Genomic DNA, 57,671 nt, shown 5'->3' with positions numbered 1-57,671 from the left:
AAGCTAATGCTATACGAGCTAATTCACCGCCAGAAGCCACTTTGTGTAGTGGTAATAATTGCTCACCTTTATTAGCTGAAAACAATAATTCGATAGATTTAGCGCCTAATGGTAAAAGGTCTTCGCTAGAATCAATATAGAAACGAATATCCCCTTTTTCCATGCCTAAATCTGCTAATTCAGTATGTAATTGTTTTGCAATTATAATGGCATTTTCTTGTCTAACAGTTGTAAGCTTAGTTAATGCTTTCTTAGCAATACTTTCTTTTTCCGCTAACAACTCCTCCAACTGACCTTGTTCACAAACTTCAGACTCTAGTTCCTCTAGGCGTTGTTGAGCTTTGTCTTCATAATTTAATATGTCCTGAACGGTATCACCATATTTCTTCTTTAAACCATAAATAGTAGAATCTCTATCTTGGCAATACGCATATCGTTCTTCATCATAGCTAATGGAATCTCTATATCGATCTAGTGATTGTGCAGCTTCCTCTAATTGAAAGTATGCAGAATTGACTAGTTCTGAAATCTCTTTAACCTCATCATCATATTTAACAAGATCATTTACTTCTACCTTTATAGCGTTCACCGTATCTAATAAAGGATGACGTCCACTGTAAAATGCATCATAACATGAGCCAAGTACCTTATCGATATGGTCAAAGCTATCTAGACGTTTTAATTCTTCAGCGATGGCTTCGTCTTCACCAGGTTGTAAACCCGCTTCTTCTATTTCATCTATCTGAAAGCGTAGCATATCAAGCTCACGAGCACGCTCCGCCATATGTTCAGATAAATTATCTAATGCTTGCTTCGCTGCTTTATATTCTTTATAGGCTTCCTTATATTCTTGATAAGCTTTTAGCCCAACTTCATTATAACTATCTAGATATTCATGATGCGAATCTGGATTCAATAATTTTTGATTGCTATATTGGCCATGTATATCTGCTAATAACTGACCAATTTCTTTAAGTGCTTTTAAAGGAATTGGTTGATCATTAGCCAATATCATCGATTTACCAGAAGTATTAAAGGATCGAGATAAAATAAGTTGATCATCTTCTACTATAATATTTTTTGATTCTAATACATCTAATAAACTTTGGTGATTAGCAATGTCGAATATGCCATCTATAACAAAACTATCTTTACCATGACGAATAAACTCGCTACTAGCGCGTTCTCCTAGTAAGATACTGAAAGCATCCATTAATATGGATTTACCTGCCCCAGTTTCGCCGGTAAAGATAGTTATGCCATCTTTAAATGAAATATTCATTTGCTCAATCAACGCAAAGTTGCGAATGCTCATTTGCGTTAACATATAATTAATCCTTCATTAAATCTTGAATTCTTGTGAGAATTGCAGGTACATCTTCTTCAGAGCGGGCAATAAGTAAAATTGTATCATCCCCTGCTAGTGTACCAATCAATTCAGACCATTTAGCATGGTCAATTGAAAATGCTACAGATTGTGCTGAGCCAGGAATCGTATGTAGCACGATTTGATTAAGACTGTGATCAACCTTGATTAATGAATCTTGGAATAGTCTATTTATACGACTGCGTGAAAGAACCACATTTTCTTCTGGAGACAATGCATACCGATAATGTCCATCGCCAGTAGGAATTTTAATTAACATTAACTCTTTAATGTCACGAGAGACGGTAGCCTGTGTTACTTCAATGCCTTCTTGTAATAAAGCTGCTGCTAACTCTTCTTGTGTTTCAATCGCCTTAGACTGGACAATTTCCTTAATTTTGTTGTAGCGATAGCGTTTCATTTTGATCTCCCTTTTTTAAAACCTTGCACATAAAAGAGAATAGTATCTTTTCTACATTATTATACCATATATTCAAAATTAATATATGGTATATACCGTATAGACCATACGTCTTATGCATATAATGAGACTGTTTTATATTTTTTAAAAAGAAAGCGAAAATACTACTTATAAATGCACATAATATATGGTTCATCTATTTATACAGAATTTATAATTTATACATTTTTCTGTGCTATAAATAAATAAAAGACCCAATTATGGGTCTTTTATAGGTCATTATGCATTTTAAGTATAGCAGAATTATAGGAATATTATAAAATTTCTATACTGTAAGGAGTATATGCTAACGTTTTTGTATAATAAATAATTCAGGTGGATTATTTACTTGATTTAAAGGATGCCAATGACATACATTGAACTTATTTTGCTCTAATTCTGATAAGAAGAACTGTAATTCTTCCCTCTCATTCATTCCTTCTGGCGTACCAGGATAAGCAACAATTGTTATGACCCCATCCTTGGCCAATTTAGGAAAGGCGTTTTTTAGTGCTTCTATGGTATGTTTTGGACGGGTTATGATTCGGTGATCCCCACCTGGCAAATACCCTAAATTAAAGATAATTAAATCTATGCAATTTTCTTTAATTGCTTCATGTAACGCAATATCATGAGAATTATGTAGGAATGTTATCGTCACATCAGATTGTAACGTCTTAGATGCTAATAATTGCCTACTAGCACCGATTGCTTGTTCTTGAATATCAATACCATAGAGATGACACTCTGCTTTAGCTCGTTGTGCTAAATATAGTAAATCGTGGCCATTGCCACATGTTGCATCCACTACAACAGAGGCGGATTTCATGATATGATCCCAAATGAGATGTTGAAATTGAACTGCATTGTTGATGTTAATCATATGCGTTCACACTCCTTATAATAACTCGTCCCTACGAGATGCCAATTTTTTAAATAATGTACCGAAGAAACATTGATCTTTGAAGCGAACAAATAAACAATATACAGGGTTAGATGAAATATGTAGAGTCTCTTTGTTTGTAAAAGAATAATCAAACGTTCCATCTATGCATATGTGCAATTTAGGTTCTCGTTCAGGCATAGTGACTTGAATCGTGTCATGCTCTTCTAACACCATCGAAATACCTTGAATTAAATGAGGCGCCACAGGTGTAATAATAATAGAACGATTATCAGGTTTCATAATGGGACCACCAGCAGATAAATTATATCCTGTTGAACCAGTAGCAGATGAAATGATAAGACCATCTGAAGGATACATTTGAGTATGTTGATTATTAACCGCTAAATTAATACGTGCCATTTTAGCAGGTTCTGCTCTTGTAATTACAACTTCATTGATAATTGGTACTAATTCTTCTTTAGAACCATCTTCTCTATCAATACAGGCATGTAAATGGCCTCTTTTTTCAATAGTATAATCACCTTGCGCAACGCGTTTAATGTGGCTTTGTAATTGATGTACTTCAATTTGATTTAAGAAGCCTAGCTCCCCTAAATTGATACCACATACAGGTATATTGTAAGAGAAGATTTGTCGTGCTAAATGAATGATGGTACCGTCACCACCAAAACTAAAAGCCACGTCAATATGTTTGAAAATTTCTGGTCTAGGAAGCACATGATCTTTAGGAATTTGTAACACTTTATAAGTATCAGGTCTTTCAAGATCATCTGGTAAATATACTTCTATTTGTTCTTCTCTACAGATGTGTGCAGCCATTTTTAAAACGGCCATTATTGTACTTTTGCCCATGTTAGGAAAAAAACCAATACGCATAAATCTATCTCCTATAACGCGTGAGCTTCATCGACAACTGCTGTAATTAATTCATCAGTTATTGATAATGCATCATCTTCAGATTTAGTAAAATAACCTAAAAATTCAATATTTCCCTCGGTTCCTTTGATTGGTGAGAATGTTAAACCATGTAAATAAAGTCGACAATCATAAGCAAATTGCAATATACGTTGCAGGACTTCTTCATGGACTAATCTATCACGAACAATACCACCTTTACCAACCTTTTCCTTTCCAGCTTCAAATTGTGGCTTTATGAGGGCTACAAGAGAACCTGTATCTTTTAATAAGGTTGTAGCAACAGGTAATACTTTATCAAGGGATATAAAGGCTACATCGATAGAGATAAAATCTACAAGTTCACCTAGTTGCTCAGGTGTAACAGTGCGTATATTTTGTTTTTCCATGTTGATAACTCGTTCATCTTGGCGTAATTTCCAAGCAAGTTGATTATATCCTACATCAATGGCAAACACTTTTGAAGCGCCGTTTTGCAAAGCGCAATCGGTAAAACCACCAGTACTAGCACCAATATCAACCATAACTGCATCAGTTAAATCTATAGGATATATTTGAATAGCTTTTTCTAATTTTAAGCCACCGCGACTTACATATGGTAAGGTATTCCCTTTTACTGTAAGATTGGCATCAACAGGAACCTTTGTACCCGCTTTATCAATTCTTGTGGTATCCATAAAAATTTGACCAGCCATAATAGCAGCTTTTGCCTTTTCTCGGCTTTCAAATAATCCTCGATTTACAAGAAGAATATCTAAACGTTCTTTATTACTCATATTACACCATTATATACATAGAAATATTGAATATACGCAACCAGTATGCCTAGTATTAAACCACCAAATACTTCGATTGGTGTATGACCTAATAATTCTTTCAAGGCGATTTCACGACCTTTTAAGATGACCGGAATATTACGTTTGCTAAAATACTCTACAATTTGGTTTAAAATTTGAGCTTGTCTACCGGCCTCCCTACGTACACCAGATGCGTCATACATAACAACGATGGAGAATACAAGGGCTACTACAAATAAATCTGTAATACCATTATTTTTAAAATATAATGCAGTTGTCGTTGAAATAACAAAGGATGTATGAGAACTAGGAAATCCACCAGATCCTACAAGTCGTTCCAACCGTAATGTACGATAGCGAATTAATTGCCACAAGAATTTAATGGCTTGCGCGGAAAACCAGCCCCAAAATGCGGCTTGCGCTATATAATTATGACAAATTTCTTCAAAAACATGGTACATCTGACTTCATCCTTTAGATATTAATGTGTACGTTCCATTAAATAATCGATAATAGCACTTAATATTTCTGTATTATCTGTTAACGTCGATAGTGCCGAATGAGCATTTTGGACGACCCTATGCGCTTCATTTTGAGCACCTTCTAGGCCTAATAAGGAAACATAAGTAGATTTGTCTTGACGCATATCACTACCAGGTGTTTTGCCCAGCTCCTCTATAGTTCCTGTTACATCGAGAATATCATCTGTAATCTGGAATAGCAATCCTAAACAATTGGCATAGGTCATATAGGCTGTATACTTTTCTTTCTCAGCGTTAGATAAGATAAGGCCTAACTCTATTGCCGCATTAAAGAGCGCTCCCGTTTTACCACCATGTAAGACTTTTAATTCCTCAAGCGGTATATGTTTTCCCTCAGAAAGTAAATCGAATGCTTGACCGCCCACCATTCCTTCAGGGCCAGCTGCAGTAGCTAAGCATTGAATCGCTTTGATTTTTTGATTTGCTGATGCGGTTTTATTTTCAGAACAAAGTTGGAATGCATAGGTCAATAAACCATCACCAGCAAGAATTGCTAAACCATCACCATATACTTTATGATTAGTTAAATTACCACGTCGATAATCATCATTATCCATAGCCGGTAGATCATCATGAACTAATGAATACGTATGAATGCACTCCAAAGCACAAAGGAATTCTTTATATAAGGAGGCATCCATATTCATAGATTCAAGTACAGCCTTTGTTAAAATGGGACGAATTCGTTTACCACCTTGTAATAAACTATAATTCATAGATTCATATAGGCGTTCGTATTCTGGTATAGGAGATTTTAATATGGTATTTAACCATTGTTCAATAGTTTGTTTGCTAGTCTCTAAATATGTTTTTAACATAGCTTTACTCTCCAATGCGTACTTCTTCAATAATCTGTTGAATTTCGCCTTCCACAGAATCGAGCATATCTGCACATTCCTTAACTAAGGTTAAGCCTTTTTTATATTGATTTAACAGCTCTGACATAGATAATTCACCATCGTCGAGTTGACGAACGATATCTTCAAGAGCTTTATATTTTTTTTCATAACTTTTCAGTGATGCTGCCATTAGGTAGTACCTCCTCTACAACTGCATGTATAGAGCCATCGCTCAATGAAATGCTAAATGAATCACCTTTTGCTAAATATTGCACTGATTTTACAACATTGCCCTCTTTTTCTATCTTGGAGTATCCTTTCACCATTAAATGAAGTGGGTTTTGTAAGGATAATTCCTGTGTGATTAATGAAAGTTTATATTTTTCCTGCTGTAGTCGCTGTGATGTAAGTGTTTGCATTTTTTCTTTATATGATTGCAATAAGGAGTTTTGCTTGTGAATCAATTGCAATGCAGGAAATCCAAGACGGCGATTAAAAATCGTACTTAATTCGATGCGTTTTTGTTGTAATGTTTGACTCATTACGTACTGAATATAATCAAATTTTTGTTGTAAATTCTGTTGCAATGTAGCTAATGGAAGTACAGCGATTTCCGCAGCATGACTCGGTGTAGCGCCACGTATATCAGCAGCATAATCTGCTAATGTATAATCGGTCTCATGCCCAACAGCAGATATAATTGGTGTTGATGAATTATATATAGCCTCAATTACTACTCTATCATTAAAGCACCATAAATCTTCCATTGATCCACCGCCACGACCAACGATAATTACGTCTACATCAGGGTCTTTATCAGCGGCCTCAATCCCTTTAGCTATAATGGGGCCAGCAGTTGAACCCTGTACAGGGACAGAAAATAATTTAAATTGCATAAGAGGATTTCTATGTTCACTAATATGTAAGATATCGTGTATAACAGCACCAGTTGGAGATGTAACAATACCGATACAACTAGATAAAACTGGTATAGGTTGCTTATGAGCATCATCAAAATAGCCTAACGCAGCCAACTCTCTTTGTAATGCATCAAATTCAAGCTGTAATGGGCTTTTAGAACCTACTTGCATATCCGTAGCGATAAGATTTAAACGTCCCATTTTATTGTAAAAATTAACAGATGCTTTGATAGTTACTAATAATCCATTTTGAAAAGAATTAGCCAGACCTTTGCTTTGCACCGTACTAGACCACATCGTCACATCAATAGATGATTCCTCATCTTTGAGTGTGAAGTATACATGCCCGCTACTATGACGTTTAGCATTGATAATAGTACCGCTAACATATACATTTTTAAGAAGATATTCTCTATCTATTGTTCGTTTTATTAAGTTATTTAATTGAGTAATACTTAATATATTCACGATATACCTACTCTTTTGATGCTAATAATGCTCCGTAGGCATTACCAGTAGCATTGTCGACAGAAAACTTAGGAGTTGCAAAGTAAACCTTTACATCATTTTTATTGCAGAAACCTTTAATACGATTTCGTAATATGGAATTACTCATAACACCACCTACTGCAACTAATGTTGATACTGGTGTATGTTCAAGATGATATGTCAATAATTTTTCTAAGGAGTTTCCTATACAACTAAAGAGTGCCTTACTTATAGATGCAGGAGCGACACCATTTCCTATATTGCGTAATGCCGCACTACAAGGACCAGCAAAGCTAATCCATCCCTCTTTAACTGATGAAGGTAATGGATCATATGTATCCGTTTGTAACGCAAGCCGTTCTAATTCCTTGCCACAAGGAAATTGTAAGCCCAACGCAACACCGACGCGATCAACAAATTGTCCACCTTGCAAATCGTTAGAGCCACCGATGATAGAACTTTCAAAAACACCTTTACCTTTATATTCTGTTAGCACAAGTTCTGTTGTACCACCGGAAAGATGCAAGGCATAGAATGGTTGATTTGGGATAGATCCTATGTCACGCAATGCTGCCAATATATGATTTTCTTGATGGGAAAACTCGTACATTGGTACTTTCATCATATGGCTTAGCGCACGACCAAAACTATGACCTACAAGAAAAGCTGGCATATAAGAATCATCAGCCCGTCTAGGAAAGGCACTGACACCAATTCCCGATAACGGAACTTGAACTAACTCTTCTATAAGACGAGGTAGTACCTTTGTATGTTGAAATACCATATTAGACTGTTGAAGGCCTTTCATACCAGACTTGACGTCCAAAATTTTACGAGCTTCCCCTACAATATTTAGTTCATCATCAATGATGGCACAGCTCGTCGTATAGCAGCTTGTGTCGATTCCTAGAAAGTATTGTTTCATTATTTACTCTTGTTATAAGCATCTAGAATAGCATTAATTAATTTGTAAGATGCATCAGAACCAAAAGATTTTGCTAATTGTACAGCTTCATTGATTACGATAGATGGAGATACATCTTCACTATTATAATTGAGCTCCCATATAGCAAGACGTAAAATAGCGCGGTCTACCTTATCCATAAGTTCTAATTTACGTTTTGTGCAAAATGGATTAAGTATTGTATCGATTTCTTCTGTATGGGCTAATACACCGTCAATCATTTGATTTGCATAAGCAATATCCATAGATAGAGTTACTTCGCCTTCAGGGAAGATTACATCATCGTTACAAGTGTGAAATTCATTAGCGTATAGCACTTGGAATGCATATTGACGTGCTTCACGTCGATTTCTCTTTTTAGACATGTTATTTCCTCTATTATTCTTTCACAATTCCTTCAATATGTACATCAACCTTTACATTATCAAGATCGAGCGTGTTCTTTAAGGTTTGTTTAATTTCAGATTGTAATTGTTTTGCTATATCTATTACATTGTAGCCATATAAAACACGGATATAAATATTGATTTCCAAAAATCCTTTTCTATGTTTTACATTGATACCAGGTAGATTTTTTTGACCAAATGCATTTGTAATACCATCTACAATCTCATCATATAAGCGAGGGCTTAAAGAATGAATACCAGGAATTGTGCTAAGTGGTTTGATAGCAACATCGATAATCACCGAATCAGCAATATCAACAGTTGCTGTATCTAAACCATAATTTAATTTATCGTCTTGGCTCATAGGTCCTCCTATTATTCTTCACCTTGAGATGTATCAGGTGTAAAATCATCAAAAATAATATCTTGGACTACGATATCAATAGTTTCAACATCTATTTCCGTATAATTAACGAGCGCCGTTTTAATTCGTTCTTGTAAACGAAGGGCAATATCTGGTATGCGATAGCCATAGGATATACTTACGTACAATGTTACGGAAAGAGCCCCTTCATCATTGAAGGAAATTTTTACACCTTCATGGGCGTTTTTACGTCCAAAAAATGTATTTACACCGTCATTAAAGGTAGAACTCATATGATGAATCCCTTTTGTATCCAATGCGGTCATACTAACAATAGTAGCGTATACATCGTCAGCAATTTTAATTTTACCCGTTTCTAACTCAGTTATTTTCTTAGTCATATAGGCCTCTTTCAAAAAGAGCACCTGTCCCTATATAATGACATAGACGACAAGTGCTCAGCTCAACAAAGATATATGGGGGACTATATTACATTTAAAAGATCTGGCCCACTATATCAATGAAATAGTTTTAGGCACGTTCGATGTATTGACCTGTACGTGTATCAATACGAAGTACATCGTCTACTTCAATGAAGAGAGGTACTTTTACAGTGTAGCCTGTTTCTAATACTGCTGGTTTGTTACCACCAGTAGCAGTATCACCACGGATACCAGGATCTGTTTCAACAACGCGAAGTTCTACAGCTACAGGTAAGTCAAGACCGATAACGATACCTTGGAAGAACATGATGGATACTTCCATATTTTCAAGAAGGAAGTTTTTAGCTTCCCCTAATTGTTCAAGGGTAAGTTCAACTTGGTCATAAGTTTCGTTATCCATGAATGTATAAGCACCATCAGACTCGTATAAGTATTGCATACGACGACGATCAACGTGTGCTTTTGGCACTTTTTCACCGGCATTAAATGTACGTTCTACTACAGAACCTGTTTGCAAGTTTTTCATTTTAGTACGTACGAATGCAGCACCTTTGCCTGGTTTAACGTGTTGGAAATCAACTACTTGCCATACATTACCGTCGATTTCAACGGTTACACCTGGGCGGAAATCATTACTGGAAATCATCTAACTCTTCTCCTTCTAAATACCTATTTCAATTAACTCTTTTGGACTATGTGTTAATACTTCACAGCCATTAGCCTTAACAATAACACTATCCTCTATTCTCAATCCGATTTCACCAGAAAGATATATGCCTGGTTCTACCGTAATGATCATATTTTCGGAAAATACCGTGTTGGATTTCGGGTTGGCCACAGGTTCCTCATGAATTTCTAATCCTACACCATGCCCTGTACCGTGATTAAATTCCTTGGTATATCCATTATCTCGTATATAGTTACGACATACTGCATCAAGCTCTTTGCCTGTAATTCCAGCACGAACAGCTGCAACACCTCGTTTTTGTGCTTCTAAAACAATAGTATACAGTTTTTTCTGTAATTCTGATGCGGGCCCCATAACGATTGTTCTCGTCATATCTGAATGAAAGCCTTTATAAACAGCACCAAAGTCAAAGGTAACAAAATCACCGGCTTCAATAACCTTATCACTAGCCACACCATGTGGCATGCTAGACCGATTGCCAGATGCAACAATAGTAGCAAATGATGGTTCCTCAGAACCACATTTTAACATTTCTGTTTCTAAGATGATACGTGCTTCGTTTTCGGTCATCCCCACCTTTAATTGTGGTAAAAGTGCAGCAAAAGCTTCATCACCAATCTTAGCTGCTTTACGCATCAATTCTAATTCGTCTTCACGTTTCACCGCGCGTAGTGTTGCAAAGTTAAGAGACGTGAAATTAAAGCGTTCATCTAACGTATCACATAAAGATTCATAGGTATCTACAGGCATATATTTTCCTTCTATACCAAAGAGGCCTTCATGGATGTGATTGTCATTAAAAATATCTACAAGAGTATCCATAACAGTTGTTTCGTATTGAATAACCGTATATCCTTCACATTGCTTTGTTGCTTGCTCTGTATATCTAAAATCGGTAATCATAAAGGCCTGATCTTGTGTGACAATAGCAAAACCTGTAGTACCAGTAAAGCTAGCAAAATAATGTAAATTGGTTGGACTGATTAAAATAACACTTGTTAACTCTTGTTCTTTAATATACTGTTGTAGCTGATTTAAACCATTCATAATCATGCTCCTAGTCTATAAAGTACACTTTATAATACCATAAAATACCTATATTGGGTAGATTTTCATGCTATTTTTTAAAGTCTGCAATTTCTTGGTCACCAATTTCTAAGTATGTATTAGTTTCTTCAATTCCACTTAGTGTAATATGGCCTACTGACAATCTTTTTAAATACGTTACTTCACCACCTGCAGCCCCTATCATACGTTTTACTTGATGATATTTGCCTTCTTCAATGGTTATTTCTAGCGATTTATCTGATAGGATATTGATCGTAGCAGGTTTACATTGTATTCCATCGCCTAGAACTATACCGGCTGATATGCGTTCTAGGCCCTCTTTAGATAGTATTCCATGAAACTCAACATAATAAACCTTAGGTACATGTTTATGCCCATTGATAATCGAATGAGCCCATACTCCATCGTTAGTGAGCAATAATAGACCTTCTGTATCTTTATCTAGACGACCAACGGGAAATACGCCCATTTTTTTAAATTCAGGAGGTAATAAATCCATTACTACAGGATGTAACCTATCTTCTACTGCCGTTATATATCCAGCAGGCTTGTGAAACTTAATATAATATAGTTGTTTTGTAGATATTTGTGAGCCGTCAACCGCTATAGTATCGGTATCAATGTTTATAGGATGATCCTTTTTCACCACAATGATATCATTCACGGTAACACGTCTATCTTTGATGATTTGATGAACTTCTTTGCGACTACCAAAGGCCTTGTTGGCTAATAGTTTATCTAAACGCATTTAAGATTCCTTTCTTCTATTTGAAAGAAGCTATTATACATGTCCTCTTAAATTATCTACATGAGCTGTATCATTGAGCAAGTTTAAAATATTGTGATCTGATTCACCCATACCATTATAAAACACGCGATTAATGGCTGTATTTCCTTGGCTGAAATTCCAACAATGACTGATGGAGATATCGAGTAATTTACATAATATAGTACGTATTGTACCACCATGACAAGTAATTAAAATAGTTTCATCTTCATTATTTTCATTTAGAAAATCAGATACTGCACTCCAAGCACGATCTTGCACCTCTTGAAAGCTTTCACCATTAGGTACCTTTACAATATCAGGGCGACGATACATTTGATCAATAAGGCCAGGCCAACGTTCTTCTATTTCAGTAAAAAGAAGCTTTTCCCAATCGCCAAAATTAATTTCACGTAATCGTTCATCTGTTTTTATCTCTAGTTGTCGATTTCCACGTATCGTTTCAGCCGTTACAAGAGCTCTTGATAGATCACTAGAAAGAATGCGATCAAAATGAACATCCTTTAAGGCATTACCACAAGCTTTGGCCTGTGCAATACCGTTTTCATTAAGTGGCACATTTGTAATACCTTGGTATCGACCAATCTTATTCCACTCGGTTTCTCCATGTCTAACAATATATAATGTTTTCATTTTTAATCCTTATTTCTCAAAAATGGCAGATAGTAAACGAATAAGTTCTACGTTATGGTTGTGATCTTTTATGGCAATCCTCATCCATTGCGCACCTAAACCATTATAGTTGGCACAATTGCGTATCAACACATTATGTTTCTCTAGATTTCTTTGCACATTATCAACTGTTATAGTAGGATTTTGGACTTCAATCAATATATAATTAGCCGATGGCTTATATACAATGAAATCTTCTATAGCAGATAGCGATTTATACATAAACTCAGATTCGTTGGCCAATAGGTCTTTCGTATTCTTGATGTAGTTGGTATCATTCACGGCAGCTGTAATATAAGCCTGTGATAAGGTATTAACAGACCATGAAGGAATATAGGCACTTAATTTTTTGATAAGTGATGGATTAGCAAAGGCTGCACCTATGCGAAGCCCAGGAACAGCATAAAATTTAGTAAAAGAATGGATAATAATTACGTTGTCATGATGATAAATAAGACTTCGCATAGAATAACTATTATCACAAAGTGAATCATTTCCAATAAAATCGATAAAAGATTCGTCTATAACTAATAAACTGTTTGCATCATGCAACATGTTAGCAAGTTTATCAATATATTTTTTATCGAGTAATGTACCATCTGGATTATTCGGATTTCCTAAGAAAACAATGATACGCCCATCCTGCCCCTTTAATTTAGCAGCAAATGTTTGTAACGCCAAATAAGGTATTTCAAAATACGGGGTACCCTTTTCATCTTGTCGTTGGCGATAAAAAATATCTCGCACAGGAATATTGGCTGCATCCATAGAATTACGATATTCTGAAAATCCTGGTGCAGGTACAAAGGAGCCTGTAAATTCAGGTAATCGACCTATGGCATATAATAACTCCGCCGCACCATTACCGATGAGAATAGAATCCTTATTTACACCATATACGTCTGCTACTGCATTTAGTACATCATCATTAGTAGGGTCTGGATAATGTGAAATATAATCTAAGCGCTTATTAAGTGCTTCTAATCCCTTTTGACTAGGTCCTAATGGATTAATATTGGCACTAAAATCACATACATCCGATGGATTAATATGATGTTCGTGGGCAAATTTAAAGATATTACCGCCATGTGTATCTGGCATATAAGGATCCTCCTTTATCGTTTTATATATGTTAAACCTTCATTTGTAGTTTCCACAGTATCAATATATTGTAAAGTTGGTAATTTCTTTTCAATATAGCGTCTACAATCCTCTACTGCATTATGATCATTAGGAAATAACAAGCCCATTATCGTACCGCTATGGGCGATAATTGTGCCTACACTTTGGAATGCATTACCTATATCATGGAACTCATATAAATTAGGTTTATATAAAATTCTTTGATTAGCAAAAGCACTTAAAGTTGCGGCTTGGCCTATTAAAGTAATGTCATGTGATTCTAAACCCTTAGTAAAGAGTTCTAAAGCTTCCTTTATAATAGGTTCTTTTTCTTGAATTTTCTGAAATAAATCTCTTTGTTTATTAAATGATACGGTATCAACAATGCCACCTTCATCAAAAATAAGAATTTTCAAAGGTGGACACATACCCATGAAATTACAAATCGATCCATTTATATAGTCAAATTGGGTTATACCAGGATAAAAAGAAGCATCTGTAGGTTCTACGGATAAACAGATCATTTCTAATTCTTTAGGCGTTAAAGTTATATTTAGAGATAATGCAGTCGCCATAGCTGCTACAGCAATATCAGCTGAACTAGAGGCCATCCCCTTACCTTGTATAATATCAGAACGAACATAAATAGATGTACTATCCTGATTCGCTATCGACAAAGTGTCTTTTACCAGTCTACAAGCTTTACTTGCCTTCGGCTGTAAGGAGCAATAATAGTGTGGTAATGGATGTGTTACTTGACTAAGTGCATAGGAATATCGGTTAATTGGACAGGTCACGAGAAATGATTGTCCATCAATTGCGCCTTGAATAAATTCCCCACATGTGCCAGGTGCACGAACATAATAAGTCACTAATTCCTCCTTACAATTTAGAATCAATAATAATTACTTAATTATTCGCAGATATTAAAAAATAGGTCCTTTTAAAAAGGTTGATAAAAACGTCAAAGTGATAATATAGACTAAAATTAATAGAACCTCTGTTAGTTCTACGACAAAACCATATGTATCTCCTGTAGTACCACCTAATTGTTTAACAATATAATGGTTGAGAATACGATTAATAATATAGCTGATTATCATAGAAAATATATTGATTTCCATTAAACCAATGCAGGTGTATGCTAATCCGAACATAGCCATATTAAACGGTATGAATGGGATGGAAAAAATGCTTGTAACACCCAATGTTAGTGCATATAAGAATGCTAAAATTATACAAATAATTAGAGGCATACATAGTGTAGAAATTGTACTCCAAGTAATGACGTGTTTTGGTGCATACTCTGCAAAGGCTTGCCCCATTCCACTTTTACGTGCATATGGATAGGATCGAATGCTTAAGATTAATGTATAGCGACTCATTAGTGGCATCATAATAAGAATGATTGGAATAAATTCAGGCATAGGAATGGCTGTTAATAATTGCCATTTAAGGAGTGTAACAAAAACAAATGCTACTACACCAAAGGATCCTATACGACTATCCTTCATTATTTCTAATTTTTTCTCACGCTCACGGCCAGAAAATAGGCCATCACTGGTATCCATTAATCCATCAGCATGCAATCCACCAGTAAATAGAAATTCACTAATAACAATGAATAACATTAATGGTACAGGCGCTAAAAATTGGGAAAATATAAAGTAAATGATAGTTAAAAATATACCTATGATTAAACCTATATAAGGAAATGTAGCAACAGACTTCCCAAAATCCTCCATGGTCCATTCTGTTTGATTTACTATTTTAAGTCTAGTTAGAAATTGCAAAGCAATAAAGAAAGGTGTCATGTATTTACTACTCCATACATAAATAGGTTACAAAGGATGTAATCATAATCATGAGTATCGTTGAAAGATACATCATATATATACAACGTATTATATGTAAACGGTTCAAAGATTCTAAAGCATCCCCCATGTATTCACGGAATGTCATCTTTTTAAAATATTGATTGTATCCACCTAAACGAATATGTAAAGCGCCTGCTACAGGAGCCTCTGCATAGCCCCCATTAGGACTAGGATGTTTTTTGGCATCTCTTAGCCCTATATGAAAGGCGTTTTTAGCATCAAATCGCAAGATAAAGGCAGAAATAACAAATAATATAAAGGTTATACGTGCAGGTATCCAATTTAACATATCATCAAAACGAGCGGCTACACGTCCAAAAAACATATACTTTTGATTTTTATAACCTAACATAGAATCCATTGTATTGGCAGTGCGATATAAGATGGCCCCTATTGGCCCACCTAGAATAAAGAAGAACAATGGTGAAACAATACCATCAATTGTATTTTCTGCTATCGTTTCAACGGTTGCTCTAGTGATTTCTCCTTCATCTAGATAATCTGTATCACGACCAACAATCCATGAAACACGTTCTCTTGCCTCATTGATAAATCCTTGTTTTAATAATCTGTTAATTTCAAAACCTGCCGCACCTAATGAACGTGGAGAAATAGTTATATATACAATCAAAACTTGAATTACATACTCTACCCATTCATTGATAAGGCCACCTATCCAAAGAAGTAAAGAAGCGATGATATATACGGTTAACAGTATAAAACCAACCGTAATACCGCCATACCAAAGTTTTTTAGTATCATTATCTGTTTCTTTGTAAAATACAGCTTCATAAAATGTAATAATACGGCCAATTAATGCTACAGGATGAAATTTACTGTTAGGATCACCAATAATTGTATCGATAATAAACGCTAAAATTGGAATGCAAATATAGCTATATTGCTTAAACCAATCTAAGAGTATATGTAAATCCATTAAAATCACCCATTATCCTTTAATAATGACATGATATAATCCATGTCTAAATGTTCTTCTACAATGTCTGCCAAGCGATTATAGGCATTGTTTTTATGTTCAAAATAATGGAATACGACAGGCATTTCCTCTAATCCCTTGCGTAAACGTAATTGGTTGACTATAAAACGACGGAAATCATCATTATCAAAAACGCCGTGAATATAAGTGCCCATTACTTGATGTTGACCATCGATAAAGCCGTCTACCACCTCAATTGCACTTTCACTTCGTTTAGTAATTGTAAAACAACGTTTAACGGATTCATCATTTGGTGTTGTATCACCCATATGAATTTCATAGCCAACGAGCTCACTGCTAGAGAATTGGCCATCAAGGAATTGTAAATTATCTACATCAAATGTTACTTGATGAGTTGTTTTTTGATCCTTCATAGTAGTCGTAGAATTAACTAGACCTAAGCCTTCGCTTTCTTCGATATCTCCTTCCATATGATGAGGGTCATAGATTGCAGTGCCCAACATTTGATTTCCACCACATATACCAATTACGGGTGTTCCTTTTGCCGCTAAAGCCTTAATTTCATCAGCCAAACCAGAATTTTTTAAGTACGTTAAATCAGCTAGTGTATTTTTAGACCCTGGCAAGATAATTAAATCAGGTGTTCCTATTACATCACCATTGCCTACAAATCGCACTGATATATCAGGTTCATAATTTAGTGCATCAAAATCGGTGAAATTAGAAATCTTAGGTGTTTGAATAACAGCAATTTGAATTTCTTTAGAGCCTTTATTTCGTTTGTTTTCCAATGCTACAGAATCTTCCTCATCAATATCAAGATTTTCAATAGCTGGAATTACACCTACTACTTTTTTACCTGTTTTTTCTTCTATGAAAGTTAATGCTGGTTCTAAAAGTTTAATGTCTCCACGGAATTTATTGATTACAATTCCTTTTATTAAATCTCGTTCTTCTGGCTCTAATAGTTCTAACGTACCTACGATAGAAGCAATCGCACCGCCTCTATCAATATCAGCAATTAAAAATACAGGTGCTTGAGTCATCTTAGCAATGCGCATATTAACGATATCATTAGCCTTTAAGTTAACCTCTGCAGGACTACCAGCACCCTCAATAACTATCATTTCAAAGTTTTCATCTAAAAAGGCTAGCGATTCCTTAACTTTATCAAGTGCAGTTAGGGAGTATTGTGTGTGATACTCCTTCGCACTATATACACCAACGGGTTTTCCCATTAATACTACTTGGGATGATTGATTACCTGTTGGTTTTAGTAATACAGGATTCATCTGTACAATAGGATCTATACCAGCTGCTTCAGCCTGAGCAACTTGAGCACGACCAATTTCATCGCCCCATTTGGTTACATATGAATTTAAGGCCATATTTTGTGCTTTAAATGGTACTGTTTTATAGCCCATTCTGTAAAAAATACGGCATAATGCAGTACAGAGTATACTTTTACCTACATTAGAGCTTGTTCCTTGGAACATAATTTTCTTAGCCATTTATATGAACCTCCTGAGATTTTAATTCAATTGTTATACCACTAATAGTCAAATACATTTTATCAGCAGCAGTAGCAACTTCACGATTTACACGACCACTAATATCGCGGAAATATCTAGCTAGTTTATTTTCAGGCACTATACCTAAACCAATTTCATTAGTTACGAATATAACAGTTTTATTTTCGCTATTGTTGATATCTTGTAACAGTAAATGTATTTCATCTAAAATAATTGATTCTATTCGATTAGCATCTTCTTGATGATTCACTTCACCATATGCAAATAAATGATTTGATGTAAACATAGTAAGACAGTCAATTAATATGATATCACTTACAGCACTAATTTTTTTCCAATTTTCGTGTAAATGAAGGGGAATTTCAAAGTTATCCCATTCTGTTCCTCGACGCTCTTGATGTTTCTTGATTCGGTCTTTCATTTCCTCATCAAAAGCTTGTCCCGTAGCCACATATGTTTTACGACCTGTAAGGGATAATGCTAATTGTTCTGCAAATTCACTTTTTCCACTACGCGCCCCTCCGGAGCATAGAATAATTGTAGATTTCATAAAGCACCTATACAAGTATATATAATTTCTGTATCATAATTAGTATAACAAAGGAGATACACTATGGAAATTATGAATATGAAACTAAAAATGATGTCCACCCTCTGGGAAAATACATATCGTGTTGCCATTGAAGATGGACAAGGTGGATATATTGGAACATGTCGTGCAGTTGTAAATGTACCAATCGATCCTTCTGAATTGCCACCAAACGCACCAACTGTTGAACCACAGCTATTTGTATTAGTAGAGGATTTTTCTTTTGATGTTTCAAAAATAATTAATTTTGAAGCTACACTATCTGATTTATTACGTGAGAAATTTAGATATCAAATCCCTCATATTTTCTTTTTCTATCCGAGTCCTCATGATGTATTGAATCAAGAAATTACACAATCTTAATAAAGAAAAAAGCTATGTGAATGACATAGCTTTTTTTCGTTTATTCTTCTCCGATTTCTTCCTCTACACGGCTCAAGATAAAACATAAATCAGAAAGTCGATTTAGATAACGTAAATTAGACTCATGTACACTTTCACCTTCATCTAATACACGCCATAACTCGCGTTCTGCACGACGAGTAACAGTTCGAGCTACATGTAGATATGCAGAAGATTTATTCTCGCCAGGTAAAATAAATTCTGCTATTGGCTCTAATTTAGCATCAAAACGGTCGATAACCTTTTCCAAATGTTTTACTTGTTGATCTGTAATTTGTGGTGCTTGGTTTAAGCTTGCAATATCAGCCATCAAAGTCCATAAGGATCGTTCAATATCAAGCAACTCAGCTTGGACTCTTACATTCTTAGCATAAGCACGAGCTAATCCGAGGAAAGCTTGAAGTTCATCAATCGTACCATAGGCTTCAACGCGAAGAGAAGATTTTTTTACTCGTTCCCCGGTATATAGACCGGTTGTACCTTGATCACCTGTTTTTGTATAAACACTGCTACCCATAGTCGTACCTCCTATTATGAATTATTTATATTCTGGAAACCATAATTTCATTTCACGAGCTGCAGACTCAGCAGAGTCAGAGGCGTGTACAACATTAGAATCTAAAGTTAAGGCATAATCACCACGAATACTACCAGGGGTGGCATCTAATGGGTTAGTTGCACCATTGATAGCTCGAACAGAAGCAACGGCATTTTGGCCGCCTAGTATAAATGCTAATACGGGGCCAGAAGTAATGAAATCCACTAATTCTCCAAAGAATGGCTTATCTTTATGCTCTGCATAATGTTCTTCTGCTAATTCTTGCGGTGTTTGAAGTAGTTTCATAGCTTTAATTTCTAAGCCTTTGCGTTCATAACGACTAAGAATTTCACCACATAGTTGACGTTTTACGCCATCTGGTTTAATAAGAACTAATGTCTCTTCCATTTTCATACCTCCTATATTATTAAAATCTATAATGTGGATTTAAGGAAAGTTTCTTTAATCTAGCAATTCTATCTTGAGTACTTGGATGTGTACTAAACAGATTTGATAAGCTAGCACCGATACCCATCATCGGATTTATGATAAACATATGCGCTGTAGCATTATTAGCATTAGGCAAAGTACCATATTTTGAATATTCCTCAATTTTTGCCAATGCAGATGCTAATCCTAATGGATTTTTACTGAGCATTGCACCGCCCTCATCTGCTAAATACTCACGAGTACGAGAGATACTCATTTGAATTATGGCAGCAACCAATGGAGCTAAAATAACCATACCAATCAATAATAGTGGATTAGCATTATTATCTCGATCATCAGAACGGCCACCAAAGAACATACCGAATTGTGCAATAGTGGATATAGCACCGCCTATAATGGCGGCAATTGTACTAATTAAAGTATCGCGATTTTTGACATGTGTTAACTCATGCCCTAATACGCCGGCTAATTCATCATCGGTCAATAGACGTTGAATGCCAGCTGTTACGGCGACAGCTGCATGCTCAGGATTACGACCTGTTGCAAATGCATTCGGCACATCACTTGGAATAATATAAATCTTAGGCATAGGTAATTTGCCATTTTGCGCTAATTTTTCAACCATTCCATATAACTTAGGATTTGATTGAGCTGTAACCTCTTGGGCATTATATTGAGCTAATACAATCTTATCACTATACCAATATGATGCAAATGACATCCCCGTTGATAAGATGAACATAAACATCATACCGCGAGCACCGCCAAAAGCATTTCCTAATAATACTAGCATTGCAATCATACTTGCTAGTAACATTGTTGTTTTAAAATTATTCATAAAATCCTCCAACATAAGTTTTTGGAATATGCCTTAACTATTTTTTATTATATCACATTTTGAATAGTTGTGGCGCCTATCGTATCAGCCTCTAATATGTATATTTTGTTTTCAATACCGTGAAAATCAAAAATTTGTCCCATTGCCTCTGCTACAGTTTGTACATGTGCCTTATCTGTATAAGCGATTAATGTGGATCCGGATCCACTAATCGTTGCCCCATACGCACCAGCAGCTTTAGCTGCTGAAAACACTTTATCACAATGGGGAATTAGAGTTTTACGATAAGGAACATGCAAATTATCCTCTAAAGCTACCTCTAAGTTAGACAATTGATTTGTAATCAAACTAGTTACAAACAATGATGCATGGCTTACATTTTGAACAGCCTCTTTAAAAGGGACGTGATTTGGTAACACTGAACGCGCATATTCTGTAGAAACTAATACTTCTGGTACTACTACGGCAAACTGAAGTGACTCTGGCACTGGTATTACAGTATTTAACACTCTGTCTTTTAAACCTGTAGCGCAGCAAAGATTACCATAAATAGCGGGTGCCACATTATCAGGGTGACCTTCCATACGATTGGCAATAATTAATAAATCCTCTTTTGAAAGCGGTGTCTTTACAAGCTCATTAGCTAATAAAAGACCACCAACAATAGCAGTACTACTACTTCCGAGACCACGTGAAGGTGGAATTAATGTATCGGACTTGATATGTCCATATTGAATTGGTTCTTGCACCTTTGCAAATACTTGCTCCATCGCAATACCAATAAGATTTTTTTTAGGATCTTCCTTTTCCAAAATATCTGCACCATAACCTGTAAAGCTATAAGTAAAAGATGTAGCTTTACCATCAGGTGTAAATTCAAATACATTATATAAATTTAAAGCTAGTCCAAGGCAGTCAAAGCCGGGCCCGCAGTTAGCACTTGTAGCGGGCACTTGTACACGAATAGTAGTCATAAGGTTATGCTTCCATAATTCTGATTACACTGCTTACTTCTTTTACAGAGCGTAAGCTATTGAAAGAATCAATTAAATTTAAAATATAAGAGTGTGGGCATTTAGATGTAACAATAGCAAGCACTGCCGTTTCAGGATCTTTGTTACGTTGAACAATGGAAAGTACAGAAATCTTTTGTTCTGCTAATTTTGTGGCAATTTTTGCAAGAACACCTGTTTTATTATCAACAGCTAATCGAATATAGTAACTAGATTGAATTTTACCTGGAGAGTAAATATTTTTTTGATCAAAGTAGAATGGTTTAAATCTACCTGTAGATTCAAATGCAATATTTTTAGCAACTTCCATAATATCACTTACAACAGAACTACCTGTTGGCAAACTACCTGCACCACGACCATAGAACATGGCATCATCAATACCATTACCCTTGATATAAATGGCATTATACGAACCGCGTACAGAGGCTAATGGATGTGTTAATGGCACAAAAGCAGGGTACACATTGAGCGATAAACCTTTTGAAGTTTCTTTTGCAATGCCGATGAGTTTAATATTATAACCAAACTCCTTACCATAAGAAATATCTTCTGTATCTATTTTAGTAATGCCTTCTACAGTAACATCTTCGAAGAATATACGACGATTAAAACTAATAGATGCTAAGATTGCAAGCTTTCGTGCCGCATCTAACCCTTCTACATCGGCAGTAGGATCAGCTTCTGCGTAGCCTAAGTCTTGAGCTTCTTTTAAAACCGCTCCATAACTTAAGCCTTCTTCTGTCATTTTTGATAATATAAAGTTTGTTGTACCATTCATAATTCCTACGAGTTCAGTAATATGATTACCACCAAGGGATTCATATAAAGTTCTGATAATTGGAATACCGCCAAGTACAGATGCTTCAAAACGTAAATCAACCTTATTTTTATACGCTAAATCAAATAAGTAAGGTCCTGCTACAGCTAATAAATCTTTATTTGCTGTAACAACGCTTTTACCATGTTTTAAAGCTGATTCAACACAGTCTTTGGCAAATGTAGTACCACCCATTAATTCAACGACAATATCAATAGATTCATCATTAACAATATCGTCTATATTAGTTACATATTTAGCTGTACTAGGCAAGGTAATATGACTATATTTCTCTGGGTTACGTACAAAAATTTTAGAAATCTCAATAGTCACACCAGAACGATTTTCAATTAAATTAGCATTATCCTGTAATAAGTTGAATGTTCCTTGTGCAACGGTGCCAAATCCTAATAAGGCTATTTTTACAGTCTTCATAACAGTCCTACTCTCTTTTATTAATAGTCAATGCAAAGCAAATTATGCTTGGCCTAAAATTTCTACTTTAATGATTCCTTTCATATTGCGTATATCATGTAAAAGTTCTTCTAAAGAACCTTGTAGATTTTTTGTTTCGAAAGAAATACTACTATTAGCAATTCCTTGTAAAGGAATGTCTTGATTAATTGTCAAAATACTGCCATTTTTATCAGCAATAGCCTTTAATACACTTGATAACATACCAGATTCATTTGACATAGATACGGTAATACTTACAATTTTACCTTGGGCGATTTCAAAAAATGGAAATACATAATCTTTATATTTATAATAGGCTGAACGACTTAAATCCATCTTTTCAACAGCTTCATTAATCGTTTTAACCTCACCAAGCTTTAGAATTTCTTTTACTTTAATAGTTTTTTTTATTGCTTCTGGTAAAATATCTTCTTGAACTAAATAGAATTTGTCCTTTTTTGGCTTTGACATACTAATTCTCCTTATTTTAATTTGATGTTTCCTGAGCGACAAATTGACGTCCATATAAAGTTAATACAGCATACATACCGATAAAAAATGGAATATACTCTGCCATTACACGCCACGCAACAGCTATAATACCAACGGTACCACTTGGTACATATGGTGCAAAAAGTAAAATAAATAATCCTTCTGCAATACCTGTTCCCCCTGGTGTGGGTGCAAAGTAAAGTATTAAATTTAATAATATCATTCGATCTAATATCGTAATGATTGGTACATTTGTAGTAAAAGCGAACATTAAGGCCGGTGCTATACAGTATAAGAATATTAGACTTAATCCTGATTCTATAAATACAATAAAGGATTGAACAGGCTTTTTATATAATAATGAAAGACCTTGATTTAAAGTTTCAAGTTTAGCTAACCAGTCTTTGGTTTTATTAGCCTTATAGCGTTGTGCTAAGTTGTAAACAAATTGCCTCATATATACGGTTTGGAGAATATATGTACCAATTAATGTAGCGATAACAGCTAAAAAAGAGAATACCAATAACATATCTCGTGAAATATATGGGATTTCTATAGCATCATATAGAAATACAAAAGGCAACATAATCACTAAAAACATAATAGAAAAAACCGTTCGTATTAATACGATTGGAGTTCCTTTACTTATAGGCACATTATAACTTTTTAATACTAGAACTTGAGCAACAGCACCACCGCTGGCACCTGGTGTTAACATAGCCATAAAGTAGTTACTAAAAATAACACGAAGAACTGCTTTTATCGATAGTTGATAACCACCTATTCGCACGAGTCGCTGTAATCTTAATCCATCAAAATACATCCCCAACGCAAGGGCCAATATAGCTAAGAATAATGATTCATGATTAAACGTTGTAATTGTCTTAAGAGCTTCTAAATCTATAGTGTAATAAATAATTCCTAGAGATACGGCCAATAATAAAAAAAACATCAATATACCGCGTCTCATCATCTTACTCATAATAGATCCCCATAATTTATAAGTTCGATATTATGTTGATTGATATATCTACGTACATGATCAGACATCATTCCTGATAGTTCTTCTTCCCAATGGTAATCCCAATTGAAATGTTGATTTAGCACTAAGTTATTATTACCTGGGTGAGTCATTATTTCGTGAGTTCCGGATAAGGATTGAACTTCTTTTAAAATGGATAGCAGAACACGCTCATCCAATTGTCCACCATTAATCATGCCCCAAAAATATTGGGTACTATGAATTCCCATACTACGAATAATGGGTAACGCTCGTGCAGCTACTGTACTCAAACCACATTTTCCAGCAATACGAACAGGATTGTATATGCCATTTAAGAAAAACATTTTTTCATTAGGTATACGAATCGCTTTAATATTATGCTGTAAAGCTTGTTGTAAGATGATAGGTATGATACTGGGTAATACATGCATATGTTGATGTCCATCAATATGAGTTACATTAATACCAGTATCTATAATTTTAGAGACTTGACTACGGATTTCTTTTCTTACCTCATCGTAATTTATGGAGCCACTATAAATACGCTTCATAAATTCTACATAGGAATCAACAAATACACCTTCTTTAGTTACCAAAGTAGGGATTTCACTGGGATCACTGACAGGGTTTAGCCCGCCTACTAATGCTATATGAATACCAATACCCAACTTAGGATATTTTTTTGCCATTTCTACTGCTTCATTAAAAGCAGCACCACTTGCCAATAAGGACGTGCTAGTAATAACACCTTTTGTATGCCCAGAGATAATGCCTTCGTTAACCGCTGTGTGAAGGCCAAAATCATCGGCATTTATGATTAATTTTGACATATGAGTGCCTCTTTTTTCGTAAAAAAATGGGAGAACGATGTTCACCCACAAAGGATATATGTTATTTTAACAAATACAGGAGTTAAAAATCAATACAAATTAGTGATGCTTGTGTACTGACAACGGACTTTTTATATCATTTTCACATAACTTACATACCCTGTCATCATAGATAATCGATGACAGGGTATGTAACATGATATATTAAATTTGTTCTCTTACTTTGTACATACATAGTGCGGCTGCAATAGAAACATTTAAAGATTCTATATCTCCATACATAGGAATAGTTATAGCCTGATCACACAGTTGTATAATGTCATGGCTTACTCCATTCCCTTCATTACCTAAAACAATCATAGTTCTCGGATTGTATGTAATAGAATGATATGGCTTAGCATTTTCTAATGATGTTACATAAGTTGATATATCGTTATCTTTTACAAAGTCATAAAACTCAGATAATGTAATATCTTCAAAAATAGGAATGTTAGACAATGCACTCATTGTGCTTCTAACACATTTTTCATTATATGGGTCTACTGTACCTTTTAGTAAAATTATACCTTTAGCCCCAGCGGCTACTGCTGTACGAATTATAGTCCCTAAATTCCCTGGATCTTGTACGCCGTCTAGAGCAATATATAATCCATCTTCAATGGAAAAGGACTGTAAGTTTAGTTCTCTTTTTTTAGCTATACCAATGATGCCTTGTCCATTTACAGTATGTTCAATCTTATCAAAAATGGGGTCCTGTACTAAATATATAGAGGGTATATTCATTTCTCGTTGTATCATAGGCTCTAATTCATTACGTTTTGATTCTCTAATAAAAATTGAACGTAATGAACCTTTTTTGGCAATATCTGTAACGGCACGAACGCCTTCCACAATATATTCACTATATTTTTGTCGAAATTTTCTCTGCTGTAGACTAATGATGTGTTTAATCGTTTTATTGTCTTTAGATTGAATATAATCTATTTTTGATGATTCCATAATTGGTAAAAATCCCCCTTATGTTGCATAAGTTCTTCAAATGGTCCGCTTTCAACAATATTACCATATGAAAGAACAAATATACGGTTTGCTTTTTGTACAGTTGATAAACGGTGAGCCACATTTATAATAGTCTTTTCACCACGAATAGTTTCAATACTATCTTGAATCTGTAATTCTGTATGACTATCAATATTAGCAGTAGCTTCATCAAGTAAAAGAATTGGTTTATTTAAAATTAAAGTTCGTGCAAATGCTAGCAATTGTTTTTGCCCATCTGATAACAACGATCCTAAATACCCTACCGAAGTTTGATAGCCGTCAGGCAATGATTCAATCATATCATGTAATTTAACCTTTTTAGTAGCATCTATGATTGTATCCATAGAAATAGAGGAATCATATAAATTAAGATTATCTTGTATGGAGCCTTTAAACAGGTAAGCATTTTGAAACACATATCCCATAATATTTCTAATCATAGAAGCATCATAGTTATGTATATCTTTACCATTAATGTATATATGCCCCTTAGTAGGACGTAATATTCCCATTAATAGTGAGAGTAATGTAGACTTACCACTGCCAGATAAACCGACAATTCCAATATATTCGCCTTTTTTTACTGTAAAAGATATATTTTTGAGGGCATATGTTTCATTATTATCATACGAATAACTCACATCTTTTAACTGAATAGATTCAATGGTTTTAAATTCTTCGGGAACAGTTGTTACTAATTCACGTTTTGGCTCGTCTAATATAGGTATCAATCGTTCTGCACCGGCCAAGGCACTTTGTAAGGAATTATATTTATCAGCAATCTCTTTCATCGGTTGAAAGAATCGATCCATATATTGAATAAAAGCAAATACTGTACCTGCATCAGCTACAGAATCTAATAAATTTGTCATAGTAAAAATAACAATAAGTGCTACAAAGAATAGTCCATCTACGAGAGGTCTAAATATAGAAAACGTAGTTACTTCAAATATACCAGCATTCAAAAAATCACGATTTACCGAATCATATCGACGTTCAATACTTCTTTCACCCAAATAAGTCTTAACAATCAAAATATAGTTTAACAATTCTTTGATGCTAGAGTTGGATGCGGCTACCGATGAACGAACTTGACGAAATGCACGGCGAGAAAACTTTTGATATACCCAAATGATAAATCCCATAATAGGAATTAACAAAGTCATCACAATCGCTAATGGTACATTTATAGCATACATAAAAACTAATATACCTATAATCATCAATGCACTACTAATGAGTTTTAATAATACATCGGTATATAAGGTTCGAAGTGACTCAACATCATTAGTAATCCGCGTTACCCAATTACCAATCGGTAAGGTTTGAAAATCAGCAGCTGTCTTATGAAGAATCTTTTCAAAAACAGAACTGCGAATATGATAGATAATTTTTTGACCAAAAGTGGCAAGTAAATAATTTTGTAAAAGAATAAAAATAACACTGCATATAATGGTTATAGCATATACTCCTGCATAATATTGTATGGTGTGTAAATCTTTTACAGCAAAACCTAAGTCGATTGCTTGTTTCGATAGATATGGCCGTATTAATGTAGATAGTAAATTAAAGATTAATGAAAAACTAGCTAAAATTAGTAGCCATAAATAAGGCCTAATATACCGTGTTAGATAGGTGAATAGGCGCCAGTCATTATATTTTAATTTCATTAGTCGCCCCCCTATTCTGTGCTGTATACATTTGATAATATAATCCTTCTTTTTTCATTAACTCCTGATGGTTACCAATTTCACGAATCATACCATCATCAAAAACAATGATACGATCTGCCTCCTTTATTACTTCTAATCGTTGAGAAATACATAAAATGGTTTTATCTTCAGTAGCTTTCAAGGTTTGAATCATGTCATTTACCGTTATGGCATCTAATGCAGAGAAACAATTATCTAAGAGCAAGTATGGAGCATTTTTATAAAAGCCACGCGCTAAATTGATTCGCTGCTTTTGACCGCCTGATAAATCGCGTCCCTCTTCAGCTAATACACTTAATGAATTCTCTAAGTCATTCCCTAAATCACGATATAACTGTGCTTTTTTAGCTGCCTCAGATACAGTAATATGATTTTCGTTTTCATAGCCAAAACTGATATTATCAGCAATGGTTGAACTTAATAAATAAGATTGTGTTGGAACATAAGAAATAGAGTTTCGTACAGTACCGATAGGTATACTTGTAATATCTTGATTATTAATATAAATCGTTTTTGCAGGTGCCTTTTGTAGCCCTAATAAGAGTTTAAATAGTGTGCTTTTCCCAGATCCTGGTTTCCCCACAATACCAACAAACTCCCCCTTTTTAAAGGTAATATTAAGTTGACGTAAAGCTGATGTCTTTGCTTCATCATAGGTAAAATTTAAATATCTAATATCTATATCACCTAAAGCAAGCTGTTTTCCATCGGTACTGTTACATTCGGCAGGTAAACTCATAAAATCAATAATTCTATCTAATGAAGCAAGTCCTTTTTGAACAATGGCAACTAAAGAACCGAGAGAAATTAATGGCCCTATAATTAGCATAATAAAAGCATTAATTGTAACGAATTCCCCTACTGTCATAAGTCCTTCAACAGCTAACGTACCACATATATACATGCTAATACTGATACAAATAAATGGAGCAATCATTGTAAGTGGTGATAAAACTGCATCGAGTATTGCAACATTCATATTGTCTTTGTAGTTTTTCTTGTTTATACGATTAAACAATCCACTAATGATAGCTTCTTTATTAAAAGCTCGAATGACCTCCATACCTTGGAATAGTTCCTGCCCAAATTCTGTCATATCACTATAGGTTGTTTGAGCTTGACGTTGTTTTTTTCTTAAACGACGTCCCAAAGTGAATATAGATATTAAAATAATCAAGACAGGTGTCATTATTTTTAAGGCTAATAAAAAATCTATTTTTTGAATTAATATAATAGATCCTAATAGGGAGTACAAAATAATATCTACCAAAAGCATGATGCCTAAACCTAGTGCAACACGTAGTGATGTAACATCATTGGTCATTAAGGCCATAACCTTACCAGGACCATTAACATCATAGTATGTCGTTGGTATCTCTAAGGCTCGAGCACATAATTTTTGACGAAATAAATACTCCATGCGTCGTATAGACCCTAGTAAAGTACGACGAGAAATAACCTTTAATACTGTAATTATTATTAATAACCCAATAAAATATAGTATGTATTGTGTTAAGCCCTCTTTATTTTGACTTAATGTATCGATAGCACTACCTATTAATTGAGGAACAATTAAAAATGCCACATCAATAGCGATTAACATAGTTAATCCTATAAGGTAATATATACCTTCACGGCGAAAAAATTCTTTAAAAATAGCAGATGGATTCATTAAATAACCTCCTCTTATCTTTCTATCGTACCATTTACATGTTATTTCTTCTACCACAAAACAATAAATCCATGTCTTTTTCAAATAAAAAACTATATCGAAAAAATTAGTTTACTTAAATATTTAGAAATGGTATACTAACTGTAGAATTATTGTTTAATCAATTTTGTATATATACTCTTAGGAGGAATGAAACATGGAAAAACGTACTGGTGTCGTAACATTTGCAGGTGGTCCTATCACATTAGTTGGTCCTGAAGTTAAAGTAGGTCAACAAGCACCTGATTTCACAGTATTATCTAACGATTTACAACCTAAAACATTGAAAGATTACGAAGGTAAAGTAAAAGTTATCTCTGTAGTACCTTCCCTTGATACTGGTGTTTGTGATGCACAAACTCGTTGGTTCAATCAAGATGCAACATCCCTTTCCGAAGATGTTGTTGTATTAACAATATCTATGGACCTTCCATTTGCTCAAAAACGTTGGTGTGGTGCAGCAGGTGTAGACAAAGTTGTTACATTATCTGACCATAAAGATGCTTCTTTTGGTGAAAACTATGGTTTCTTAATCGAGGAATTACGTCTATTAACTCGTGGTGTTGTAGTAATCAACAAAGACAATAAAGTAACATATGTTGAATATGTACCTGAAGTAACACAAGCTGTTAACTTCGACGCTGCATTAGAAGCAATTAAAGCAGATATCTAATAGATTGCTAATTGATTTTTTCTATCCTATTACTGGATGTATTAAAAGACCGTACGGGTGTACGGTCTTTTTTATGTCATATAGTATTAATTGTATTGATTATATCTCATGAATCTGCAATGGACATGTTAATATGGGCCATTTCTATCTTTGTACTAGTGTGTAGTCTAGTATTAGTCGAGAAATTTTTACATAATGAATAATGGAATTTCCTGTATATTCTTTACATATAAACAGCTAAAAGGTCCACCCGAGAATGGGTGGACCTTTATCTTTAATAGAAAGTTTTAGAAAATATTTTTGCTATAGTTAGCATATTTAGCTTCTAACTCTTCCATTTTGTCATTCATTTCAATTTGTAATGCAGATGCAGTATCATAATCTTCTTCACGCAATGCATCTACGATACGTGTGAATAAGGATTTACGATCATCACTGTCTTTTGCAAGATAGAAACGCAAGTCATTAACTTCTGCAAAGCGTTTGTCATCAATACTATTACGGCTGTCAGTATGAATAGAAACCATTTGTCTAACAGTATCCATATTATCAGGAATAATACGATGTGCTAATACGAGTTTCCAACGTTTTAAGATAGACGCAATGAAAGAATCCATTAAGTCATGAGCGAATGCGTCGCCTTGAGCTAACGTATTAACTAAGTCAGGATTGTTTTTATAACCTTTAATATTTTCCCATACAGTAGCAGGTGCAACGCCAAACATTTGATTGCGTTCTTCTTGAGTAAAGTCTTCAAATACATCTTTTTCAGAACGGAATGCGCGTTCTTTTTGTAAGTAGTCTGCATCTTGACCAGCTTCTTTTGAAAGTTCTGCTTCAAGTTCAGCCTGTGTTTTACCACTTGTAATTGCGTATTTCATGCCATCAAAAGCAGAGACAAAAATCAAGGCCAATGCAGTATATGTATTAGTGTAAGGATTTGGAGAACGCAATTCAAACCGTGTTGCCATTGGATTGTCAATATCGCGAATCAAACCACAAAGGATTGTACGGTTACGGCTAGGTTCAGATGGATCCGTACCCAAAGAAGTAACAATACATACAGGTGCTTCAAATCCTGGTTTTAAACGATTCAAAGAATCTGTTGTGGAACTAATGAATGGGTTAATTGCTTCATAGTGTTTTAATAGACCCATGATTGCACCAATACCTAAGCCACTGCAAGATTCTTTTTTCATATCTTCTGGACTATATAAGTTAACAAGTTTTCCAGATTTAAGCTTTGCCATTACACCAAAGTGAGTATGCTCACCAGAACCTGCTACACCAATAATTGGTTTTGCATTAAAGGTTACATCAAGACCGTTTTCACGGAATACTTCACGAACGATAATACGAGCTTGTAATTCATTATCTGCAGTTTGCATTGGATTGCTAGAGAATTTCCAATCGATTTCTAATTGTTCCAATACGACTGCTTCATGACCATCTTCATCTAATTTAGCTTTAACGCCACCTACTTCTTTATGGCCCATTTCCGCAACCATACCATATTGATCAAGGCGTTCTACAGCTTGCTCTAAAGCAGTACGAACGGTACCGTGAGTACGTTGCCAGTATTGTTCTTGTAGACGTTGAGATACGGACAATTCTTTTTTTGTAACTGTTTTAGATGGAGTTTTTACCCAGAATTCTAATTCAGTAGCAGATGTGAATACGATGTCTACAATTTCATCAGGATTGATGTGTGGCATACTAGGAATGCCTTTTTCTTTAATTAAAGATAAAAGCTCAGCACGAACATAATCACAACTACGTTTTAAGATAGAACGAGAATCCACATAGCGATAGTTATGCATCAAGAACGCTGGAATACGTAATGTACCAGTTGGTAAACCTGTTGCTTCATCGATATTTTCATAGTTATAATCAACGAACCAGTTAACATCAGGATCCCCCCACATATCAACACGTGCGTTATTTAATGTAGCGATATTAGTCAATACTACGGAAGAACCGTCTGTTTGTACGGCACGGCCTTCAAAGAAGGATTCATAGTCATCAAAAAATACAGACATTGGAATTTTTTCATCTGTATCATTACCAGCCAAGTCAATGCCTACAAGAGAAACGAATTTAATTTCCGGATGTTGCTCTAATAGAGATAAAACACCTTCTTTACCATATTGACCTGCAGGAATGTAATACAATAAATCTTTTTTAGCCATTTTGTGCCTCCTACGCCATAAAAAAAGACTCCAACAACATAGATATACAATCTGCATACCTATCCAGTGGAGTCTTCATTGACTAATTATTTTCTTGAGTACATATTACCACACTGAGAAAATTCTTGTCAAATAATTTCTATAGAATTTTATAGTTTTGTATGATTGGTAACTAATACTGAATTATCCTAATAATTCTTTTACAATAGTATTAACGAGTTTTCCATCAGCACGACCTTTTGTATGAGGCATTACATGTTTCATTACATTACCCATATTTACATTATCCCCACACTCAGCAATAGCATTTTTTACTACGTCTCGAATTTCTTCTTCAGTAAGTTGTGCTGGCATATATTTTTGAAGAACTGCCATTTCTTCTTTTACATGTGCTATTAAATCTTCACGACCTGCTTTTTCGAATTCTGTAAGAGAATCTTGACGTGTTTTCATTTCTTTAGCAAGAATGCCTAACACACCATTATCATCAAGTTCTACTTTGTCATTGATTTCTGTATTTTTAATAGCACTATTCACCATACGAATTACAGATAAGGCGATTTTGCCTTCTTCACGAGCCTTCATAGCTGCTTTCATATCTTCTTTTAATTGATCTTTTAAACTCATAGTAACCTCCAATTTGATTAATATATATACTAGATAATAATCTAAGTAATAGATACCATAGGATAAAATAAAGAAACCCTAATTCTGAATTTCATGAAGCCATGAAAAGGCAGAATTAGGGTAATCATCTTATGCTCTGAATTTGCGTTTTCTTGCTGCTTCAGATTTTTTCTTTCTTTTTACGCTTGGTTTTTCGTAGTGTTCGCGTTTTCTTACTTCAGACAAAACACCCGCTTTTTGGCAGGAGCGTTTGAATCGACGAAGAGCACTTTCAAGCGTTTCGTTTTTACCGACTTTGATTTCAGACATCTATATCCCTCCCTCCAAAATTAATCTCGGGAAGTGCTGATAATTTACATACGCACATATAATATTATATGTATAGACATAGGTTCTGTCAATATTTTCCGGTATATTTTATAGGAATTTTAATAAGTATTATAAAAAAATACATTAAGCTATAATTTATGCTTCTGGCCAGCCCATTTCCTCGCCACCTAATAGATGTGCATGCATATGGAATACAGTTTGACCAGCTTTACCACCAGTGTTAAATATCAAGCGGTAACCATCTTTAGAAATACCTAATTCTTTAGCTACATCGCGAACAAATGGTAGCAAACCTTCTACATAGTCAGCATTTTTTTCTGTAAGATGCGCAATATTAGATACATGGTTTTTAGGCACGATTAGAACATGCACCTTTTTCACCGGTTGAATATCATGGAATGCATAGAATTTATCGTTTTCTAATACTTTATTGGAAGGAATTTCACCATTAATAATTTTACAGAAAATGCAATCGCTCATAATTAGACTCCTTATTCAATAATTAAATAATTATCTTCTAAACCAACAACAATACCGCCAATAAGATCACCAATATTATGTGCCCCATCAGATTTAACTTTACCATTTACATACTCATTTGTTAAGCCCATATAGTATCCATTCTCTTCTTTTTCGATGAGAATCTCACCAGGCTTACCAATGCGAGATTTTGCGTATGCTTCATAACCAGCTTGACTAAGACCATTCAAAAGTGCTACACGAGTCTTTTTAACGGCTTCAGGTACTTGATCAGGCATAGTCGCTGCAGGCGTTCCCTCACGAATAGAATATGGGAAAGCGTGAATATGGGTAAACCCAATTTCACGTACTGTATTCAATGTTTCTTCAAAATCTTCATCTGTTTCTTGTGGGAAACCTGCAATGATATCTGTTGTAATGGATAAATCTTTAATGCGAGAACGCAACTTGGCAATAAGATCTTTATACTCTTGTAGTGTATAGTGACGTCTCATCAATTTCAATACATGGTCTGAACCCGCTTGTAGTGGCAGGTGTAAATTCGGACATACACGCTTATCGGTAGCCATTAATTCAACTAGTTCGTCAGAAACCTCTACGGATTCAATGGAACCAAAACGGATACGGTACAACTCAGGAATTTCTAGTAAAGCTTTTACTACATCAGCCAAGGTAGGACGACCTGGTAACTCAACACCGTAGTTTCCTAAATGAATACCTGTTAATACGATTTCGTGGAATCCGTGCTCTACTAAACGTTTAGCTTCTTCTACGATATCTTGAATCTTACGAGACTTCAGCTTACCACGAGTATAAGGAATGATGCAGAAAGAACAATAGTTATTACAACCTTCTTGAATTTTCATGAAAGCTCGCGCTTTATCAGATTCGTTACCAAATAATGGCATTTCCTCAAAATTGGACGCTTTCATAATGTCACGAACCGCATTGATTTGACGTTCAGTAGATTCCAATTGCTCTACGAGCTCAACGATTTTAGAACGGTTGTTTGTACCGATAACAAGATTAACACCATCAATAGCAGCAATCGCATCTGGATCAAGCTGAGCATAACAACCGGTAACGATTACATAAGCATCTTCATTTTGACGTTTTGCTTTCCGTATCAATTGACGGGATTTCTTTTCCCCCATATTTGTTACAGAACATGTATTAATTACATATATATCAGCTTTTTCATCGAAGTCTACTGCTTCGTAATTATTTTGTAAAAATAAACCTTTCATAGCATCTGTGTCATACTGATTGACACGACAGCCTAAGGTTGTAAAAGCAACGGTTTTCATTGCACCTCTCTATTCTTATTTAATTTATAGTTCTAATTCATATTGAATCATCGCTAATGATCCAATGGCAGCAGTTTCTGCTCGTAAAATAGTATTACCAAGAGAAACAGATTTTCCACCACTCTCTATAATAGCATTGATTTCCTTCTCTTGATAGCCCCCTTCAGGACCAATACAGATGAGAATATCAGTTATATTTTGATTACTATGTATTGATTCAAGTGCAGTCTTAATAGTATGTCCCTCTTCATTCTCATAGGCTACTAGTTTTAATGCGTCACCCTCGATTTCAAGGACTTGTGAAAGTTTTTCACCTACCACAAGTGTGGGCAGTTGATTTCGTCCACATTGTTGGGCTGCTTCGAGCATAATTTTTTCCCAACGACTGACTTTTGATTGTAGTTTCTTATCATCATATTTAGCTACACAGTTAGTCGTTGATACAAGATAAATCGTATCTACATTAAGCTCTGTAGCCTTTTGTAGTACCCACTCAAGCTTTTCTCCTTTTAATAAAGATTGAACAAGAATAGTACGATATGTAGCTATATTAGACTCTACATAATCAATAAGCTTAGCTTGTGCCTTACCATCAACTTCTTCGATAATCTGATACATACCACAACGATTATCACTGCCTGTTACAGTGATAGGTTTCTCCATATTATGACGAAATACATGTAGCACATGATGTGTCACATCTTTCGGTAGTTCTATTATTTCATCTAATGGTGTAGGAATAAATATTTTTTTCATGGTTTCTCTAACGCAAAGGTGTGCCATGGGCCCGCCACGCGTTCCTCTATAATATGCCAATGTTCAGTGATATACGGAAAGATTTCATCATACCGCTCATCAATGATACCACTAATGATTAAAATACCATTATCTTCAAGCTTTCTGCCAATTTGTGGTAATAATATTTTTAAAGGATCAACGGTCAAATTAGCTAAAATTAAATTAGCTTTGCCATTAAAATCACGATCTAAATCACCACAAATAATTTCTGCATGTACCTTATTATTTGCACAGTTAATTTTAGCTTGATTTGCAGCGTATTCCTCAATATCAATGCCGACTAAATGTTTTATGCCTAATTGAGCTGCTACTAATAAAAGTACGCCTGTACCAGTACCTATATCTAAACATGTAACCTTATCAAGCTCCATAGATACACTATAGTTCTTCAAAAGTTCTGCACAAGTTTTCGTCGTTTCATGAGATCCTGTACCGAAAGATATATCAGAATCTATTTCAATAATCGTTTTATTGTCTACATTATCATAATCTTGCCATGCAGGTTTAATGACAATATTAGGTAAAATTTCTGTAGGTTCAATATATTGTTGCCATGAATTTAACCAAGTAGACTCATCTAGTATATGTGCTTCTATCGATTTAATGTCTATATTTGCCTCTGTAAGGCGTTTTTCTAAATCTATTTTAATCATATCAGTATCAAGAGATGGATCAGCATATAGAGTTAATTTAATTAAATTGGGTTGATCATCAATATCTTCTTCTATGATTCCATTGTCTGCATAATCGTCAAAAAGAGTAGTCACCTCATCGGTGGCTACTCTTTCACAGACAATGGATATTTCTATCCATTGCATATTGTGCTCCTTTACTATTGATGCGCAGGAACAAACCATTCACGCATCAGAGCTGTTCATTTAGTTAAACGATCCTTTATTTTTTCAAATAAACTTTTGCTAACTTGTAGATTATTTACATCCTCATTACTTTCTTTTGCAAATCTAAGTAATAATTCACGTTGTGCATCAGTTAATTTTTTTGGTGTTTGTACAGTAACGACTACATGTTGATCGCCCCGTTGTTTTGGATTGCGTAAATAAGGAATACCTTTGCCCTTAAGTCTGAATGCAGTTCCCGTTTGAGTGCCTTCTGGGATCTTTAATTCTACTTTACCATCTAAGGTATTAACTTGTACAGTCGCACCTAATGTAGCTTGCGCAAAACTGATATTCACTCTACTGATAACATCATTACCATTACGTTCAAATTCTTTATGAGGACGTACATAAATGTAAACATATAAGTCGCCTTTTGGACCACCTAATATACCTGGCTCACCTTCATTTGCAACGCGTAATCGTGAACCATTATCTACACCAGCAGGAATCTTAATATCAATTTTTCGTTTTGCTAAGATTTCGCCAGAACCACGACATTTAGAACATGATTTTTCAATAACCTTACCAGAACCATGACAACGAGAACAAGTTCTTGCAGATTGCATACGACCAAATGGTGTATTTTGAATAACTACCTCTTGACCAGAACCATGACAATTAGGACATGTATCTACCTTAGATCCAGGTTCGCCGCCAGTACCATGACAATGAGTACATTCTTCATGACGTTGAATGTTAATTGACATGGACTTACCAAAAGCTGCATCCTCGAAGGAAATATCGATATCTTCACGTAGATCATTACCTTTTTGAGGGCCTTGTTGTTGACGACCGCCACCAAACATGCCACCAAAAATGTCGCCAAAGATATCACCAAAGCCTCCAGCTTGGCCTCCGAAACCGCCAAAGCCACCTTGGAAACCACCGGCCCCAGCGCCGCCTCCTTGTTTGAAGGCGTCGTGGCCAAATTGGTCATATTGAGCTTTTTTTGTTTCGTCAGACAATACTTCGTAAGCTTCGTTTGCTTCTTTAAACTTCGCTTCTGCTTCCTTTGGATTGTCTTTATTTACGTCAGGATGGTATTGGCGTGCCTTTTTACGAAAGGCTTTTTTAATTTCATCTTGAGAGGCATTTTTACTGACCCCTAGGATGTCATAATAATCTCGTGCCATTAGTTACCAACCCTTCTTATTTCTTATCGTCATCCACTACTGTGTAATCAGCATCAACTACATTGTCATCAGCTTTTGTTTGTTGTTGACCTTGCTCTGCACCACCAGCTGCTTGTTGAGCTTGTTGTGCTGCTGCATACATTTGCTCAGCTAATTTGTGTAATGGTTGTTCTAAAGCTTCGCTATCTTTTTTGATATCTTCAATGTTGCCAGCTTCGATAGATTTTTTCAATTTATCTTTAGCTTCTTCAACTTCTTTCAATAAAGCTGCATCACCTTGACCATCAAGATCTTTCAATGCTTTTTCAGCTTGGTATACCAAGGAATCTGCATTATTTTTAATATCTAATTCTTCTTTTCTAGCTTTATCTTCTGCTGCATGAGCTTCCGCTTCTTTAACCATGCGATCGATTTCTTCTTCTTTCAAACCGCTAGAGGAAGTAATAGTAATTTTTTGTTCTTTTTGAGTGCCCAAGTCTTTAGCTTTTACGTGTACAATACCGTTAGCATCGATGTCGAATGTTACTTCGATTTGAGGAACCCCACGAGGAGCTGCTGGAATACCATCCAAGTTGAAGCGACCCAATGTTTTATTATCTGCTGCGAACTCACGTTCACCTTGCAATACATGGATATCTACAGATGGTTGGTTATCCGCTGCAGTGGAGAATACTTGAGATTTAGATGTAGGAATTGTAGTGTTACGATCAATGATACGTGTGAATACACCACCCATTGTTTCAATACCAAGAGACAATGGAGTTACATCTAGTAACAATACGTCTTTAACTTCACCTACTAATACACCACCTTGAATAGCAGCACCGATAGCTACGCATTCATCTGGGTTAACGTTTTTAGTTGGTTCTTTACCCAATACTTTTTTAATAGCTTCTTGTACAGCTGGGATACGGCTAGAACCACCAACTAACAACACTTTATCGATATCAGATGCAGATAAGCCAGCATCGTTCATAGCTTTACGAGTAGGTTCAATAGTAGCTTGTACCAAGTCAGCAGTCAACTCTTCAAATTTAGCACGTGTTAATGTTACGTCTAAGTGTTTAGGACCAGTTGCATCAGCTGTGATGAATGGTAAGTTAATATTTGTGCTAGCTACACCAGACAATTCGATTTTTGCTTTTTCAGCAGCTTCTTTTAAACGTTGATCAGCTAATTTATCATTGGATAAATCGATACCTGTTTCTTTTTTGAATTCTTCGATAAGATAGTTCATGATGCGTTGGTCGAAGTCATCACCACCAAGATGGTTGTTACCAGATGTTGCCAATACTTCGAATACGCCATCACCAAGTTCAAGAATGGATACGTCGAATGTACCACCGCCAAGGTCAAATACAAGAACTTTACCATCTTCATCTTTATCTACGCCGTATGCTAGAGCAGCTGCTGTTGGTTCGTTGATGATACGAAGTACTTCAAGACCTGCAATCGCACCAGCATCTTTTGTTGCTTGACGTTGAGAGTCTGTAAAGTAAGCAGGAACTGTAATAACAGCTTGTTTTACAGGTTCACCCAAATAAGCTTCTGCATCAGCTTTGATTTTTTGAAGAATCATTGCAGAAATTTCTTGAGGAGTATAAGACTTACCTTCTACAGTTACTTTGTAGTCTGTACCCATGTGACGTTTAATAGAAATGATTGTGTTTTCAGGGTTAGATACAGCTTGACGTTTAGCCAATTGACCAACTAAACGTTCGCCATTTTTTGCAAAACCAACAACGGAAGGAGTTGTACGAGCACCTTCTTGGTTAGTAATAACCGTAGGTTCGCCGCCTTCCATAACCGCAACACAAGAGTTTGTAGTACCTAAATCAATACCAATTACCTTTGCCATAATATATGACCTCCTAATACTTTATAATCTATTCAACAACTTTTACCATTGCAGGACGAATACAACGACCATCAACAGTATAGCCAGTTTGCAATACTTCACATACCATATCAGATTCAAATTCATCTGATGGTACACGCATAATCGCTTGATGGAAGTTTGGATCAAATGGTTGTCCAACTGCATCAATAACAGCTAAACCATGTTTAGATAGCATAGCCATCAAATTTTGATGAATCATAATAAATCCATCTAGAAATACCTTTGCATCTCCTTCGGCAGGAGCTGCAACAGCACGTTCAAAATTATCTAATACAGGCAGTAGGTCCATTAAAACATCACCTTTAACGAATCCTGCTAACTGTTCTTTTTCTTGATTAGTACGGCGTTTAAAATTTTCAAAATCAGCTTGCAAGCGTTTATAGCGATTATCAAAGTCAGCTTTTAATTCATCTAACACTTGACCTGCATCAACTACGGCTTCTTCAGCGTTTTGAGTTTCGGTTTGTTCTGTGGTACCTTCTGTAGGCTCTGTAACCTCTTCATTTACCACATCTTGTTTAATTTGTTCTTCAGACATGCCTTACCCTTTCTATGTTTGATTCCTTGCCATCGTTTCCATTAAATGTTTCATATAGGAAAGCATATTAATTATGCGACCGTATTCCATTCTCGTAGGCCCTAAAATAGCCAACGTCCCAAGTTGATTATTCTCTTGAGAGAAATCAGCTTGTATTAGGCTCATATCATTCAATGCTTCTGTTTGATTTTCTGAACCAATCTTTATCTTTATTGGTGTATTTGAATCGTCTTGTAATATGTAACCTAATTGTTGTTGTTCTTCTAATAGTGAAAGTACAGGTTGTACCTTTTCTACCGTTTTAAACTCCGGTTGTGATAACAACTCTGTAGTACCTACCGAATAAAATAAGCGTCGTTTAGTGATGGCCCTTAATAAGGTTTCTCCGATTTGTAATAAAACGGATTTTGGACCGTCTATATGAGCGATAATAGCACTAATATGAGCCGATGTAATATCCCTTAAAAACTTGTTTTGAACAGCATTGCTAAATTGTATAGCTAGTCGTTGTATTTCATCAGCTTTTACAGGTGATGTAAAATACATCAATTCATTATCAAGTGCTCCGGTTGCAGTTATAACAACCATAACAGCTTGGTGACCATCAAGAGGTAAAATATGTATATATTTTAATAATGCTTGATCATGGCCAGGTGCTAATAACAAGCTCATACTATGACTTATCTGAGAAACTAATCTCGCCATATGTAACAGCATTTCATTGCCCGATAGTTGTGAATCATTCCATATCGTATGGATTTGTTTCACATCTTCATCTAATACTGGACCTTGATGCATCATAGAATCAACGTATAAGCGATAGCCTTTTGATGACGGTATCCGTCCAGCCGATGTATGAGGTTTTTCTAGGTATCCTAAGTCCTCAAGATCGGACATTTCATTACGCACCGTGGCAGGACTAATACCTAAATCATAGTTTTTAGCAATTGTCCTAGAACCAACAGGCTCAGCGGATTTGACATAATCCTCTATAATCGCTCGTAAGATGCGTTGTTTTCTTTCATCCATAATGACACCTCACTTGTTAGCACTCAAAACATTTGAGTGCTAATCGCATGTATAATATTACCATACTAAAATAAATTGTCAAGTAATTTTATCCCTAAAAAGCCTAATAAAATCAGTTTAGTCAAAAAGACAATATAATATTTTTAAATAATTAGTCAAAAAGACAATTTTTGAATTTTCACAAAATAGTCAAAAAGACAACTATCATCAGTAATTATGAGTACTAATAATTGAAAAACTCCTAGTCAAACTATAACTAGGAGTTTATTTCTATTTATAAATTAATTTTTTCTAACGGATTGCCGAGTCGTTCTAATAGTTTCCCCATTCTTTCTTTTGGTTCTCCATGTTCTGCATACCAGTCAATTAAAATATCTGCAGCTTTTTTTGCTTGCTCAATAGTTAATTTACGAAGTAGTATTTGACCGGCTTCTGGCCGCATGCCTGTATTGCCACCCACAGCAAGCATAAAACCTTGAGATGTGCCAATAAATGCAATATCTTTAACCATAGCATCAGGACAGTTACGACCACAACCACTAATACCAATTTTACATTTATGACTCGTTTTACGCCCATAATGTTTACGTTCAATATAATCGGCTAAATCTTGCGTTTCCATTTGACCATTTTTACATTTACCTTTGCCAACACAGGCAATTAAAGAATTTACGCCCCTATGGATAACCGTTGTAACCCCTTCAGGTAATTCTGAAATTAATTGTTCTTTATCATCCTTTTCAATGCCTGTAATTTGAATCCCCGTCACAACATGCCGAAAAGAACCACCATATTTTTCCGCCAAACTTATGCATGCTTTCATTTGGTCCAAAGAAAATTCATTATGTAAACCATGTAATATAACAGATGTCTTCATCGTTCCTCCTAAATAAGCATGCACATTCATCATCATCCCAAATATAATAACATCTTATTTATTGAAAGACTGTGAAATATCTTACCCTTTTATAAATTGGCTAAATACATAATTTCCATGCTTAGCACCTTCTGGCGTAAGATAATATAAGTCGCCATCTTGTATAATTAAATTCTTTTCAATTAATTTATCTAAAATAGAGCCATATATATCTTCTAATCGTATATTAAATCTGTTAGCAAAATCGACTGTATTGATTCCCCACTTGGTTCGCAAGCTTAAAAAACAATAATCTTCTCTAGCTCTTTTGGAATCGATAACTTCCTCATCTACAACAGGAAATTCAAAGCAGTCTATTTTTCTAGCATAAGGCATGACATTGCGATTATTAGCTCTTCTTACACTATCAAAAAATGAATGAGCACCAGCACCAAAACCTAAATAATCACAATATTGCCAATATTTTAGATTATGTTTACTATAGGCCTTATCTTTCGCAAAATTGGATATTTCATAACGCTCAAATCCCAAATCTTGAATCCCTTGCATCATCATGTCATACATCGTATCCTCTGTTGATTCATCAGGTAAAGAAATGACTCCTTTATCAACCAAATGATATAATCGTGTTCCTTGTTCTACTTGTAAACCATAGGTAGAAATATGATTAATAGGCAATGTACTAACAATATCTAAATTTTTATTAATTTCATCAGTTGTTTGATTCGGTAATCCATATATTAAATCGATATTAATATCTTGAAATCCTTCCTTAAAAGCCCATTGAACTGCATTTATAGCATCCTCACGATTGTGACTTCTATGTAAACTTACTAGAGATTTATCATTAAAAGTTTGAACCCCAAAACTGATACGAGAGAATCCTAACTTATGCAGCCCCTTTAAATAAGCCTGATCTACCTCTCCAGGGTTTGATTCGATGGTAAACTGACAATCAGGAGATACATTATAGGTAGTTTTAATGGTATTCAAAATTTGTTCTAACTGTAATAAGGATAATTCCGTCGGTGTACCGCCTCCAAAATAAACAGTATCTACAAGTTTAGTGCGAGATTTGGGATATGCATCACCGAACATAGTCATTTCTTGAACCAAGGCATACAGATATGTATCGTAATATTCCTCTAAATTTTGATATGCTGGAAAGTCACAATATATACATTTTTGTTTGCAGAACGGGATATGGACGTATATCCCCATATCCCGCTGTACAAACAAATCATTATGATTTGTTTCCATATTAATCTTCTACCTTTAATATCGCCATAAAAGCTTCTTGTGGAATTTCTACTGAGCCTACAGACTTCATACGTTTCTTACCGGCTTTTTGTTTTTCCAAGAGTTTACGTTTACGAGAAATATCGCCACCATAACATTTTGCTAAAACGTCTTTACGCCAAGCTTTTACAGTTTCACGAGCTACAATTTTTGTGCCTACTGCTGCTTGAATAGGAATTTCAAACATTTGACGAGGAATTAATTCTTTTAATTTCTCAGCTAATGCACGGCCACGTGTAGCAGCGCGGTCCTTATGAACGATGATAGATAATGCATCTACAGGTTCTCCATTTAACAAGATATCCATCTTAACCATTGGAGATTGTTTATAACCAATCAATTCATAATCAAGAGATGCATACCCCTTTGTAGCAGATTTTAATTTATCAAAGTAATCATAAATGATTTCGCTCAATGGTAAGTGATATACAAGGGATACACGCGTTTCATCCAAGTATTCCATAGATTGGTATTCGCCGCGTTTATCTTGAGACAATTCCATGATAGTACCAACAAAATCTTTAGGCACAATCGTTGTAGCCTTTACATAAGGCTCTTCAATATAATCGATTTCCGTTGGAGGTGGTAACTTAGCAGGATTATCCACTTCTAGCATTTCCCCATTTGTTTTATATACCTTGTAGTTAACAGATGGAGCCGTAGTGATAAGTGTTAGATTATATTCACGCTCTAAGCGCTCTTGAATAACATCCATATGTAGTAAGCCTAAGAAACCACAACGGAAACCAAAGCCGAGAGCCAAGGATGTTTCTGCTTCATATTCTAAGGCAGCATCATTAAGCTGTAATTTTTCTAATGCATCACGAAGGTTTTCGTAATCTTTAGACTCTGTTGGGTAAAGACCACAATATACCATAGATACGGCCTTGCGATAGCCTGGCAATGGTTCTGGAGCAGGATTATCCGCTAATGTTACAGTATCACCTACGTGGCAGTCTGCTACATTTTTAATACTCGCCGCAATACAGCCTACAGAACCACATGGTAATTCTTGTACCGGTACAAGATTCGGTGTAAATATTCCAAGCTCAGTTACATCAAAATCCTTTTTATCATGCATCATGCGGATCGTATCCTTCATTTTGATAGAACCTTCTTGTACACGCACATAAGCAATAGCACCTTTATAAGCATCAAAGCGGCTATCAAAAATCAATGCTCTCGTAGGTTGGTCAGATTTATCTGCTGGTGCAGGAACTTTGTGTACAATCGCTTCTAGAATATCAGGAATGCCAATGCCAGATTTAGCTGAACATAATACTGCTTCTGATGCGTCTAAACCAATGATATCTTCAATTTCATGTTTAACCCGATCAGGATCGGCAGAAGGCAAATCAATTTTGTTGACAACAGGAATAATTTCAAGATCATGTTCTAAAGCGAGATACACATTTGCCAACGTTTGTGCTTCTACACCTTGTGCAGCATCGACTACGAGCAATGCACCTTCACAAGCTGCAAGAGAGCGAGATACTTCATAGCTGAAATCCACATGGCCCGGTGTATCGATGAGGTTTAAGATATATTCTTCCCCATCTTGAGCTTTGTACAAAATACGAACGGATTGCGCTTTGATAGTAATACCACGTTCTCGTTCAAGATCCATAGAGTCTAGGACTTGCGCTTCCATTTCTCGTTTTTGTAATGTGCCAGTATATTCAATTAATCTGTCGGCGATGGTAGATTTACCATGGTCAATATGAGCTATAATACAGAAGTTTCTAATCTTTTTCGTTGACATACTATGTAAACAAGTTCAAGGAACTTGTATTCTCCTTTCTAACATACGCGATCGATAACAGCACCTCCTAATAGTTGAGTGCCATTATAAAAGGCTACGGACTGACCTGGTGTGATAGCCCGTTGTGGCTCTTCAAAGATAACCTCCATCGTATCATCATCTAAGATACGTGCAGTACAAGGTGAAGGATTTGCGGCATAGCGAATTTTACCTTCTGCCTTTAATTCTTTATGAATTGTATCATCTAAGAAGTTATAGAATTTACAAATCATGCGATTCGTAAAGAGACGTTCATTAGGGCCGACGATAACCTCATTGCGGTCACCATTAAAACCAATAACGTAAAGTGGGTGCTTGTAAGCAATACCAAGACCTTTTCGTTGACCAATAGTATAGTTAAATAAACCATTATGCTTACCTAATACTTCACCATCTTCGGTAACGATATTACCAGCCATTGGTTTTGCCTTCATCTCCTCTACCACCAACTTTTGATAGTTCCCATGAGGCAAGAAGCAAATATCTACGCTATCTGGCTTCTTAGCTACTGGCAAGTCATATTCAGCGGCTAGCTTGCGCGTTTCAGTCTTACATTGGCCACCCAACGGAAACATAAGATGACTTAAAATACGTTGATTCATATTGTACATAACATAGCTTTGGTCTTTTGTAGGATCAATACCTTTATGTAATTCATATAAACCTGTTTCTTCATTATAATTGACCTGTGCATAATGACCAGTAACCATATGTGTGGCACCTAGCTCAAGAGCACAGTTAAGCATCAAGTCAAACTTGATGTTCTTGTTACAAAATACACAAGGGTTTGGTGTACGACCATAGGCGTATTCTTTTACGAAGTAATCTACGACATTCTCGTAGAATACATCACGTGCATCGATAACATGATGCTCAATACCAAGAAAATCACACATCTTCTTAGCATCTGTTACAGCAAGAGGTACCTCATCATAAGGCGTGCCACTTACCCACAGCCACAGGGTAATACCAAATACTTTATAGCCTTGTTTTAGTAGCATTGCAGCAGTTAAAGAACTGTCTACGCCGCCACTCATAGCTACAGCGATAACTTTTTCCATACTTTCTCCTTTTAATGATCTCTTGACCATAAAACTAATCAGGGTGAAAGCCTGACGTGTAAAAACACTAGTTCGGTGTAAAAGTCCGAGTAGTATTACTATAAAATTATAGCAACTTATATTATATCCTAGAACTGGGTACATTGAAAAGATTTGAAAATCATAACCACCCGTAGAACGGGTGGTTTGCTCTGACCCTATAAGGGTCTTTCTCTAGTGGTAGCCCTCTAAAGAGGGCTTTGAATGATCTGACAACCACTCTATTACCACTGGCTGCCCCCTACTCGGGGGCTTTTATTTTGCCTATTTTACCGGCTCACCCGTAAACGGGTCGGTATATTCTTTAAAGTTTAATGTATCTTGTGCTATATCTTCTTGTAATTGATTGCGAATATACTCTTTTATCGCTCCTTCGTATCTTCCCACTGTATCCACATAATATCCTCTACACCAGAAATGTCTATTTCCATACTTATATTTTAAATTTGCGTGTTTATCGAATATCATGAGGCTACTTTTGCTTTTTAAATATCCCATAAAACTTGATACACTTAAATGTGGTGGAATCGTTACTAACATATGAATATGATCCGGACAGCATTCTGCCTCTATAATCTCTACATTTTTTCTATTACATAAATCTCTTAAAATTTTACCTACATCAGCTTTTATCCGACCATAAATTATTTGTCTTCTATACTTTGGTGCAAAAACAATATGATATTTACATCTCCATTTACTATGTGATAAGCTTTTTACGTCATTCATTGACATTGAACCTCCTATGTTGAAATGTTGTGGTTGCCAGACCAACTTCATTTTACCACTAGGAGGTTCTTTCCTTTTCTCTAAGAATTTTTTACCGACCCCCAGTTTAACTGGGGGTTTAGTCATGCCTATTCGGCGTACAATGAAAAGAATCCCTTTCCAAAGAGAAAGAGATTCTTAAGATTATCTATGTTTCAATAATTCTTCTGCAGCGCCTAATATACCGAGCATAGAATGCTCAAATACAAGACCACCTTGCATGAAGATTGTATATGGAGGGCGCACAGGACCATCGGCACTAAGCTCAATAGATGAACCTTGTACAAAGGTGCCACCAGCCATGATGATTTTATCTTCATAGCCAGGCATATCACCAGGAATAGGATGTACGTGAGCATCTACAGGAGAGTAAGCTTGCATGCCTACACAGAAATGCTCCATTTCCTCGCCATTTTTTAAATTGATGGCTTGAATCAAATCATAACGATCTGCATCTACCTTAGGAAATACTTCATATCCTAGTAATTCACCTACCGCAGCTGTGTATACAGCACCTTTAAGAGCTTGTAAAACTACGTGAGGAGCCATAAATAAGCCTTGGAAGAATAGACGATAGCCAGGAGCATAGGATCCCATATGATCACCAAGCCCTGGAGCCGTCAATTGATATGATGCATCTTCAACTAAATCCTCACGGCCCACAATATATCCACCGGTTGGTGCTAAACCACCGCCAGCATTTTTGATGAGAGAACCTGCCATGATATCTGCACCAGCCTCTAATGGCTCTTGAAGTTCTGTAAATTCACCGTAGCAATTATCAACAAAGCAAATGGTATCAGAATTTTTAGCTTTTACTACATCCACGATAGCTTTAATATCTGCAATAGATAATGGTTCACGCGTACTATATCCACGGGACCTTTGAATAACTACGGCACGAGTATTATCATTTACTGCATTTTGAATCCCCTCTAAATCATAACGATTATTTTTAAGCGGTACTTCTGTATAAGTAAACCCCTTCTCAATTAGAGATCCTTTCACAGGACGAGTGTGACCTATAACAGATTGCATCGTATCATAAGGAGCTCCCACAGCATAAATGAATTCAGATCCTTTAGAGCCATTTCCCATAATAGCCATTAATGTAGTTGCTAATGCATGAGTACCAGATACGAAATGTGGTCTCACTAAAGCCTTTTCGCCTTTAAAGACATAAGCAAAGACTTCATCCAATTTTTCACGACCACTATCATTGTATCCATAGCCAGTAGTGCCATTAAAATGATAATCAGACACTTGGCACTCTTTAAATGCTTCAAGCACCTTTTTCGTATTAGCTAGTGCGATTGGTTCAAATTTTTTAAACTGTGGTTCTGCCATATCGAGGGCTTTACTGCGTATTTCTTCTAATGTCATTCTCTATCCTTTATTTCTTATAGGCTCGTATCTATCATGGTACGTGCCATATTATAAATTTCAATCTCTGTAGTATTTGAATCAATAGTAATCCAATTAATGTAAGGCATACGTTTGTACCAGGTAATCTGACGTTTTGCAAAGTGTCGCGTATTCTTTTGAATTAAACCAATGCATGCATCATAACTTATTAGACCTTCTAAGTATTGAACTACTTCTTTATATCCAATACCTTTGAAAGCCTGACAATCTGGATTTACCCCATTATTAATTAGACTTATTACTTCATCCACCAATCCTTTTTCAAACATGATTTCTACTCGGCGATTAATGCGATTATATAAATCACTTCGCTCCCTTTGTAAGCCAATAACTGGTCCTACATAAGACAATCCTTCTTTTGTTTGATTGGTCAAAGCGTTGTAGTCGCCAGCACACATCAACTCAATAGCGCGATATAGTCGGTGTTTATCGGTGAATCTTATTTCTATGCCACCTTTTTCTGCCAATTTACTAGCACGCTGACGTAACCCATCTATACCCTGTTCAATATATAGTTTATCTAACTCTGTTCTTAGCTCTATATTGGGTTTAATATCATTAAAGTTATAATTCTCTAACAATGATTGAACATATAATCCAGTACCACCTGATAAAATAGGTAAAATAGAATTATGGTTTAAATTTTCTATCAATATTTTTGCTTGTTGCTGAAATACTGACACACTGTAATCTTCATTGGGCTCTAATATATCGATAAGATGATGAGGAACAGTATCTAGTTCTTCTTCAGTTGGCTTTGCAGTACCAATATTTAACTGTTTATACACTTGATATGCATCACCTGATATAACCTGTCCATGATAATATTTAGCCAATGCTAATGTTAAATCAGTCTTGCCTACAGCTGTAGGACCTACAATTGTAATTAATTTGTTCATTGTAACTCCTCATTTCTGTATACACCATAACCTATACGACTATATTTACCACCCACCCATTTCGTTGGTGGAAAATCTTTAAAAACTGAACTAAAGGGACGTTCTTTTATAATAAAACCTAGACGACTAACACGCTTAGCTTCTTCTATGACATTTCTTTTTATAGCCCCTTCAAAAGTATGTCCCCGTAGCGGTTTAAATTGTGGACTTTCTTCAATAGGCACTTCAAACATAGGGTCAAAATATAATATATCCATACTTTTATCTGGTAAATCTGATAAATAACTTTCAAAATCACAGTGGATGGCTTCTATACGACGTAACACTTCCGTTACAACATCATTATCATGTTCATAATGATGCAAACCAAACCACGTAGATAACCAAATGGGATAGGATGCTTCTAAACCCGTTATATTAGCATTCGGAAATGCATAAGCCATAACAATACTATCACTACCAATGCCAAGCGTACAATCAACGATAGAGATATGTTTAGATGATTCGTGTGTAAGAGTTTCTATAGCTCTCACAAGATGATCTTCCTCATTGCGTTCTAAACGCAGAATTCGCAATTGAGCCATTGATAAATGGAAGCTATGTTCTTGCTCTTCATTAAAATGAATTGTTAGCTTTTTATTAGAAACCACCGCAATAGGATTATCTATTAAAAACAACTCTGAAATAGGCTTTTTATGGCGTTCAACATAGGATAATCCCAATGAATTAGCTAGTTCTAGTGATTCTTTTTTTATTGTTGGTGATGCTTTTTGTGAAGTAGTAATAATCATGTTAAGACCTTAAGAATAATTTACCTAATTCATCAGGTGTAAACTTAATGATTGTAGGACGTCCATGAGGGCACACATAAGGTTTATCAGTATGAAATAAATCTTCAATCAAGGTAGTTATCTGATACATATTAAGATTATGACCGGATTTAATTGCTCCTCTACAAGAAGCATAAGCTAACATTTCATGACGCAATTGTGCCTTCGTAGGTTGTTCATGTTCATGCAAATAAGTAAATACATGGGATAATATTTCCTGCGCTTTACTTTCAACTAAATCTATGGGAGCTCCAACCAATTTAATTTGATTAGGACCGCCCAATTCAACTTCAAAACCTAAATCTAATAATGCATCTTGCTCATTTTCAACAAGATTCATTTCATCTTCTGTAGCATTGCTAAATACAGAAACTAATAAATATTGCATAGGTATAGACTCAGAGGATTTACATAACCGATCGTACCGAACCCTTTCATGGGCAGCATGTTGATCGATTATATATAAATCATCCCCTTTTTTAGCCAATATATAACAAGAAGCAACCTGTCCCATTGGTAAAAATCCAGATTTTTGAATTTCTCTTTGTTCATCGTCTATGCGTTGTTCTTGTATTTGATGAAATTTCTCTTTATCTTCTGTCGTATAGCTAGTATAAGCTGTAGGAACTGATGTAAATGAGGATTCCTCAAATGTTTCCTGTTCATACGTCGCTTTTGGAGCTGGTGGTGTAAACCCTTTTTCTTTTAAGGCATCTACAAAATCTCGTGTATCCTGACGTAATATCTCATATCCCTTAGTGCGCCGTCCGCCAAAAACCTTATCATAATCAATAGCTGTTGCAATATGCTCAGCTGTATCACTATGATCACTTAATACTTGTGGCGTTTTATAGGAATCATAGCTATTGCCTTGATTCTCTGTTTTTAATGGTTGTACGAATGTTGATGACTCACGTTCGTAACGTTCATGAAGTGGATTATTTAGTGCATTTAATATAGCATGATATACGGCCTTGAATATGATTTTATCATCTTCAAATTTAACTTCACTTTTACGAGGATGTACATTGATATCTACCATACCTGCAGGAACTGTTATATGTAATAAAACTAAAGGATATCCTGATTTAGGTAATAATGCATGATATGCATTATCAATGGCTTTTAAAATCGTTTTATCAGATATTACACGATTATTTACGATAATAGTTTGCCAAATACGAGTACTTTTTAACAATGTTGGTTTTGACACGACACCTTCAATATAGATATGTTCACTTTCATAAGCGATAGAAAAAATATCATTCTTGGTTTTATAACCGTATAATGCAGCTACTGTATCTTGTATTGAGCCAGATCCTGGTGTAATGATGGCTACACGATCATCAATAGTTAATTTAAAAGCAATATGCGGATTACTTAATGCCAATTTACCAACAATGTCTTGGATTTTAGATGATTCAGTTCGTTCGGTTTTCAGAAATTTACGACGTGCTGGGGTATTGAAAAATAATTCTTTTACCTCAATAGTCGTTCCTGGTGCTGAACCATAAGGAATACAATCGGTAAAGGTACCACCATCGATAAGAATGCGAGTACCTAAATCTTGTTCTACAGTTCTAGTTGTCAAAACAAAATGAGATACGGACGCAATACTGGCCAAAGCTTCTCCGCGAAAACCTAAAGATGCAATATCAAACAAATCCTCTACTGATTGAATTTTAGATGTTGCATGACGTAATACGGCAAGGCGTGCATCTTCTTCAGTCATTCCCTTTCCATTATCGGTAATACGCATGTATGCGCTACCACCCTCACCAATTTCAATCTCTATTGATGTAGCACCGGCATCAATTGAGTTTTCGATAAGCTCTTTAACAACCGATGCTGGTCTTTCTACTACTTCACCAGCTGCAATTTTATTTATTGTAGTCTCATCTAACACATGAATGGTTGCCATTATTTACCGCCTCCATTACGCGCCTCTACCTGCAATTGATGAATAACATTTAATGCCTCTATAGGTGTCATCGTATTAACATCAATAGCAAGTAAAGAATCTACAACAGAATGTGTAAATAAATTACTAAACCCATCTGTATCAATAGAAGGTTTAGCATATTTAATAGTAGATTCTGCTGTCATAACACGATTATCTAAATCGTCTGTATCAGGGTTTTGCTCTTCTAATGATTCTAGAATCACTTCCGCACGTTTTAAAACTTGCGCTGGTAAACCTGCTAATTTTGCTACATGAATACCATAGCTTCTGTCTGCACCACCCCTAATGATGCGGCGCAAAAAGGCAATATCTTTCCCTTTTTCCTTAACAGCCACCGTATAATTCTTTAATCGTGGATATACGTCTTCTAAGGGAATCAATTCATGATAATGCGTAGCAAACAATGTTTTAGCATGAATATGTTTACAAATATGTTCTACCACTGCTTGTGCAATACTTAAACCATCAAAGGTACTTGTACCACGACCGATTTCATCCAGGATAATCAAACTCTTAGAGGTAGCATTTTCAAGAATATATGCTACCTCCTTCATTTCTACCATGAAAGTACTTTGACCTGTAGAAATATCATCACTAGCACCTACACGAGTAAATACACGATCTACAGGAGAAATGGTAGCCTCCCTAGCAGGAATAAAAGATCCAATTTGAGCCATAATCATAAGAATGGCCACTTGTCTCATATAGGTTGACTTACCTGCCATATTAGGGCCTGTAATAAGCATAAATTCATCATCATCATGATTGAGTAATACATCATTAGGCACGAAAACTTCGCGCTTTAAGAATTTTTCTATTACCGGATGACGCCCATCGCGTATATTGATTTGTCCATTCATTACGATATTAGGACATATATAATTTGATTCATACGCTACGGTTGCTAATGAGGCGAGTACATCTAGTTCTGCTAAAGCCCTTGCTGTTTCCTGTACACTTTTAATAACACCCTTAATTTGATTACGTAAATCTTGATATAATTGCTGTTCTAAGGCAACAATTTTTTCCTTGGCACTTAGAATTTTAATTTCAAATTCTTTTAAATCAGGTGTAATGTAACGCTCTGCATTGACTGTGGTTTGTTTCCGAATAAAATAGGCCGGTACCTTATCGATTTGTGCCTTACTAACTTCAAAGAAGTATCCGAACACTTTGTTATACTTAGTTTTAAGCTTTAAACCGGTTTCTTCTTTTGCCTTATCTTCTAATTTTTGAAGCCACACTTCACTATTAGTAGCTAAAGAACGGAGTTCATCTAACTCTTCATTATAACCATCTCGTATTACACGGCCATCTTTTAATGTTAAAGCAGGTTGCTCCGCAATCGCTCGATTTAATAAATCATAAATATCAGCATGATTATTAATCCGCTCATTAATGGATGTTAGAGATAATCCAGAAAACTCTTTAAGAAGTTGTTTAATATGTGGCAATACTTGTAGAGATTCACGGAGAGATGTAAAATCTCGCGGAGATACTGAGCCTGTCTCAATACGGCCTACAATACGTTCAAAATCATAAATGCAATCTAAATAACTTTGTATTTCACAGCGTTCTCCATTTCGTGTGATTAGTTCTGCAACGGCTGCTTGACGACGTTGAATATGTGGAATATCCGTAAGCGGACTTTCTAGCCATTGTTTTAATAATCGAGCGCCCATTGGTGTTAAGGTACGATCTAATATATCTAATAAGGTTCCTTTTACACCACCATCCCGCAAATTATGGGTGATTTCTAAATGGCGCAATGAAGATGTATCTAAAATCAATCGATTACCTACATCCATTTGATGAACGTAATTGATATGGGAGATTTCAGTTTTAATAATATCCTGTAAATATAAGAGCATAAAGCCTAATGCGGCCAGTACATCCTCCTCCATAAGGCCCATATCTTGAAAGTGATTATTTGCTAATCGAGATGCATCTGAAGCACATTCAAAGGAAGTAAATGGAGACAATACTACATTATTAAATTGATTATGAATGAAATCAACGATAGATTGTGGCAAAATAGTTCCTTCAGGAACAATGATTTCAGCAGGTCTATACATGCTAAGAGAATCATATATTTGACTTATATTGTCTTGAGGTACACGATCCCAAATGACCTCACCCGTAGATACATCAGAGAATACAAGAATCCACGCTTCCTTAACCATATAGAATAATGCTAAAAAGTTATTACTTCGTGCATCATTACCATTTTCTGTCATTACTGTCCCTGGTGTAATCACTTGGATTACATCACGTTTTACGATGCCCTTTACAGCCTTTGGATCCTCAAGTTGCTCACATATAGCGACCTTGTACCCTTTTTTTACTAATGTTTCAATATAGCTTTCAGCAGCATGAAAAGGAACGCCACACATAGGTGTTCGTTCCTCGTTGCCTGTAGGTCTACCTGTTAAGGTAATATTCAATTCTCGAGATGCAATTAGTGCATCCTCGTTAAATAATTCATAAAAATCACCAAGGCGGAAAAATAAGAGTTCATCACTATGTCGCGATTTAATTTCTAAATATTGCTCCATCATTGGTGTTAATTTTGTTGCCATTCTTACCCCTTTTGAATGGTGCCGTAGCAGACCCATGTTTGTGCTTTATCAATATAGGCTGGTACAGTATCACCAATAGTTAACTCATCATCTTTTGGGAATAATACCATTTTATTCCCAGACGTACGGCCAAACCACATGGTTTCATCTTTAGCACTTGGACCTTCTACAATAATATCAAATATATGACCTTCCATAGCTTTGTTAAGTTCTAAGGAAATTTCATTTTGAATATCCATCAATTGTTGCAAACGAACACGTTTTACCTCCTCAGGAACTTGTTCCTCCATAGTAGCAGCAGGCGTACCAGAACGTTTGGAATAAATAAATGTATAAGCCATATCGTAGCGAACATCTTTTAATAATTGAAGCGTCTGTTCAAAATCTTCCTCAGTCTCCCCAGGAAAACCTACGATAATATCGGTTGTCACAACTACATTTTTAATTTTTTCTCTACAATAAGATAATAATTCTTTATAATGTTCCACCGTATAATGGCGATTCATCTTCTTTAAAATTCTATCAGAACCAGATTGGATTGGTAAATGTAAATGCGTAACAATATTACTAGAGCGCCCCAATGCATCAATCATTGATTTAGTCATATCTTGTGGATGACTTGTCATATACCGAATGCGTTCAATACCTGGAATATGATCAAGGGCATCTACTAAGGTGCCAAAATCGGTACCATCTTTAAAATCTAAGCCATAGGAATTAACATTTTGTCCTAACAACGTAATTTCCTTAAATCCTTTTGCCCCAAGCTCAGTTACTTCTTTTACAATTGCTTCTACGGGACGGCTAATTTCGCGACCGCGCACATGAGGAACGATGCAATAAGTACAAAATTTATTACAACCATTCATTATAGGAACCCAAGCAAAAAATGTACCATTAGGTTTTGCCTGCAATTCAGGAAGAACTGTATGATCCATATCTACATTAATTTGATGCTTATGAGTGCGTTGAACCTCAGCAATCATTTCATTAATGTGTTGGATATTATGAGTGCCAAGAACAATATCGATATGAGGTGCTCGTTTAAACATTTCAGCTTGATTTTTTTGTGCCATACAACCTGTAATAGCAATGATCAAATTTTTATTTTTTTGTTTTAAACGTTTTAATTCACCGATACGACCAAATACTTTCGTTTCTGCAGTTTCACGTACTGCACAGGTATTCAATAATATTAAATCTGCCGATTCTACATCATCGGTCGGTATATAACCTACTGTTTCAAGTTGATGTGAAAGACGCTCAGAATCGGCGGTATTCATTTGACAACCATAGGTATATATATAATATGACTTCATTATATCTCCTAAATATTTTTTATAATCTTACGTTTTGTTTCAACTATGTTTTTAACTTTAATAGACATGCGCTCAACAGACATGCCAGTAATATATTCTAATTCATTGCGAACAGATTTTTGTACCTGCTGCATAAGAGGTTTAACAGGGTGTCCATGTTCAATCACAACAGACATATCTAACATTAAACCATTTTGTCCTTTAGGGCTCTTTTTAAAAGCAATATCTGATGATGCATCAACACCAGCAACCTTTTTTAAACCATTGCGGATTAGTTTAATGATGACATCATCATCAAAAGTTAAGCGTCCATAATAACTAAAGGCTGGTCTTACTACAGAACGTTCAAAGCCTTCAGAACCAATTTGACCAATTTTATCTGGGTCTTGTTTACGTAAGGTACGACGGCGCCAAATTGTTTTAATTGGATCAATTAAATACCCTTTAAAATGGGGCTTTAGCTCCATAGTAGGAACCGGTATGATATGTTTACCTTCCTTTAGGCGAGCATGTTGCGCTCTTTCAATTTCCTTTTGGGTTGCCACATCTTCAATGCGAATATAACGATCTGGTTCTTGAATCCCTAAGGCCTTTGTTATTTTCTTTACCATATTATCGGATGTTCCGATAATCATTAATCGATTTGGATTAATAGCGTCTAACTGACCTCGAACCTCTTTAACTTGAATCGGATCTTGAAATATAGCACGACGAACTGCTTTTAAACGACTAGATTCTTTTTTAGCGGAAAAACCAGCCACAATTTTATTATCATGAATTAAAATGCCATCGTCGATAATACATTCCACACTATTTTCATGAGCTAGCACAAGAGCACGATGGCTTTTACCTGTACCACTACCACCTACAAAAGCAATGACTTCCATAGTACACCTCACATCTAAACTTACGCAGAT

At 35.5% G+C, this 57,671-nt stretch carries 60 protein-coding genes (2 of these 60 only partly in view); 2 read left to right on the top strand and 58 right to left on the bottom strand.

Features of this window, described 5'->3' with window-relative positions; genetic code table 11:
* The 23 genes from recN to cobU all read right to left on the bottom strand — a co-directional run.
* A protein-coding gene (gene recN, locus VTHSUH11_RS07610) for a DNA repair protein RecN (protein ID WP_105093214.1) crosses the window boundary here: on the bottom strand, positions 1-1,327 show its 5' portion. It extends 338 nt beyond the left edge of the window; 1,327 of the gene's 1,665 nt are visible here — the first part of the coding sequence; the start codon lies at positions 1,325-1,327; its stop codon lies beyond the left edge, outside the window.
* 4 nt (positions 1,328-1,331) lie between these two features.
* Positions 1,332-1,787, bottom strand: a complete 456-nt coding sequence (gene argR, locus VTHSUH11_RS07605; RefSeq protein WP_059362500.1) for an arginine repressor — start codon at positions 1,785-1,787, stop codon at positions 1,332-1,334.
* A gap of 346 nt (positions 1,788-2,133) precedes the next feature.
* Complete coding sequence (mnmM, locus tag VTHSUH11_RS07600; protein ID WP_105093213.1) at positions 2,134-2,709, bottom strand: tRNA 5-(aminomethyl)-2-thiouridylate-methyltransferase MnmM; 576 nt, start codon at positions 2,707-2,709, stop codon at positions 2,134-2,136.
* 15 nt (positions 2,710-2,724) lie between these two features.
* The gene (locus tag VTHSUH11_RS07595) at positions 2,725-3,609 is read right to left on the bottom strand and encodes an NAD(+)/NADH kinase (RefSeq protein ID WP_059362494.1); all 885 of its coding nucleotides are present in this window, start codon (positions 3,607-3,609) and stop codon (positions 2,725-2,727) included.
* An 11-nt stretch (positions 3,610-3,620) separates the two neighbouring features.
* Entirely contained in the window at positions 3,621-4,424 is an 804-nt protein-coding gene (locus VTHSUH11_RS07590) for a TlyA family RNA methyltransferase (RefSeq protein WP_059362492.1), read from the bottom strand.
* Positions 4,421-4,906 carry a divergent PAP2 family protein gene (locus tag VTHSUH11_RS07585; RefSeq protein ID WP_105093212.1) on the bottom strand — a complete coding sequence of 162 codons (486 nt, stop codon included), beginning with the start codon at positions 4,904-4,906 and terminating at the stop codon, positions 4,421-4,423. The genes VTHSUH11_RS07590 and VTHSUH11_RS07585 overlap by 4 nt, the downstream gene beginning before the upstream one ends.
* 20 nt (positions 4,907-4,926) lie before the next feature.
* Positions 4,927-5,805 carry a polyprenyl synthetase family protein gene (locus tag VTHSUH11_RS07580; RefSeq protein ID WP_105093211.1) on the bottom strand — a complete coding sequence of 293 codons (879 nt, stop codon included), beginning with the start codon at positions 5,803-5,805 and terminating at the stop codon, positions 4,927-4,929.
* 4 nt (positions 5,806-5,809) lie between these two features.
* Complete coding sequence (gene xseB / locus VTHSUH11_RS07575; RefSeq protein ID WP_038123450.1) at positions 5,810-6,016, bottom strand: exodeoxyribonuclease VII small subunit; 207 nt, start codon at positions 6,014-6,016, stop codon at positions 5,810-5,812.
* Positions 5,991-7,214, bottom strand: coding sequence for an exodeoxyribonuclease VII large subunit (gene xseA, locus VTHSUH11_RS07570; protein WP_105093210.1), 1,224 nt, complete (start codon positions 7,212-7,214; stop codon positions 5,991-5,993). Before xseA ends, xseB begins: the two co-directional genes overlap by 26 nt.
* Positions 7,215-7,221: 7 nt before the next feature.
* A complete protein-coding gene (locus VTHSUH11_RS07565; RefSeq protein ID WP_105093209.1) occupies positions 7,222-8,160 on the bottom strand; it encodes a Kae1-like domain-containing protein in 939 nt (312 codons plus the stop codon).
* Entirely contained in the window at positions 8,160-8,564 is a 405-nt protein-coding gene (gene nusB, locus VTHSUH11_RS07560; RefSeq protein ID WP_059362476.1) for a transcription antitermination factor NusB, read from the bottom strand. Before nusB ends, VTHSUH11_RS07565 begins: the two co-directional genes overlap by 1 nt.
* Positions 8,565-8,577: 13 nt before the next feature.
* On the bottom strand, positions 8,578-8,949 hold the full coding sequence (locus VTHSUH11_RS07555) for an Asp23/Gls24 family envelope stress response protein (protein ID WP_059362473.1): 372 nt from the start codon (positions 8,947-8,949) through the stop codon (positions 8,578-8,580).
* A gap of 11 nt (positions 8,950-8,960) precedes the next feature.
* Complete coding sequence (locus VTHSUH11_RS07550; RefSeq protein ID WP_059362470.1) at positions 8,961-9,350, bottom strand: Asp23/Gls24 family envelope stress response protein; 390 nt, start codon at positions 9,348-9,350, stop codon at positions 8,961-8,963.
* 130 nt (positions 9,351-9,480) lie between these two features.
* Positions 9,481-10,038 (bottom strand): elongation factor P, encoded by a 558-nt coding sequence (gene efp, locus VTHSUH11_RS07545; protein ID WP_009352604.1) that lies wholly within the window; start codon positions 10,036-10,038, stop codon positions 9,481-9,483.
* Between the two features lie 15 nt (positions 10,039-10,053).
* Positions 10,054-11,127, bottom strand: coding sequence for a M24 family metallopeptidase (locus tag VTHSUH11_RS07540; protein WP_105093208.1), 1,074 nt, complete (start codon positions 11,125-11,127; stop codon positions 10,054-10,056).
* 70 nt (positions 11,128-11,197) lie between these two features.
* Positions 11,198-11,896: a pseudouridine synthase gene (locus VTHSUH11_RS07535; RefSeq protein WP_105093207.1), complete on the bottom strand. Its 699-nt coding sequence runs from the start codon at positions 11,894-11,896 to the stop codon at positions 11,198-11,200.
* Positions 11,897-11,929: 33 nt separating this feature from the next.
* A complete protein-coding gene (cobC, locus tag VTHSUH11_RS07530; protein WP_105093206.1) occupies positions 11,930-12,568 on the bottom strand; it encodes an alpha-ribazole phosphatase in 639 nt (212 codons plus the stop codon).
* A 9-nt stretch (positions 12,569-12,577) separates the two neighbouring features.
* Positions 12,578-13,708: a pyridoxal phosphate-dependent aminotransferase gene (locus VTHSUH11_RS07525; protein WP_105093205.1), complete on the bottom strand. Its 1,131-nt coding sequence runs from the start codon at positions 13,706-13,708 to the stop codon at positions 12,578-12,580.
* Positions 13,709-13,722: 14 nt separating this feature from the next.
* The gene (locus VTHSUH11_RS07520) at positions 13,723-14,601 is read right to left on the bottom strand and encodes a GHMP family kinase ATP-binding protein (RefSeq protein WP_105093204.1); all 879 of its coding nucleotides are present in this window, start codon (positions 14,599-14,601) and stop codon (positions 13,723-13,725) included.
* 54 nt (positions 14,602-14,655) lie between these two features.
* Positions 14,656-15,543, bottom strand: a complete 888-nt coding sequence (gene cobS, locus VTHSUH11_RS07515; protein ID WP_105093203.1) for an adenosylcobinamide-GDP ribazoletransferase — start codon at positions 15,541-15,543, stop codon at positions 14,656-14,658.
* A gap of 7 nt (positions 15,544-15,550) precedes the next feature.
* Positions 15,551-16,543 carry an adenosylcobinamide-phosphate synthase CbiB gene (cbiB, locus tag VTHSUH11_RS07510; RefSeq protein WP_105093202.1) on the bottom strand — a complete coding sequence of 331 codons (993 nt, stop codon included), beginning with the start codon at positions 16,541-16,543 and terminating at the stop codon, positions 15,551-15,553.
* Positions 16,544-16,548: 5 nt separating this feature from the next.
* Positions 16,549-18,075: a cobyric acid synthase gene (locus tag VTHSUH11_RS07505; RefSeq protein WP_105093201.1), complete on the bottom strand. Its 1,527-nt coding sequence runs from the start codon at positions 18,073-18,075 to the stop codon at positions 16,549-16,551.
* Positions 18,068-18,646, bottom strand: a complete 579-nt coding sequence (gene cobU / locus VTHSUH11_RS07500; protein ID WP_105093200.1) for a bifunctional adenosylcobinamide kinase/adenosylcobinamide-phosphate guanylyltransferase — start codon at positions 18,644-18,646, stop codon at positions 18,068-18,070. The genes VTHSUH11_RS07505 and cobU overlap by 8 nt, the downstream gene beginning before the upstream one ends.
* Positions 18,647-18,709: 63 nt before the next feature.
* On the opposite strand from cobU, the gene VTHSUH11_RS07495 reads away from it, so the two are divergent.
* Positions 18,710-19,048, top strand: a complete 339-nt coding sequence (locus VTHSUH11_RS07495) for a hypothetical protein (protein WP_059362441.1) — start codon at positions 18,710-18,712, stop codon at positions 19,046-19,048.
* 40 nt (positions 19,049-19,088) lie between these two features.
* Here VTHSUH11_RS07495 and VTHSUH11_RS07490 read toward each other — a convergent pair whose 3' ends face one another.
* From VTHSUH11_RS07490 to VTHSUH11_RS07440, 11 genes are all read right to left on the bottom strand, one after another.
* Complete coding sequence (locus VTHSUH11_RS07490; RefSeq protein ID WP_105093199.1) at positions 19,089-19,604, bottom strand: cob(I)yrinic acid a,c-diamide adenosyltransferase; 516 nt, start codon at positions 19,602-19,604, stop codon at positions 19,089-19,091.
* A gap of 21 nt (positions 19,605-19,625) precedes the next feature.
* Positions 19,626-20,033, bottom strand: coding sequence for a nucleoside-diphosphate kinase (gene ndk / locus VTHSUH11_RS07485; RefSeq protein WP_059362434.1), 408 nt, complete (start codon positions 20,031-20,033; stop codon positions 19,626-19,628).
* A gap of 19 nt (positions 20,034-20,052) precedes the next feature.
* Positions 20,053-20,913 (bottom strand): zinc metalloprotease HtpX, encoded by an 861-nt coding sequence (gene htpX / locus VTHSUH11_RS07480; RefSeq protein ID WP_105093198.1) that lies wholly within the window; start codon positions 20,911-20,913, stop codon positions 20,053-20,055.
* A 47-nt stretch (positions 20,914-20,960) separates the two neighbouring features.
* Positions 20,961-21,887 carry a homoserine kinase gene (gene thrB, locus VTHSUH11_RS07475; RefSeq protein WP_105093197.1) on the bottom strand — a complete coding sequence of 309 codons (927 nt, stop codon included), beginning with the start codon at positions 21,885-21,887 and terminating at the stop codon, positions 20,961-20,963.
* 4 nt (positions 21,888-21,891) lie between these two features.
* A complete protein-coding gene (locus VTHSUH11_RS07470) occupies positions 21,892-23,181 on the bottom strand; it encodes a homoserine dehydrogenase (RefSeq protein ID WP_105093196.1) in 1,290 nt (429 codons plus the stop codon).
* Between the two features lie 42 nt (positions 23,182-23,223).
* Entirely contained in the window at positions 23,224-23,673 is a 450-nt protein-coding gene (locus tag VTHSUH11_RS07465) for an ACT domain-containing protein (RefSeq protein WP_059362422.1), read from the bottom strand.
* Between the two features lie 16 nt (positions 23,674-23,689).
* Entirely contained in the window at positions 23,690-24,676 is a 987-nt protein-coding gene (locus VTHSUH11_RS07460; protein WP_105093195.1) for a lysylphosphatidylglycerol synthase transmembrane domain-containing protein, read from the bottom strand.
* On the bottom strand, positions 24,673-25,527 hold the full coding sequence (locus VTHSUH11_RS07455) for a ChbG/HpnK family deacetylase (RefSeq protein ID WP_105093194.1): 855 nt from the start codon (positions 25,525-25,527) through the stop codon (positions 24,673-24,675). Before VTHSUH11_RS07455 ends, VTHSUH11_RS07460 begins: the two co-directional genes overlap by 4 nt.
* Positions 25,528-25,731: 204 nt before the next feature.
* Entirely contained in the window at positions 25,732-26,526 is a 795-nt protein-coding gene (locus VTHSUH11_RS07450; protein WP_105093193.1) for a TrmH family RNA methyltransferase, read from the bottom strand.
* Positions 26,508-28,238 carry an ABC transporter ATP-binding protein gene (locus VTHSUH11_RS07445; protein WP_105093192.1) on the bottom strand — a complete coding sequence of 577 codons (1,731 nt, stop codon included), beginning with the start codon at positions 28,236-28,238 and terminating at the stop codon, positions 26,508-26,510. The genes VTHSUH11_RS07450 and VTHSUH11_RS07445 overlap by 19 nt, the downstream gene beginning before the upstream one ends.
* Positions 28,222-29,952: an ABC transporter ATP-binding protein gene (locus VTHSUH11_RS07440; protein ID WP_105093191.1), complete on the bottom strand. Its 1,731-nt coding sequence runs from the start codon at positions 29,950-29,952 to the stop codon at positions 28,222-28,224. The genes VTHSUH11_RS07445 and VTHSUH11_RS07440 overlap by 17 nt, the downstream gene beginning before the upstream one ends.
* A 196-nt stretch (positions 29,953-30,148) precedes the next feature.
* On the opposite strand from VTHSUH11_RS07440, the gene tpx reads away from it, so the two are divergent.
* Entirely contained in the window at positions 30,149-30,664 is a 516-nt protein-coding gene (gene tpx, locus VTHSUH11_RS07435) for a thiol peroxidase (protein ID WP_059362404.1), read from the top strand.
* 287 nt (positions 30,665-30,951) lie between these two features.
* Here the strand turns inward: tpx and VTHSUH11_RS07430 are convergent, their stop codons facing one another.
* From VTHSUH11_RS07430 to VTHSUH11_RS07315, 24 genes are all read right to left on the bottom strand, one after another.
* Positions 30,952-32,853 (bottom strand): type I glutamate--ammonia ligase, encoded by a 1,902-nt coding sequence (locus VTHSUH11_RS07430; protein ID WP_105093190.1) that lies wholly within the window; start codon positions 32,851-32,853, stop codon positions 30,952-30,954.
* A gap of 183 nt (positions 32,854-33,036) precedes the next feature.
* Entirely contained in the window at positions 33,037-33,480 is a 444-nt protein-coding gene (locus tag VTHSUH11_RS07425; RefSeq protein ID WP_059362398.1) for a GatB/YqeY domain-containing protein, read from the bottom strand.
* Between the two features lie 129 nt (positions 33,481-33,609).
* Positions 33,610-33,789 carry a 30S ribosomal protein S21 gene (gene rpsU / locus VTHSUH11_RS07420; RefSeq protein WP_004695751.1) on the bottom strand — a complete coding sequence of 60 codons (180 nt, stop codon included), beginning with the start codon at positions 33,787-33,789 and terminating at the stop codon, positions 33,610-33,612.
* A 156-nt stretch (positions 33,790-33,945) separates the two neighbouring features.
* The gene (locus tag VTHSUH11_RS07415; RefSeq protein ID WP_009351489.1) at positions 33,946-34,290 is read right to left on the bottom strand and encodes a histidine triad nucleotide-binding protein; all 345 of its coding nucleotides are present in this window, start codon (positions 34,288-34,290) and stop codon (positions 33,946-33,948) included.
* 11 nt (positions 34,291-34,301) lie between these two features.
* Positions 34,302-35,597 carry a tRNA (N(6)-L-threonylcarbamoyladenosine(37)-C(2))-methylthiotransferase MtaB gene (gene mtaB / locus VTHSUH11_RS07410; protein ID WP_105093189.1) on the bottom strand — a complete coding sequence of 432 codons (1,296 nt, stop codon included), beginning with the start codon at positions 35,595-35,597 and terminating at the stop codon, positions 34,302-34,304.
* A 24-nt stretch (positions 35,598-35,621) separates the two neighbouring features.
* The gene (locus tag VTHSUH11_RS07405) at positions 35,622-36,353 is read right to left on the bottom strand and encodes an RsmE family RNA methyltransferase (protein ID WP_105093188.1); all 732 of its coding nucleotides are present in this window, start codon (positions 36,351-36,353) and stop codon (positions 35,622-35,624) included.
* Positions 36,350-37,213 carry a 50S ribosomal protein L11 methyltransferase gene (locus VTHSUH11_RS07400; RefSeq protein ID WP_105093187.1) on the bottom strand — a complete coding sequence of 288 codons (864 nt, stop codon included), beginning with the start codon at positions 37,211-37,213 and terminating at the stop codon, positions 36,350-36,352. Before VTHSUH11_RS07400 ends, VTHSUH11_RS07405 begins: the two co-directional genes overlap by 4 nt.
* Positions 37,214-37,269: 56 nt before the next feature.
* Positions 37,270-38,427, bottom strand: coding sequence for a molecular chaperone DnaJ (gene dnaJ, locus VTHSUH11_RS07395; RefSeq protein WP_105093186.1), 1,158 nt, complete (start codon positions 38,425-38,427; stop codon positions 37,270-37,272).
* Between the two features lie 16 nt (positions 38,428-38,443).
* Positions 38,444-40,285 carry a molecular chaperone DnaK gene (gene dnaK, locus VTHSUH11_RS07390; protein WP_105093185.1) on the bottom strand — a complete coding sequence of 614 codons (1,842 nt, stop codon included), beginning with the start codon at positions 40,283-40,285 and terminating at the stop codon, positions 38,444-38,446.
* Between the two features lie 28 nt (positions 40,286-40,313).
* A complete protein-coding gene (gene grpE, locus VTHSUH11_RS07385) occupies positions 40,314-40,865 on the bottom strand; it encodes a nucleotide exchange factor GrpE (protein ID WP_105093184.1) in 552 nt (183 codons plus the stop codon).
* A 12-nt stretch (positions 40,866-40,877) separates the two neighbouring features.
* Entirely contained in the window at positions 40,878-41,894 is a 1,017-nt protein-coding gene (gene hrcA / locus VTHSUH11_RS07380) for a heat-inducible transcriptional repressor HrcA (RefSeq protein ID WP_105093183.1), read from the bottom strand.
* A 274-nt stretch (positions 41,895-42,168) separates the two neighbouring features.
* Complete coding sequence (locus tag VTHSUH11_RS07375; RefSeq protein ID WP_059362375.1) at positions 42,169-42,771, bottom strand: nitrite/sulfite reductase domain-containing protein; 603 nt, start codon at positions 42,769-42,771, stop codon at positions 42,169-42,171.
* 81 nt (positions 42,772-42,852) lie between these two features.
* Positions 42,853-44,031, bottom strand: coding sequence for a radical SAM family heme chaperone HemW (gene hemW / locus VTHSUH11_RS07370; RefSeq protein ID WP_105093182.1), 1,179 nt, complete (start codon positions 44,029-44,031; stop codon positions 42,853-42,855).
* Between the two features lies 1 nt (position 44,032).
* Positions 44,033-45,832 (bottom strand): translation elongation factor 4, encoded by a 1,800-nt coding sequence (gene lepA, locus VTHSUH11_RS07365; protein ID WP_105093181.1) that lies wholly within the window; start codon positions 45,830-45,832, stop codon positions 44,033-44,035.
* Positions 45,833-45,870: 38 nt separating this feature from the next.
* Positions 45,871-46,932, bottom strand: coding sequence for a tRNA 2-thiouridine(34) synthase MnmA (gene mnmA, locus VTHSUH11_RS07360; protein WP_105093180.1), 1,062 nt, complete (start codon positions 46,930-46,932; stop codon positions 45,871-45,873).
* Positions 46,933-47,235: 303 nt separating this feature from the next.
* Positions 47,236-47,700 carry an IS200/IS605 family transposase gene (gene tnpA, locus VTHSUH11_RS07355; protein ID WP_005375295.1) on the bottom strand — a complete coding sequence of 155 codons (465 nt, stop codon included), beginning with the start codon at positions 47,698-47,700 and terminating at the stop codon, positions 47,236-47,238.
* 183 nt (positions 47,701-47,883) lie between these two features.
* Positions 47,884-49,122: a methionine gamma-lyase family protein gene (locus VTHSUH11_RS07350; protein ID WP_105093179.1), complete on the bottom strand. Its 1,239-nt coding sequence runs from the start codon at positions 49,120-49,122 to the stop codon at positions 47,884-47,886.
* Between the two features lie 17 nt (positions 49,123-49,139).
* The gene (gene miaA, locus VTHSUH11_RS07345; protein WP_105093178.1) at positions 49,140-50,063 is read right to left on the bottom strand and encodes a tRNA (adenosine(37)-N6)-dimethylallyltransferase MiaA; all 924 of its coding nucleotides are present in this window, start codon (positions 50,061-50,063) and stop codon (positions 49,140-49,142) included.
* On the bottom strand, positions 50,060-50,854 hold the full coding sequence (locus VTHSUH11_RS07340) for a class I SAM-dependent methyltransferase (protein ID WP_105093177.1): 795 nt from the start codon (positions 50,852-50,854) through the stop codon (positions 50,060-50,062). The genes miaA and VTHSUH11_RS07340 overlap by 4 nt, the downstream gene beginning before the upstream one ends.
* Position 50,855: 1 nt before the next feature.
* Positions 50,856-52,814 (bottom strand): DNA mismatch repair endonuclease MutL, encoded by a 1,959-nt coding sequence (mutL, locus tag VTHSUH11_RS07335; RefSeq protein ID WP_105093176.1) that lies wholly within the window; start codon positions 52,812-52,814, stop codon positions 50,856-50,858.
* Positions 52,814-55,435 carry a DNA mismatch repair protein MutS gene (mutS, locus tag VTHSUH11_RS07330; protein ID WP_059362350.1) on the bottom strand — a complete coding sequence of 874 codons (2,622 nt, stop codon included), beginning with the start codon at positions 55,433-55,435 and terminating at the stop codon, positions 52,814-52,816. The genes mutL and mutS overlap by 1 nt, the downstream gene beginning before the upstream one ends.
* A 2-nt stretch (positions 55,436-55,437) precedes the next feature.
* Complete coding sequence (gene miaB, locus VTHSUH11_RS07325; RefSeq protein ID WP_105093175.1) at positions 55,438-56,754, bottom strand: tRNA (N6-isopentenyl adenosine(37)-C2)-methylthiotransferase MiaB; 1,317 nt, start codon at positions 56,752-56,754, stop codon at positions 55,438-55,440.
* Between the two features lie 8 nt (positions 56,755-56,762).
* Positions 56,763-57,641: an Asp23/Gls24 family envelope stress response protein gene (locus tag VTHSUH11_RS07320; RefSeq protein WP_059362342.1), complete on the bottom strand. Its 879-nt coding sequence runs from the start codon at positions 57,639-57,641 to the stop codon at positions 56,763-56,765.
* Positions 57,642-57,661: 20 nt separating this feature from the next.
* Positions 57,662-57,671: the end of a PHP domain-containing protein gene (locus VTHSUH11_RS07315; protein ID WP_105093174.1), read on the bottom strand. The gene runs 815 nt beyond the window's last position; 10 of the gene's 825 nt are visible here — the last part of the coding sequence; the start codon falls outside the window, past its right edge — the gene reads right to left on this strand; its stop codon occupies positions 57,662-57,664.

This window comes from Veillonella tobetsuensis (assembly GCF_002959935.1).
Classification (GTDB): Bacteria; Bacillota; Negativicutes; order Veillonellales; family Veillonellaceae; genus Veillonella; species Veillonella tobetsuensis.
The sequence above is the reverse complement of the archived record's forward strand: the minus strand, read 5'-3'. Positions and strand labels throughout refer to the sequence as shown.

Coding starts and splice junctions, on each gene's coding strand:
- argR (WP_059362500.1), bottom strand. CDS start 1,787: ATGAAACGCTATCGCTACAACAAAATTAAGGAAATTGTCCAGTCTAAG.
- mnmM (WP_105093213.1), bottom strand. CDS start 2,709: ATGATTAACATCAACAATGCAGTTCAATTTCAACATCTCATTTGGGAT.
- VTHSUH11_RS07595 (WP_059362494.1), bottom strand. CDS start 3,609: ATGCGTATTGGTTTTTTTCCTAACATGGGCAAAAGTACAATAATGGCC.
- VTHSUH11_RS07590 (WP_059362492.1), bottom strand. CDS start 4,424: ATGAGTAATAAAGAACGTTTAGATATTCTTCTTGTAAATCGAGGATTA.
- VTHSUH11_RS07585 (WP_105093212.1), bottom strand. CDS start 4,906: ATGTACCATGTTTTTGAAGAAATTTGTCATAATTATATAGCGCAAGCC.
- VTHSUH11_RS07580 (WP_105093211.1), bottom strand. CDS start 5,805: ATGTTAAAAACATATTTAGAGACTAGCAAACAAACTATTGAACAATGG.
- xseB (WP_038123450.1), bottom strand. CDS start 6,016: ATGGCAGCATCACTGAAAAGTTATGAAAAAAAATATAAAGCTCTTGAA.
- VTHSUH11_RS07565 (WP_105093209.1), bottom strand. CDS start 8,160: ATGAAACAATACTTTCTAGGAATCGACACAAGCTGCTATACGACGAGC.
- nusB (WP_059362476.1), bottom strand. CDS start 8,564: ATGTCTAAAAAGAGAAATCGACGTGAAGCACGTCAATATGCATTCCAA.
- VTHSUH11_RS07555 (WP_059362473.1), bottom strand. CDS start 8,949: ATGAGCCAAGACGATAAATTAAATTATGGTTTAGATACAGCAACTGTT.
- VTHSUH11_RS07550 (WP_059362470.1), bottom strand. CDS start 9,350: ATGACTAAGAAAATAACTGAGTTAGAAACGGGTAAAATTAAAATTGCT.
- efp (WP_009352604.1), bottom strand. CDS start 10,038: ATGATTTCCAGTAATGATTTCCGCCCAGGTGTAACCGTTGAAATCGAC.
- VTHSUH11_RS07540 (WP_105093208.1), bottom strand. CDS start 11,127: ATGAATGGTTTAAATCAGCTACAACAGTATATTAAAGAACAAGAGTTA.
- VTHSUH11_RS07535 (WP_105093207.1), bottom strand. CDS start 11,896: ATGCGTTTAGATAAACTATTAGCCAACAAGGCCTTTGGTAGTCGCAAA.
- cobC (WP_105093206.1), bottom strand. CDS start 12,568: ATGAAAACATTATATATTGTTAGACATGGAGAAACCGAGTGGAATAAG.
- VTHSUH11_RS07525 (WP_105093205.1), bottom strand. CDS start 13,708: ATGCCAGATACACATGGCGGTAATATCTTTAAATTTGCCCACGAACAT.
- cobS (WP_105093203.1), bottom strand. CDS start 15,543: ATGACACCTTTCTTTATTGCTTTGCAATTTCTAACTAGACTTAAAATA.
- cbiB (WP_105093202.1), bottom strand. CDS start 16,543: ATGGATTTACATATACTCTTAGATTGGTTTAAGCAATATAGCTATATT.
- VTHSUH11_RS07505 (WP_105093201.1), bottom strand. CDS start 18,075: ATGGCTAAGAAAATTATGTTCCAAGGAACAAGCTCTAATGTAGGTAAA.
- cobU (WP_105093200.1), bottom strand. CDS start 18,646: ATGAAATCTACAATTATTCTATGCTCCGGAGGGGCGCGTAGTGGAAAA.
- VTHSUH11_RS07495 (WP_059362441.1), top strand. CDS start 18,710: ATGGAAATTATGAATATGAAACTAAAAATGATGTCCACCCTCTGGGAA.
- VTHSUH11_RS07490 (WP_105093199.1), bottom strand. CDS start 19,604: ATGGGTAGCAGTGTTTATACAAAAACAGGTGATCAAGGTACAACCGGT.
- ndk (WP_059362434.1), bottom strand. CDS start 20,033: ATGGAAGAGACATTAGTTCTTATTAAACCAGATGGCGTAAAACGTCAA.
- htpX (WP_105093198.1), bottom strand. CDS start 20,913: ATGAATAATTTTAAAACAACAATGTTACTAGCAAGTATGATTGCAATG.
- thrB (WP_105093197.1), bottom strand. CDS start 21,887: ATGACTACTATTCGTGTACAAGTGCCCGCTACAAGTGCTAACTGCGGG.
- VTHSUH11_RS07470 (WP_105093196.1), bottom strand. CDS start 23,181: ATGAAGACTGTAAAAATAGCCTTATTAGGATTTGGCACCGTTGCACAA.
- VTHSUH11_RS07465 (WP_059362422.1), bottom strand. CDS start 23,673: ATGTCAAAGCCAAAAAAGGACAAATTCTATTTAGTTCAAGAAGATATT.
- VTHSUH11_RS07460 (WP_105093195.1), bottom strand. CDS start 24,676: ATGAGTAAGATGATGAGACGCGGTATATTGATGTTTTTTTTATTATTG.
- VTHSUH11_RS07455 (WP_105093194.1), bottom strand. CDS start 25,527: ATGTCAAAATTAATCATAAATGCCGATGATTTTGGCCTTCACACAGCG.
- VTHSUH11_RS07450 (WP_105093193.1), bottom strand. CDS start 26,526: ATGGAATCATCAAAAATAGATTATATTCAATCTAAAGACAATAAAACG.
- VTHSUH11_RS07445 (WP_105093192.1), bottom strand. CDS start 28,238: ATGAAATTAAAATATAATGACTGGCGCCTATTCACCTATCTAACACGG.
- VTHSUH11_RS07440 (WP_105093191.1), bottom strand. CDS start 29,952: ATGAATCCATCTGCTATTTTTAAAGAATTTTTTCGCCGTGAAGGTATA.
- tpx (WP_059362404.1), top strand. CDS start 30,149: ATGGAAAAACGTACTGGTGTCGTAACATTTGCAGGTGGTCCTATCACA.
- VTHSUH11_RS07430 (WP_105093190.1), bottom strand. CDS start 32,853: ATGGCTAAAAAAGATTTATTGTATTACATTCCTGCAGGTCAATATGGT.
- VTHSUH11_RS07425 (WP_059362398.1), bottom strand. CDS start 33,480: ATGAGTTTAAAAGATCAATTAAAAGAAGATATGAAAGCAGCTATGAAG.
- rpsU (WP_004695751.1), bottom strand. CDS start 33,789: ATGTCTGAAATCAAAGTCGGTAAAAACGAAACGCTTGAAAGTGCTCTT.
- VTHSUH11_RS07415 (WP_009351489.1), bottom strand. CDS start 34,290: ATGAGCGATTGCATTTTCTGTAAAATTATTAATGGTGAAATTCCTTCC.
- mtaB (WP_105093189.1), bottom strand. CDS start 35,597: ATGAAAACCGTTGCTTTTACAACCTTAGGCTGTCGTGTCAATCAGTAT.
- VTHSUH11_RS07405 (WP_105093188.1), bottom strand. CDS start 36,353: ATGAAAAAAATATTTATTCCTACACCATTAGATGAAATAATAGAACTA.
- VTHSUH11_RS07400 (WP_105093187.1), bottom strand. CDS start 37,213: ATGCAATGGATAGAAATATCCATTGTCTGTGAAAGAGTAGCCACCGAT.
- dnaJ (WP_105093186.1), bottom strand. CDS start 38,427: ATGGCACGAGATTATTATGACATCCTAGGGGTCAGTAAAAATGCCTCT.
- dnaK (WP_105093185.1), bottom strand. CDS start 40,285: ATGGCAAAGGTAATTGGTATTGATTTAGGTACTACAAACTCTTGTGTT.
- grpE (WP_105093184.1), bottom strand. CDS start 40,865: ATGTCTGAAGAACAAATTAAACAAGATGTGGTAAATGAAGAGGTTACA.
- hrcA (WP_105093183.1), bottom strand. CDS start 41,894: ATGGATGAAAGAAAACAACGCATCTTACGAGCGATTATAGAGGATTAT.
- VTHSUH11_RS07375 (WP_059362375.1), bottom strand. CDS start 42,771: ATGAAGACATCTGTTATATTACATGGTTTACATAATGAATTTTCTTTG.
- hemW (WP_105093182.1), bottom strand. CDS start 44,031: ATGGAAACAAATCATAATGATTTGTTTGTACAGCGGGATATGGGGATA.
- lepA (WP_105093181.1), bottom strand. CDS start 45,832: ATGTCAACGAAAAAGATTAGAAACTTCTGTATTATAGCTCATATTGAC.
- mnmA (WP_105093180.1), bottom strand. CDS start 46,932: ATGGAAAAAGTTATCGCTGTAGCTATGAGTGGCGGCGTAGACAGTTCT.
- tnpA (WP_005375295.1), bottom strand. CDS start 47,700: ATGAATGACGTAAAAAGCTTATCACATAGTAAATGGAGATGTAAATAT.
- VTHSUH11_RS07350 (WP_105093179.1), bottom strand. CDS start 49,122: ATGACATTAGAAGAAATACGCAGTAAAGCCCTCGATATGGCAGAACCA.
- miaA (WP_105093178.1), bottom strand. CDS start 50,063: ATGAACAAATTAATTACAATTGTAGGTCCTACAGCTGTAGGCAAGACT.
- VTHSUH11_RS07340 (WP_105093177.1), bottom strand. CDS start 50,854: ATGATTATTACTACTTCACAAAAAGCATCACCAACAATAAAAAAAGAA.
- mutL (WP_105093176.1), bottom strand. CDS start 52,814: ATGGCAACCATTCATGTGTTAGATGAGACTACAATAAATAAAATTGCA.
- mutS (WP_059362350.1), bottom strand. CDS start 55,435: ATGGCAACAAAATTAACACCAATGATGGAGCAATATTTAGAAATTAAA.
- miaB (WP_105093175.1), bottom strand. CDS start 56,754: ATGAAGTCATATTATATATATACCTATGGTTGTCAAATGAATACCGCC.
- VTHSUH11_RS07320 (WP_059362342.1), bottom strand. CDS start 57,641: ATGGAAGTCATTGCTTTTGTAGGTGGTAGTGGTACAGGTAAAAGCCAT.